General features: G+C 71.3%; 46 protein-coding genes. 20 read left to right on the top strand and 26 right to left on the bottom strand.

Translation table 11 applies throughout. The annotated features are described in order from the left end of the window. The first annotated feature begins 274 nt into the window (after nucleotides 1-274). Together ACPXCB_RS25280 and ACPXCB_RS25285 are read left to right on the top strand one after the other, a co-directional pair. Nucleotides 275-457 (top strand): hypothetical protein, encoded by a 183-nt coding sequence (locus ACPXCB_RS25280; protein ID WP_425878046.1) that lies wholly within the window; start codon nucleotides 275-277, stop codon nucleotides 455-457. A 216-nt stretch (nucleotides 458-673) separates the two neighbouring features. Next, nucleotides 674-871, top strand: a complete 198-nt coding sequence (locus ACPXCB_RS25285; RefSeq protein WP_311411230.1) for a hypothetical protein — start codon at nucleotides 674-676, stop codon at nucleotides 869-871. A gap of 136 nt (nucleotides 872-1007) precedes the next feature. Here the strand turns inward: ACPXCB_RS25285 and ACPXCB_RS25290 are convergent, their stop codons facing one another. The 17 genes from ACPXCB_RS25290 to ACPXCB_RS25370 all read right to left on the bottom strand — a co-directional run bounded on the left by ACPXCB_RS25290 (nucleotide 1008) and on the right by ACPXCB_RS25370 (nucleotide 21232). Then, nucleotides 1008-1910, bottom strand: coding sequence for a hypothetical protein (locus tag ACPXCB_RS25290; RefSeq protein ID WP_425878048.1), 903 nt, complete (start codon nucleotides 1908-1910; stop codon nucleotides 1008-1010). Between the two features lie 95 nt (nucleotides 1911-2005). Continuing rightward, nucleotides 2006-4039, bottom strand: coding sequence for a hypothetical protein (locus tag ACPXCB_RS25295; protein WP_425878050.1), 2034 nt, complete (start codon nucleotides 4037-4039; stop codon nucleotides 2006-2008). 410 nt (nucleotides 4040-4449) lie between these two features. Further along, nucleotides 4450-5130: a CmcI family methyltransferase gene (locus ACPXCB_RS25300; RefSeq protein ID WP_393171030.1), complete on the bottom strand. Its 681-nt coding sequence runs from the start codon at nucleotides 5128-5130 to the stop codon at nucleotides 4450-4452. A 737-nt stretch (nucleotides 5131-5867) separates the two neighbouring features. Next, nucleotides 5868-6941 (bottom strand): 2-oxo acid dehydrogenase subunit E2, encoded by a 1074-nt coding sequence (locus ACPXCB_RS25305; RefSeq protein ID WP_425878051.1) that lies wholly within the window; start codon nucleotides 6939-6941, stop codon nucleotides 5868-5870. Beyond that, the gene (locus ACPXCB_RS25310; RefSeq protein ID WP_425878052.1) at nucleotides 6934-7956 is read right to left on the bottom strand and encodes an alpha-ketoacid dehydrogenase subunit beta; all 1023 of its coding nucleotides are present in this window, start codon (nucleotides 7954-7956) and stop codon (nucleotides 6934-6936) included. Before ACPXCB_RS25310 ends, ACPXCB_RS25305 begins: the two co-directional genes overlap by 8 nt. Further along, the gene (locus ACPXCB_RS25315) at nucleotides 7949-8857 is read right to left on the bottom strand and encodes a thiamine pyrophosphate-dependent dehydrogenase E1 component subunit alpha (protein ID WP_425878054.1); all 909 of its coding nucleotides are present in this window, start codon (nucleotides 8855-8857) and stop codon (nucleotides 7949-7951) included. Before ACPXCB_RS25315 ends, ACPXCB_RS25310 begins: the two co-directional genes overlap by 8 nt. Then, the gene (locus tag ACPXCB_RS25320) at nucleotides 8850-10352 is read right to left on the bottom strand and encodes an AMP-binding protein (protein ID WP_425878055.1); all 1503 of its coding nucleotides are present in this window, start codon (nucleotides 10350-10352) and stop codon (nucleotides 8850-8852) included. Before ACPXCB_RS25320 ends, ACPXCB_RS25315 begins: the two co-directional genes overlap by 8 nt. Further along, complete coding sequence (locus ACPXCB_RS25325) at nucleotides 10349-11260, bottom strand: diiron oxygenase (protein ID WP_425878056.1); 912 nt, start codon at nucleotides 11258-11260, stop codon at nucleotides 10349-10351. The genes ACPXCB_RS25320 and ACPXCB_RS25325 overlap by 4 nt, the downstream gene beginning before the upstream one ends. Continuing rightward, nucleotides 11257-11499 carry a phosphopantetheine-binding protein gene (locus tag ACPXCB_RS25330; RefSeq protein ID WP_101409372.1) on the bottom strand — a complete coding sequence of 81 codons (243 nt, stop codon included), beginning with the start codon at nucleotides 11497-11499 and terminating at the stop codon, nucleotides 11257-11259. The genes ACPXCB_RS25325 and ACPXCB_RS25330 overlap by 4 nt, the downstream gene beginning before the upstream one ends. Before the next feature lies 1 nt (nucleotide 11500). Next, the gene (locus tag ACPXCB_RS25335; RefSeq protein ID WP_425878057.1) at nucleotides 11501-12412 is read right to left on the bottom strand and encodes a transglutaminase domain-containing protein; all 912 of its coding nucleotides are present in this window, start codon (nucleotides 12410-12412) and stop codon (nucleotides 11501-11503) included. Next, nucleotides 12409-14787 (bottom strand): peptidase domain-containing ABC transporter, encoded by a 2379-nt coding sequence (locus ACPXCB_RS25340; protein ID WP_425878058.1) that lies wholly within the window; start codon nucleotides 14785-14787, stop codon nucleotides 12409-12411. The genes ACPXCB_RS25335 and ACPXCB_RS25340 overlap by 4 nt, the downstream gene beginning before the upstream one ends. Then, nucleotides 14784-15512, bottom strand: a complete 729-nt coding sequence (locus ACPXCB_RS25345) for an SDR family NAD(P)-dependent oxidoreductase (protein WP_393171021.1) — start codon at nucleotides 15510-15512, stop codon at nucleotides 14784-14786. Before ACPXCB_RS25345 ends, ACPXCB_RS25340 begins: the two co-directional genes overlap by 4 nt. Then, nucleotides 15505-16704 carry an AMP-binding enzyme gene (locus ACPXCB_RS25350; RefSeq protein WP_425878060.1) on the bottom strand — a complete coding sequence of 400 codons (1200 nt, stop codon included), beginning with the start codon at nucleotides 16702-16704 and terminating at the stop codon, nucleotides 15505-15507. Before ACPXCB_RS25350 ends, ACPXCB_RS25345 begins: the two co-directional genes overlap by 8 nt. Before the next feature lie 3 nt (nucleotides 16705-16707). Next, nucleotides 16708-16974 carry an acyl carrier protein gene (locus tag ACPXCB_RS25355; protein WP_425878132.1) on the bottom strand — a complete coding sequence of 89 codons (267 nt, stop codon included), beginning with the start codon at nucleotides 16972-16974 and terminating at the stop codon, nucleotides 16708-16710. A 2-nt stretch (nucleotides 16975-16976) separates the two neighbouring features. Beyond that, the gene (locus ACPXCB_RS25360) at nucleotides 16977-18650 is read right to left on the bottom strand and encodes a condensation domain-containing protein (protein ID WP_425878061.1); all 1674 of its coding nucleotides are present in this window, start codon (nucleotides 18648-18650) and stop codon (nucleotides 16977-16979) included. Nucleotides 18651-18730: 80 nt separating this feature from the next. After that, nucleotides 18731-20245: a class I adenylate-forming enzyme family protein gene (locus ACPXCB_RS25365; RefSeq protein WP_425878063.1), complete on the bottom strand. Its 1515-nt coding sequence runs from the start codon at nucleotides 20243-20245 to the stop codon at nucleotides 18731-18733. A gap of 36 nt (nucleotides 20246-20281) precedes the next feature. Further along, nucleotides 20282-21232 (bottom strand): ParB/RepB/Spo0J family partition protein, encoded by a 951-nt coding sequence (locus tag ACPXCB_RS25370; RefSeq protein WP_425878065.1) that lies wholly within the window; start codon nucleotides 21230-21232, stop codon nucleotides 20282-20284. Between the two features lie 921 nt (nucleotides 21233-22153). Here ACPXCB_RS25370 and ACPXCB_RS25375 point away from each other — a divergent pair. From ACPXCB_RS25375 to ACPXCB_RS25390, 4 genes are read left to right on the top strand one after another with little or no spacing between them, the layout of a single operon-like run. Continuing rightward, nucleotides 22154-22936, top strand: coding sequence for a phosphotransferase (locus ACPXCB_RS25375; protein ID WP_425878067.1), 783 nt, complete (start codon nucleotides 22154-22156; stop codon nucleotides 22934-22936). Continuing rightward, nucleotides 22926-23846, top strand: a complete 921-nt coding sequence (locus tag ACPXCB_RS25380) for a phosphotransferase family protein (protein ID WP_425878068.1) — start codon at nucleotides 22926-22928, stop codon at nucleotides 23844-23846. Before ACPXCB_RS25375 ends, ACPXCB_RS25380 begins: the two co-directional genes overlap by 11 nt. Further along, a complete protein-coding gene (gene glf / locus ACPXCB_RS25385; RefSeq protein WP_425878070.1) occupies nucleotides 23843-25048 on the top strand; it encodes a UDP-galactopyranose mutase in 1206 nt (401 codons plus the stop codon). The genes ACPXCB_RS25380 and glf overlap by 4 nt, the downstream gene beginning before the upstream one ends. Nucleotides 25049-25056: 8 nt before the next feature. Then, entirely contained in the window at nucleotides 25057-26637 is a 1581-nt protein-coding gene (locus ACPXCB_RS25390) for a hypothetical protein (RefSeq protein ID WP_425878072.1), read from the top strand. A gap of 66 nt (nucleotides 26638-26703) precedes the next feature. Here the strand turns inward: ACPXCB_RS25390 and ACPXCB_RS25395 are convergent, their stop codons facing one another. Beyond that, entirely contained in the window at nucleotides 26704-27765 is a 1062-nt protein-coding gene (locus ACPXCB_RS25395) for a nucleotidyltransferase family protein (protein ID WP_425878074.1), read from the bottom strand. A 433-nt stretch (nucleotides 27766-28198) separates the two neighbouring features. Here ACPXCB_RS25395 and ACPXCB_RS25400 point away from each other — a divergent pair, with 433 nt between their 5' ends. Genes ACPXCB_RS25400 through ACPXCB_RS25435 form a run of 8 tightly spaced genes read left to right on the top strand, consistent with a single transcriptional unit; the run spans nucleotide 28199 to nucleotide 37520 of the window. Further along, nucleotides 28199-29242 carry an aldo/keto reductase gene (locus tag ACPXCB_RS25400; protein ID WP_425878076.1) on the top strand — a complete coding sequence of 348 codons (1044 nt, stop codon included), beginning with the start codon at nucleotides 28199-28201 and terminating at the stop codon, nucleotides 29240-29242. Continuing rightward, entirely contained in the window at nucleotides 29239-30330 is a 1092-nt protein-coding gene (locus tag ACPXCB_RS25405; protein ID WP_425878078.1) for an NAD(P)-dependent oxidoreductase, read from the top strand. Before ACPXCB_RS25400 ends, ACPXCB_RS25405 begins: the two co-directional genes overlap by 4 nt. Continuing rightward, nucleotides 30323-32704 (top strand): pyridoxal phosphate-dependent decarboxylase family protein, encoded by a 2382-nt coding sequence (locus ACPXCB_RS25410; protein WP_425878079.1) that lies wholly within the window; start codon nucleotides 30323-30325, stop codon nucleotides 32702-32704. Before ACPXCB_RS25405 ends, ACPXCB_RS25410 begins: the two co-directional genes overlap by 8 nt. Then, complete coding sequence (locus ACPXCB_RS25415) at nucleotides 32701-33783, top strand: monodechloroaminopyrrolnitrin synthase PrnB family protein (protein WP_425878081.1); 1083 nt, start codon at nucleotides 32701-32703, stop codon at nucleotides 33781-33783. Before ACPXCB_RS25410 ends, ACPXCB_RS25415 begins: the two co-directional genes overlap by 4 nt. Beyond that, the gene (locus ACPXCB_RS25420; RefSeq protein WP_425878082.1) at nucleotides 33767-34882 is read left to right on the top strand and encodes a hypothetical protein; all 1116 of its coding nucleotides are present in this window, start codon (nucleotides 33767-33769) and stop codon (nucleotides 34880-34882) included. Before ACPXCB_RS25415 ends, ACPXCB_RS25420 begins: the two co-directional genes overlap by 17 nt. Continuing rightward, nucleotides 34866-35498, top strand: coding sequence for a class I SAM-dependent methyltransferase (locus tag ACPXCB_RS25425; RefSeq protein ID WP_425878083.1), 633 nt, complete (start codon nucleotides 34866-34868; stop codon nucleotides 35496-35498). Before ACPXCB_RS25420 ends, ACPXCB_RS25425 begins: the two co-directional genes overlap by 17 nt. Further along, nucleotides 35495-36700: a hypothetical protein gene (locus ACPXCB_RS25430; protein WP_425878085.1), complete on the top strand. Its 1206-nt coding sequence runs from the start codon at nucleotides 35495-35497 to the stop codon at nucleotides 36698-36700. The genes ACPXCB_RS25425 and ACPXCB_RS25430 overlap by 4 nt, the downstream gene beginning before the upstream one ends. Further along, nucleotides 36693-37520 (top strand): HAD hydrolase family protein, encoded by an 828-nt coding sequence (locus ACPXCB_RS25435; RefSeq protein WP_425878086.1) that lies wholly within the window; start codon nucleotides 36693-36695, stop codon nucleotides 37518-37520. The genes ACPXCB_RS25430 and ACPXCB_RS25435 overlap by 8 nt, the downstream gene beginning before the upstream one ends. 3 nt (nucleotides 37521-37523) lie before the next feature. Here the strand turns inward: ACPXCB_RS25435 and ACPXCB_RS25440 are convergent, their stop codons facing one another. Then, on the bottom strand, nucleotides 37524-37991 hold the full coding sequence (locus tag ACPXCB_RS25440) for an NUDIX hydrolase (RefSeq protein ID WP_225851927.1): 468 nt from the start codon (nucleotides 37989-37991) through the stop codon (nucleotides 37524-37526). Between the two features lie 316 nt (nucleotides 37992-38307). Here ACPXCB_RS25440 and ACPXCB_RS25445 point away from each other — a divergent pair, with 316 nt between their 5' ends. Beyond that, nucleotides 38308-39009, top strand: coding sequence for a dienelactone hydrolase family protein (locus ACPXCB_RS25445; RefSeq protein WP_425878088.1), 702 nt, complete (start codon nucleotides 38308-38310; stop codon nucleotides 39007-39009). Between the two features lie 137 nt (nucleotides 39010-39146). Here ACPXCB_RS25445 and ACPXCB_RS25450 read toward each other — a convergent pair whose 3' ends face one another. Continuing rightward, nucleotides 39147-44936, bottom strand: coding sequence for a TIR domain-containing protein (locus ACPXCB_RS25450; protein ID WP_425878090.1), 5790 nt, complete (start codon nucleotides 44934-44936; stop codon nucleotides 39147-39149). A gap of 96 nt (nucleotides 44937-45032) precedes the next feature. Here ACPXCB_RS25450 and ACPXCB_RS25455 point away from each other — a divergent pair, with 96 nt between their 5' ends. Further along, nucleotides 45033-46265, top strand: coding sequence for an SLC13 family permease (locus ACPXCB_RS25455; RefSeq protein WP_425878092.1), 1233 nt, complete (start codon nucleotides 45033-45035; stop codon nucleotides 46263-46265). A 6-nt stretch (nucleotides 46266-46271) separates the two neighbouring features. Here ACPXCB_RS25455 and ACPXCB_RS25460 read toward each other — a convergent pair whose 3' ends face one another. The 5 genes from ACPXCB_RS25460 to ACPXCB_RS25480 form a co-directional block, all read right to left on the bottom strand. After that, on the bottom strand, nucleotides 46272-47174 hold the full coding sequence (locus ACPXCB_RS25460) for an inositol monophosphatase family protein (RefSeq protein ID WP_425878094.1): 903 nt from the start codon (nucleotides 47172-47174) through the stop codon (nucleotides 46272-46274). Nucleotides 47175-47188: 14 nt separating this feature from the next. Continuing rightward, entirely contained in the window at nucleotides 47189-47842 is a 654-nt protein-coding gene (locus ACPXCB_RS25465) for a hypothetical protein (protein WP_425878096.1), read from the bottom strand. After that, a complete protein-coding gene (locus ACPXCB_RS25470) occupies nucleotides 47839-48840 on the bottom strand; it encodes a hypothetical protein (RefSeq protein WP_425878097.1) in 1002 nt (333 codons plus the stop codon). Before ACPXCB_RS25470 ends, ACPXCB_RS25465 begins: the two co-directional genes overlap by 4 nt. A 54-nt stretch (nucleotides 48841-48894) precedes the next feature. Next, on the bottom strand, nucleotides 48895-49686 hold the full coding sequence (locus ACPXCB_RS25475) for a methyltransferase domain-containing protein (protein WP_425878099.1): 792 nt from the start codon (nucleotides 49684-49686) through the stop codon (nucleotides 48895-48897). A 157-nt stretch (nucleotides 49687-49843) separates the two neighbouring features. Further along, the gene (locus ACPXCB_RS25480) at nucleotides 49844-50716 is read right to left on the bottom strand and encodes an NAD(P)H-binding protein (protein WP_425878101.1); all 873 of its coding nucleotides are present in this window, start codon (nucleotides 50714-50716) and stop codon (nucleotides 49844-49846) included. A 146-nt stretch (nucleotides 50717-50862) separates the two neighbouring features. On the opposite strand from ACPXCB_RS25480, the gene ACPXCB_RS25485 reads away from it, so the two are divergent. Next, nucleotides 50863-51885 carry an AraC family transcriptional regulator gene (locus ACPXCB_RS25485; RefSeq protein WP_425878103.1) on the top strand — a complete coding sequence of 341 codons (1023 nt, stop codon included), beginning with the start codon at nucleotides 50863-50865 and terminating at the stop codon, nucleotides 51883-51885. 220 nt (nucleotides 51886-52105) lie between these two features. Here the strand turns inward: ACPXCB_RS25485 and ACPXCB_RS25490 are convergent, their stop codons facing one another. Beyond that, on the bottom strand, nucleotides 52106-53155 hold the full coding sequence (locus ACPXCB_RS25490) for an aldo/keto reductase (protein WP_425878105.1): 1050 nt from the start codon (nucleotides 53153-53155) through the stop codon (nucleotides 52106-52108). A 113-nt stretch (nucleotides 53156-53268) separates the two neighbouring features. Here ACPXCB_RS25490 and ACPXCB_RS25495 point away from each other — a divergent pair, with 113 nt between their 5' ends. The 3 genes from ACPXCB_RS25495 (at nucleotide 53269) to ACPXCB_RS25505 (ending at nucleotide 55355) form a co-directional block, all read left to right on the top strand. Beyond that, entirely contained in the window at nucleotides 53269-53706 is a 438-nt protein-coding gene (locus tag ACPXCB_RS25495) for a MerR family transcriptional regulator (RefSeq protein WP_425878107.1), read from the top strand. Next, a complete protein-coding gene (locus ACPXCB_RS25500; RefSeq protein ID WP_425878109.1) occupies nucleotides 53657-53902 on the top strand; it encodes a hypothetical protein in 246 nt (81 codons plus the stop codon). Before ACPXCB_RS25495 ends, ACPXCB_RS25500 begins: the two co-directional genes overlap by 50 nt. Nucleotides 53903-54122: 220 nt before the next feature. Continuing rightward, entirely contained in the window at nucleotides 54123-55355 is a 1233-nt protein-coding gene (locus tag ACPXCB_RS25505; protein ID WP_425878111.1) for an RCC1 domain-containing protein, read from the top strand. Nucleotides 55356-55460 lie beyond the last annotated feature (105 nt).

Below are 55460 nucleotides of genomic sequence, written 5' to 3' on the forward strand. Positions count from 1 at the left end.
GCACGGCCCTGGCCGCGCTGCACTTCAACGGGGCGAAGTTGGTCTACAGCGTCACCGGCGGCTACGTGCACGAGACGGCCAGCAACACCGGCTGGCGCAATCTGAACAGCGGGGTCCGCGGCTCCACGGCGGCCGTGCTGGCGGTAGGGAACAACAAGTACATCTACGCCGCCTGAGCGACCGGCGGGGGCCTCCCGGGCGGGAGGTCCCCGCGCCGACCGCTGTGATCCAATCAACCATGGTTCGACAGCGGGTCCTTGCCGTCCTTCTGTTCTTGATCGCGCTTGTGGCGCTGGCCGCCTCGCACACGTTCCCGTTCCTTGACGACCTCCCCGAGCTGGCCGAGTCGGCGATCGCGTTCCTGGGCGCGGCGTGCCTCCTGACCGGGGTGTGGCTGTGGTTGCGGAAGCCACCGAACCGGTCGTCGCATTCGGCCGGCGACGGCGGCAGACACTGACAGACCTGGGCGGGCAAGGATCACCAGGGCCCGCCACGCGACGAGAACCCGCCCGAAGGCACTGATCTTGCCATTTCGATGCTCCTACGGTGTCGAGGGCAAGGGCAAGGAGGGCGGATCCGCAGGGCTGCCTCGCCTGGGCAGCCATCCCGGAACGCCCGGTCCCGCTTCGGAAGTCCTTACGGCGCACCGGCGAGCGGGGGTAGCGTCGCCGGTGTGAGGGTGTTGCTGCGGCACGGCCCTGGCGACGGGCAGGTGGTCGACGGCCGAGGCGAGACAGTGGTGTGGGGTGCCTGCCTGTACGAGCGGACCGGCGACCGCGAGGAGCGCCACGGTCACACCCTGATCGTGTTCCGGCACCGACCGGACTGCTGCGAGCCGTACGGGCGGGGCGGCGAGGACCGCTGCGAATGACACCCTCGACGATCCGGTGTTCGCGCCGGTGTTCCTCGTGCTGCCACGTGGCGGCCCGGACACGACGGCGTCCTGGAATCGGGTACGGGCGACGGCCGCGAGGCGCGCGGGGCGGATGACGGCGGCTCCACCAGCCTCAGCGGCGGGCGCCGCCGGGCCGACCCCGGCCGGCTCCGGAGGCCCGGTGGCCGATGCGCGGAGCCCGCACCACCGTGGCGTTGCCCGTCCCGGGGCGGAAGTCCCGCGCCGCAGCGGCAACCATCTCGTCGGGATCGCCGCCGAGCGCCTGCCGGATGTGCGGCGGCACCACCTCCGACGTCGCCAACGCCATCCGCACCTGCACCGAGCGGTCGTCGACCAGGCGGCGCAGATCCGCGTCGTCCAGCTCGACCGCGAGCACCAGCGCGACGCGGACGTCCACCACGGGATCCTGGGCGAGTGCGCTGCGCTGGGCGGCGGTGGTCCGCGGGTTGCGGGCGAGCCCCTTGCGTACGCGGGCGGTGCGGTCGGCCATCAGGGCGGTGATCACGTCGGGGTCGTGGGTGTGGGTGGCGAGCCGTTCCCGCACCTCGGGCGAGACGTCGTCGACCAGCCGCGCGGCCAACTCGGGCTCCAGGTCACGCGTCTCCGCCAGGAGGCCGCGAAGCTCCTTGTCGGAAGCCTCCGCCATCACCCGGCGGACCGACTCGTTGCAGGCCGGGTTACCGGCGACGGCCCAGCGGACCCACCGGTCGGCGTCCTTGACGAGTACCAGGAGATTGCCGATCGAGGTCGAGGAGTTTCTCGCCACGGCCTCCCGGACGTCGCGGTCACGGTCCCGGGTCAGCGGGCGCAGTGCCTGCGCGGGCGCGTCGGTACGGGTCGCGACGGCCTTACGGACCACGGCCGACGGGTCGGACGCCAGATCGATGAGGGTCATCTGTGGCGTGGCGGGGTCCTGCGCGACGGCGAGCCGCGCGTCGACGCTGCCGCCCGTCGCGTCGGCGGCACCTGACCCACTGTGACGGTCGGGTCCGTCGACGTCCTGCTGTTTCCCCATGGGCGCCATCATGTCACGGGCCGCGGCGCGGGCCCGCCGGGCCGGGTCGGCCGCCCGACGTGACGGGTCGCCGCCCGGCCCGACGGGTCACCGCGTCACGCGCAGGGCTTCCGCCCACAGACGTCGATCACCTTGCCGGTGAGCAGGAACACCGCCTTCTGTCTCTGGGCCGCGGCCTGGGCGCGCGGGAACTCGTGCGAGTCCTCGCCGTACTCCGGCCCGGCCGGGGCGAGGTTCGTCGGCGGTGGCGCGTACGCCGCGCCGCTGTTCCAGACCACCATCGCCGAGCCGGTGTACGGGTACCTGCGGATCGGCGCGATGCCCCAGTACGGCCGCACGTCCGGTGACCAGCCGCCGGCGAGCGCGGGGGCGTGCAGGCGGGCGCCGATGGTGCGCGCCTGGACCTCCGCCGCGGCGGGGGAAACCTGCTGGTCGCCGAAGGCCACGTGCATCAGCACCTGGTGTGCCGGGGTGCCCGGCAGCGGGCGGTCGGTCATGTGCTGGGCGTACCCGTTGGCCTCGGAGCGGTCCCACAACATCTGCAGCAGCGCGAGGATCAGCTGCTGGTCGACCTTGTCCGGGTAGTAGCCGTCCATGATCGTCTGGAACGGGGTGAAGGCCACGCTGCGTTGCAGCAGCGTGGAGTAGTTCATCGCCGGCACGCCGAGCACCGACCGGGTCCAGTCCTGGGCGATGGCGGTGAGCGCGCCGCCGTTGATGCCGCCCTGGCTGTTGCCGTCGTAGTGCAGCCCGCCGGCCACGTCGATCAGCGGCCGTGCGGTGACGTCCCGGAACGCCGGGTGGGCGGCGAACCCGCCCGGGTGGATCATCGCCCGGCCCAGGAAGAGGAAATTCAGGTAGCTCTGCTGCAACCGGTCGGCCACCGCGGGGAAGCCGCTGAGGTCGGTGAAGGCGCCGGCCACGTAGGGGACGTCGGCGGCGGCCATGCCGATCCAGCTGGTCGCGCAGAAGGTGAAGTCGTACGTCTGCGACATGGTCTTGACGTTGCCGGCGTTGATCTCGGTCGGCTTGCCGAGCAGGCCGTGGCCGTAGAGCGAGAGGTGTGCCGGCTTCGCGGCGGAGGCACTGCGCGGGATGTTGCAGACGAAGTCGGCCGCCACCGTCGCGCCGGACGGTGTGGGCAGGGCGTTCGGCGTCGGTGGCGCTCCGCCGCCGCCGGTCGGCCCGTAGTGCAGCCGGGAGCCGGGCCCGCCGTCGCCGGTCAGATACGACGGTACGCCGATGGTGCCGGTCACCTGCCGGGCGATCAGCGGCTCCTGCTCCGGCGGGTAGTCGGTCACCTGGGTCACGGTGAACGACGGTGCCGCCCGACGGAGGGCGGCGAACGCGCCGTCGCGGATCGCCAGCATCCGCCCGGTCAGACCGTGCCGGCTGGCCACGGTGAAGTCCCAGGCCAGGTGGAGGCTGTGCCGCTTGACGCCGGCCCTGGTCAGGTCGGCGAGGATCCGCTTCATCTGCGGGACGCGACGGTCCCGATGGCCGAGGCCGGCGCCGGTCACGTACGCCGTGAACGCCTTCGGCGCCGGGATCAGCGCCCCGGTGCCGTCGCGCATGCCGCGCAGGCCGACGACGTACCGGGTGCCCTCGGTCAGCGCCACCGCCGGCCGGATGATCAGCAACTGCCGCTCCGGCTGGCCGGCCGCGTGCGCGTCCAGCTCGGCCCAGTACGGCGTGCGCCTACCGGTCCGGGCGTCGAGCAGCACGATCGGCGCGTCCGGCGCCAACGAGCGGCCGATGTCGGTGACCGGCGCGATCCCGGTCGCCGCCGCGTCGAGGCCGGGCACCCGCACCAGGATCGGCGAGCCGGGACTGAACCCGTCCTGCCGGTTCCATTCCGTCGGGTCGATCGGGGTTCCCTGCGCGTTGGCGGGCATCGCGGAGGCCGGGAAGCGCACCCGCTTGCCGGTCGGGCTGCTGCGGTCCGGCACGGTGAAGTAGTCGTTCGGGAACGGCAGCAGGCAGGCCGTCGGGTCAATCGGGTCGCAGTCCTGGTGCCCGGCCGGTGCGGGAGTCGCGGGCGGCGCCGCGGCGGCGGCCGCGCCGAGCAGGACCGCGCCTGCGGTCACCAGCACGGACACGGCGAGACGGAGCCGTCTGGGTGTGGTCACGCGCATCTCCTTCGGCACCGGACCGTGGTCCGAGGCAGGGGCCGACGATGGTGGTGGAGCGTGGTCTTCTTCCTACGCTCGTGAATGGATCTCGGCAAGAGGGCGCTACTCGCCGCCGGTATCCCCGGCACGCCGATTCCAGCGGTTCGGCACGGCGCAGCTCACGATCCGCGTCGGTGAGCGCCGACGGGTCGCCCGTCGACGCCTCCGCCGGCGACAGGCCGTCGACCGCCACACCGCGGCCCTACGGACCGGCCACCAGAACAGCCCTTGGTCACTGATGCCCTTCTCTGGACAAGAAGTTCATCGGCCAAGGGCTGTTTCCGTGCCCGGTCGCGATTCCCGCAGGGCCCCGGGAGTCAGGAATCAAGTTGGTGGCTGGTGCGATGACGACTGCGCGTCGGGCATCCTCACACTCGTCGCAGATAGCCGCCAGGGAACCAGGTGAACATCAGTTCCTCCTTCGACCTGTCGACTTCGAAGCGCTGATCGGGCAGGAATTCCTCGAGCGCCTCCCAGGGGCCGTCGCCCGGTTCCCACGGCCCCGCCTGGACCGGGTGCCCGCTGAGGTTGGTGTCCTGCACGATCAGGTAGCAGCCCGGCGTCACCAGGTCGGCGTACGCCGCGAGTTCCGCGAGGACGTGCTGCTTGCTGTGGTCGCTGTCGAGGATCACCATGACCCGCTCGACGGCCTGCGCCTTTTCCCGCATCTGGGCGACGACGGCAGGGTCGACGGACGACCCGGTCATGGTGTCGACCCGGTCGAAGTACGGCGAGTCGACCGCCATTCCTTCGCCGTCGATCCAGCCGCTCGGTCCGGTGAGATGTTCGGGCTTGACGTCGACCGTCGCGACCCGGCCGTTACCGACGAGTCCGAGCATGGTCGCGTAATAGAGTGCGGACCCACCGTGTCGGGTCCCGGTCTCGATGATCAGATCAGGTCGCGTTTCGTGAATGATCTCCTGGATCATCCACATGTCCATCGGATTCTGGTGACACGCCACGCCGAGCCATGTCCGGCGACGCCACACCTTGCTCTTGTAAAAGGCCCGCTGGAACGTGTCCACGGCCCCAGAAACATCAGCATCCATGGGGGGAAACTATCACGACAAATGCTGGCCGGTGATCATGCCTCTGACAAAAAAATCGCCGGCACCGGGTGACCCCTTTTCTCGAACAAAACGCCCAGGAGGCACGCCTGGGAAAGGGTCGGGCACTGCGGCTCGTTCCATAACCGTAACCATCGGTCACGGCCGGTTCCGGACCGTGACCGTCTGATCCCCGCCAATGCCGGCAGGTGCGACACGGGACCCGCCGCCCACGTCGCCGACAAGGCGGACGGAGGCGCCTGAGCGAGATGCCCAAGCGCCTCCTGCCGCCTTACTGGCAGGCGAACGGGCCGCCGACGACATCGTCCAGCTCGCTGTCGGCCATCTCACGGATGTCGACGGCCTCGAAAGTAACCTCGGTCATGTTGGTTCACCCCCCTCCCCGCATCATCGGTCACACTGCACCCGACCAGATGGTCGGACGAATCACATGCAACGGGCCGCGCCCACGACGTCGTCCAGCTCCTCGTCGGCCATCTCGCGGATGTCGACGGCCTCGAACTCAAGCTCCATCATTGTGATTCACCCCCTTTCCGCATCCTCGGTCCTTCTCCACCCGACGGGTTCGATCCGCAAGCCGTGGCGGCGGACTCAAGTCCACAGGTTCCACACGGATCGACAGCCCTTCCATAGCGGGCTGGGGGCCATAGGATACCTCCGTCATGTCCACGGGTGATGTCGCGTTGGTCGCGTTCAACTGACAACTGCCAAGGGGGCTATCAACCGCCCTCCAGATCGGCCTTGACCGCGCGCAGGAACGCCACCGCCGACCGACCGTTGACAAAACGATGGTCGTATGCCAAACCCAGATGGAAATAGTCACTGGTGGTGACCGAACCATCATTCTGAAGCACCAACTCGCGCTGCATCGAGGCGAGAGAGACCGCGCATGTGTGTTCCGGGAAGATGATCGGCTGCGCATGCACGACGTCCGCGTCCGTATGTATCGTGAGCGCGATGTTCGACCCGGCCAGATCAGCCTCGGCGAATTCCCCGCGCACGGCAGCGCGACGGAACCGCAACAGGTCGGCGGCGATGTCCCGCAGCGGCCGGGTGTCGGCGTCGGCGACGACCGGCAGGTAGAGGCCCCTCCCGACGTCGATGGTGACACCGACGTGCGCTCCCGGCCGAACCGTCGCCGCCTGATCGCTATCCGCTCGCGCGTAGCACAGCGGGAACTCCGCCCGCTGCGCCGCGATCGCCTCGACCACCAGCTCCGGGATGCCGACGAATCCGATGGTCGCCGCCTCGTCACGCAGGCGTTGTTTCAGTCGATCGGCGACCACCTTGACGACCGCGTACGCGGCGGGGATCTCGCGGTGCGAGGTGGACACCGTACGGGCGACCCGTCGCTGGGCCGCGGACATGGTCACCCGCTCGGCCGTGGCCGGCGCCGCCTGCCCGGCGACCAGCTGTTCGATGTCCGACCGCGCGACGACCGGCTTGCCGATCGACCGTACGTCCGCCTCCGCCACACCGTGTTCGGCCATCAGCCGCCGGGCCGGCTCGGTGATGGTGATCGAATCCGGATCGGCAGTCTGCCGCACCGGCGGCGGACGGTCGTCCCCGCCGACGGTCGCCACCACCTCCCCCGGGCGGCAGGTCGACGGTGCGGACGTCCGCTGCCACAGGACACCGGCGTCGTCCGCGACGAGTTCGTGCGCCGCCTTGGAGGTCTCCACCAGAGCTACCGCGGTGCCCGCCTCGACCGGCGCCCCGTCGCCGACCAGCCACTCGATCAGCGTGTACTCCTCGTCGGTCGCGTTGAGCCGCGGCAGCCGGATGTCACCCACCGGCGACCGCCGTCACCACGGCGCGGATGTCGTCCGCCTGGACCAGTACCGCACGCTCGAGGTGGGGTGCGGCGGGGATGGTGCTCGGCGGCGCGTGGAGCAGCCGGACGGGCTGGGACAGCAGGTCCCACATCTGCTGGTGGATGGTGTGGGCCACCTCGGCCCCCCACGTGCCGCCGGCTGTCGCGTCCTCGACGACCACCACCCGTCCGGCCCCGGCGACCAGAGCAGCCAGCGGCGCGGGGTCGAACGGATAGAGCCGCGACGGCACCACCGCACGCACCGCGATCTCGTCACCCAGGTAGGCACCCCGCATCCCGGCGAGCACCCTGTCGGTGAGGCCGCCCGGTGCGATGACCACGACGTCGGCCCGGTCGACCCCGCGCACGCCCAGCACGGCGAAGTCGCAGGCGCCACCGATCCGCTCGCAGTGGAACAGCTCGTCTCCGGCCGCCGCGCCGAACCGTCGACGGCCGTAGAGCACCTTGTCCTCGAAGTGCATCGCGGGAGCCCCCGAGTCGAGGATCCGGGCCAGTGTGGCGTGCGCGTCGTGCACCGGGCTCAGCTCGTGCACGGCGAGGTTGGGGACGCCCACGAAGTGCTTCTGCAGGCTCTGGCTGTGGGTGGGCCCGTATCCGCGGTTGCCCCCCGTCGGGCACCGGATCACCAGCGGCATCCGCACCGGTGCGCCGTACATCGTGACGGCCTTGCTGGCCAGGTTGACGATCTGGTCGAAGCACAGCGTGGCGAAGTCGGAGAACATCACCTCGACCACCGCCTCCCGGCCCCGCAGGGCCAGGCCGACCGCGAAGCCCACGATCGCCTGCTCGCTGATCGGAGTGCTGAGGACCCGTTCGGGATACCCGGTGGACAGCCCGCGGGTGACGCCGAAGGCGCCGCCGTACGGGTCGGCCATGTCCTCGCCGACCAGATGGAGATCCGGCCTCTCCGCGAGCAGGGTCGCCAGGGCACGGTTGAGGCCCTCCCCGACCCGCTCGGCCCCCGGCTCAACCATGACCGGCACCGATCAGCGGTCGGGCGAGCACCGACTCGACCACGGTGCGGATCTTCCCGGTCGCCGCCGCGTCCAGGCGGTCGACCTGCTCCGGAAACGCCGCACGGTAGTGCGGGTACCAGTCACGCCCGGCGACGGCCTCGAGCTCCGCCGACGTGCGGGTGTCGTCGCCCTTGCTGTGCGGGCCGAGCCGCACCGTGTCGAACTCGACCACCAACGGAGACCCGTCGTGACGTACGGCGGCGACGAGCGGCGCCAGGCTGGCCCGGATGGCGTCGACGTCGATGCCGGTCACCCTCACGTGGCGGATGCCGAAGGCGGCACAGCGGTCGGCGACGCTACCGGCCATCTGCGCCGAGGTCGGGGTGGACTGGGCGATCCCGTTGTGTTCGACGACGACGACCATCGGCACCCGCCAGAGCGCGGCGAGGTTGAGCGCCTCGTACACCACCCCCTCGCCCCAGGTGCCATCCCCGACGTAGACCACGGAGATCGAGTTCGTTCCGGTGCGCCGCATGTCGAAGGCGGTGCCCACCGCGACCGGCACCAGTTGCCCCTGGATGCCGGTGGACATGAAGCCCGGGCGGCGGATGTGCTGCGAACCGCCCATCCCGCCGCACAACGCGCCCTCACGGCCCGCGAGCTCGGCGAGCAGGCCCGCCGGATCGTCGTACCGCGCCAGGAAGTGGCCATGTCCCCGGTGGTTGCTGAACACCTCGTCGTCGTGGCGCAGCAAAGACTCGACCACGACCGGGACGTACTCCTGGCCGAGGCAGGTGTGGCTGGTGCCCGGGATCAGTCCCCGGCCGAGCAGGTCGAGTACCGCGTACTCGAAGCGCCGGATGGACAGCATCGCCCCGAGGGTGGAGTCGGCCAGCGGGCGCAGCCGGCTCTCACGCATGGGTGACCTGTCCGCCGGCCACGAGGTCCCGGGCCCGTGCGGCGAGCACCCCACGGTCGATCTTGCCGTTCGCCGTGTGCGGGAAGGCGTCGATGTCGCGGCACAGCAGCGGAACCATGTATCCCGGCAGGATCGAGGACATCGGGCGACGGATGTCCACGCCCGGGGTGCCGACGTAGAACACCGCCAGCTCCGTCCGCCCGGCCGCCTCGAACGCCACCGCGACGGCCCGTTCCACCCCCGGCAACTGCCCGACGTGCCACTCCAGCTCGTCCAGCTCGACCCGGTAGCCGCGGACCTTCACCTGCCGGTCGACCCGACCGAGATAGACGAGTTCACCGCCGGCGCACTCCCGGACCCGGTCGCCGGTGCGGTACCAGCGCACCGAGTCGCCGTCGTGGAAGCGACCCTCGTCGTCGGCCGGATCGAGATACCCGGGGAACATCTGCTGCCCGGTCACGCACAGCTCGCCCTCGGTGCCATCGACGCCGTCCTCGACGATGCGGTACCTGAGATGCGGGTACGGCGCGCCGATGGGGACGACCCCGTGCACGGCGAGGTCGGCGGAGTCCTCGGACAGCCGGTGCGCGGAGCAGGCGATGGTCAGCTCGGTCGGGCCGTACAGGTTCTCCACCACCGATCCGGCGGCCGCCCGCTGCCAGTCCTCGGCGTCCGTCATGCGCAGCGCCTCACCGCAGAAGAGGCTCCACCGCAGCGTCGGCATCGAGCCGGGGGTCAGCCCGCCCCGGCGCCGCACCAGAGTGATGGCGCTGGGCACGGAGAACCAGAACGTCACCCGCTCGGCGGCCAGGAACTCCGGCAACGCGGTGAACACCTGCGGCGGTGTGGACACCACAGTGGCGCCCGCGCCCCAGGCCACGAAGAGGTCGAACATCGCCAGGTCGAAGGTCTGGTCGAAGGTCTGCGAGCACACGTCGCTCGGGCCCAGGTCGTAACGGTCGAGGTTGTACCGCAGGAAGCTGTCCATGTTGGCGTGCGTGATCGCCGCGCCCTTGGGCCGGCCGGTGGAGCCCGAGGTGAACAGCACGTACGCCACGTCGTCGTAGCCGGCCCGGGGCAGGGCGTCCAGCGGCGTCGCGGCCTGCGCCGCCACCGTGAGGCCGGGCAGGGCCGCCGTGAGGTGCGCCAGCGCCGCCGCCCCCGACCGGTCGACGATCAGCGTGTCGACGCCGGCCTGCGCCGCCATCCGGCAGGTACGCGCGGCGGGGAAGCCCGGGCTGAGCGGCACCGCCGTCGCGCCGGCGTAGAGCGTGGCGAGGAGCCCGGCGTACGACTCGATGCTGCGCACCGCGAGGATGCCGACGCTCCGCGCCCCGCACGCGACCAGCCCGCCGGCCCAGCGCCGAGCCACCTGGTCCAGCTCCGTGTACGTCCACTCCTGGCGACCGATCCGCAGCGCGACCCGGTCCGGCGCCATCGCCAGGCCGGCGATGAACCACTCGTGCAGCAGACGTTGGGGCAGCTGACCGGTCACCAGGCCACCGCGTCTTCCGTGAAGAGCCCCAACCGGTCGAAGAAGCGGCTGGTCTTGTGCATCACGGTCCGATGGAACTCCTGACGGTACTCGTCGCCGAGCACTTCGGCGCGGATCCGCCGGGCCTCGGGAAGAGCGGCGTCCGCGTACACCTCGGGGTGGTAGAACGCCCGCAGGCACGAGCTGACGTAGCGGGCCAGGTACGTCGCGGCGCCCGCCATCTCCTCCGGCGTCGCGCTCTGCTTCGCCTCCTCGTACAGCGCCCGCATCATCTGCCGACCGAAGGCGATGTGTCGCGACTCGTCCTGGTGGTGGACGGCGTTGATCTGCTGCGCGATCTGCGGCAGCCGGCCGTCGGTCGCCATCTTCGCGTTGTAGTAGTCGCACAGCTCCTCCGCGATGAGGATGCGACCGAAGATGACGAGGTCACGGATGGCGGGGCCACCCTCGATCGCGTTGCCGGCGACGCGTTTGGTCTTGTAGACCTTCCCCCCGTACCGCTGGCAGAACTGGGCGAAGAACCACATGTGTTCGTTCTCTTCGTGGATGAAGTCGTGGAAGAACTCCGACAGGCCCGGGTACCGCGTGTCGTAGATCCGCCCGGCCACCTCGCCGATCAGCTCACGGATGAGGTGGACGTTGAGACTGAAGAAGTTCACCGCCTCGGCCTGGGTCAGGCGCACCCGTTCGGCATCCGACAGGCGGTCCCACACCGCGGTGCCGTAACACGTCGTCAGCTCCGGACTCATCCAGAACTGGTCCGTCGGCAGTTCCGCCGGCCAGTCGAAGATGTCGAAGACGTGGTAGCGCTGGTCCCGCGCCTGGTCGCTCAACCTGGCGGCGACCGTGGTGAGCCGCTCCCACGACTGGTGCATGTCCGCGTGTCCCTCCTCGACGGGGCCGGTCACATCAGGCTCCTGACCGCGTTCCAGATGGTGCCCGGAGTCGCGAAGACCTCCGGCTGCAGCAGCTCGGGTGGGATCTCGATGTCGAACTCGGTCTCCAGGTTGACGATCAACTCGACCACTTCGAGCGAGTCGACACCGAGCTCGGTCAGGCTCTGGTCAGGCTCCAGGGGCGAGTCGGCACTGAGCAGCCGACTGCGCTCCCGAATGAGTGGTTCAAAGGCGGGTGGCCAATCCACCATGTCACCCTCCCGTGTCGCGGTAGGTTGGAAATCTCGCGAAAACCGGCTGACCGGCGTGCGTCACCAGGTCGCGCCAGCTGGGTCCGACGCGGCCGAGAATGGCACCGAGCGAGCGGTCGCGCTGCCACTCTGGCCCGGCCATGCCCCACTGTCCCAGGGCGTCCAGGAGCACCGGGTCGACCGGGACCCAGACCCCGTCGACCTGAAACTCCGCCCACGAGTGCGATGCGGAGATCGGTGGGGTCAGGGACCTGCCGAAGGAGAACCGGGCGGTCAGTCCCCGCCTGCGGGCCTCCTCGACCAGCAGGTGGGCCACGCCGACGCAGTCGCCGATCCCGGTGTCACGGACGAAGGCGCTGTCGGCGCGCAACGTCTCCGGCAGCCAGAGGAACCGGATGTGCCGGGTCTCCGCCAGCAGGTCGAGCACCGCGGTCGGCAGTTCCGGCCAGGTCCGCGGCCGGTCGAACGTCACCGAGTGCAGCACGCCGCCCCGGTCCTGTGCCGCCGTCGTCTCGTGCCAGGCATCGTCCGGCACCGCGAGGCGCCACCGGCACGGCTCGTCGTGCCCGGGCTCCGGGCACTGCGCCACGTAGTCCATCCGGTAGCGGGCATGGGCGGTCGGGCGCCCCAGCTCGCGGATCCACCAGGAGAGGACCTTGCGTCCGCGCGAGCGCGGGTCCAGGTGCACCGAGACGTTGCGCAGGTCGGTGGCGTCGAACAGGAGGCCGTCCGCGCCGGCCGCCGAGGGCAGACCGGCGGCGACGAGGACGTCGAGGCCCGGCCCGTCGATCTGGTACTCGGCGGCGGCCGTGGCAGCGTCCATCTCGAAGCGCCGATGCGAGTGCGGCACCTGCAGGATCAGCGGCAGCAGGGCGTCGAGCGCCTGCGGGTCGAGCCAACGCTCGGCCGTCACGAGGCACCTCCCACGAGGCGCCGGTACAGACCGTCCTCGGCCATCAGGTCCTCGTGGCGGCCACGCTGGACGAGCCTGCCATCGCTCATGACGAGGATCTGGTCGGCGGCCTCGGGATGGGAGAGCCGGTGGGCGACGACCACCAGGGAGCGCCCGGTCCGGCGCAGGTTGGCCATGATGCGGTCCTCCGTGAGCCGGTCGAGGGCGCTGGTCGCCTCGTCGAGGATCAGCAGCTCGGAGTTCCGCAGCAGGGCCCGCGCCAGGGAGATGCGTTGGATCTGCCCACCGGACAGGCCCGCCCCGGAATTGCCGAGCAGCGTCTCGTACCGCATCGGCATGGCGTCGATGTCGTCGTGGACCTCGGCCAGCCGGGCAGCGGCGATGACGTCCTCCAGGGAGCACTCCGGCCGGCCGAGCGCGATGTTCTCCCGGATGGTCCCGCCGAACAGCCGGGCGTCCTGCCGGACGTACGCCATCGACCGCCGCGCGGCCGGCCGGTCCAGCTGATCCGTCGGCGTGCCGTCGAGGGACACCGTGCCGGCGCTGGGCAGGTAGAGCCCCGCCAGCAGCATGGCGAGCGTCGACTTGCCGGAGCCGGACTCACCGAGGATGAGAGTGAACTGCCCGGGCTCGATCTGTGCGTTGACGTCCACGAGCGCCGGCGTCCGCGCGCCCGGATAGGCGAACCGCACGTCGTCGAGCGTGATGGCGCCGGTGACCCGGGACGGCACCACCGCGTCCGGGCCGGCTTCCGGTCGCGCGTCCAGGATGTCGGCGAGCCGGGTCAACGTGGCCCTCAGGCCGGCGACCTCCAGCCCGGTCTGCACCAGACTCGCCAACGGTACGAACATTCCCATGGCCAGGGCGGAGAAGCCCACCACCCGGGACAGGGAGATCTCGCCGCGACCGAGCAGGACCAGACCGGCGGCGAGCACGGCGAGCGGAGCGAGGAACTGGATCGCGGTGCTGGCGGCCTCGCACACGCCGAGGAACCGTCGGCTGCGGGTCCTGGCGTTCACCTCGGCGACGAACGTGTGGCTCCAGGTCTCCGCCGCGGCACCCTCCAGCCCGGAGGCCTTCAGCGTCGGCACGCTGTCCAGCAACTGGAACAGCTCGGTGTGGCTCTTCGCCTGCGCCTCCAACAACGCCGCGGTCAGGTATTCCTGCTTGCGCCAGCTGAACGCGAGCAGAGCGAGCTGGGCGACGGCGAGGGTGAGCACCAGCGCGCCGAGACGCCGGTCCGCGACGACGATGAGCCCGCCGTACACGAGCACCAGCACCCCGTCGAGCACGGCCGACAGCGCGGATCCCGTCAGGATCTGACGGACCGCGTTGCTGGTCCGGACCCGCATGGAGAGGTCGCCGGTGTGGCGCTGGGCGAAGTAGTCGAACGGCAGGGCGACGAGGTGGTGGACCGCTCCGAGGGTCACCGACTTGTCGGCGAGGGTCTGCACGGACAGCAGGGCCAGCCGACGGACGGTCTGCATCCAGAAGTACATCGCGAACAGCACCACCGCCGCCCCGAACAGCAGCCAGGCGCTGACCGGTTCGTCGGGCTGGCCCGCCCGGTGCACGACGTAGGTGGAGGCGGCCGGTACCGCCAGGCCGCACAGGGTCAGCGCGACCGAGGTCAGCGCGAGTGGAACCCAGGCGGCCGTACGCGGGAAGAACTTCGACAGGTACGGCAGGCGGCTCGCGCCGAGGTTCCGGGCGTCGGCCCCTCGCCGCGACGTCGTGGTGCCGACCGGGGGATGGAACTCCAGCGCCACACCGGTGAACGCCTTGCCGGCCTCGGCCAGGCTGACCTTACGCCGACCGAAGGCCGGATCGACGATGTACAGGTGGGTGTCGGTCACCCGCTCCAACACGACGAAGTGGATGAAGTTCCAGAAGAGGATGGTCGCCGGGGGGAGGTTGCGCAGCCCTTCGATGGAGACCCGGACTCCGCGCGCGACCAGGCCGCGCCGCCGCGCGGCACCGAGCATCGCGCGGGCCGCGACCCCGTCCCGGCCCGTGTTGGTCTCGGTACGCAACTCGTCGAGGGGGACCGGTTGACCGAAGTAGGCGAGGACCATCGCCAGCGCGGCGGCCCCACACTCGCTCATCTGCGACTGGAGCACGACCGGAACCCGGGTGCGCGAGACCCGCAGCGCGGCCCGCACATTGCGCCACCGCAGGCCCCGCAACGCGGCCAGGCCGGGTAGCGCCCGCCAGCCGAGCTCCACCGCGTCGCCGGCATCCCGGTTGACGCCGTGGTGACGCAACGCCTCGCGCCGGAAGCGCTGCCGTCGGTCGGTGAACTCCGTCGGTAGGCTCGTCGCCTCCGGCGGCCGGGGGGCCTGTTCCGCCTGCCCGGTCTTGTCCAGCGTGCTCATCCGCCGCTGCCCGAGTCGACCCGGAGCACCTGCGCGGTGATGGCCTCCGCGGCGGGTGAGAGCAGGAACTCCACCGACCGCGCCACGTCGGCGACGGTGGCGGCCCGGTTGAGCATGTTCCGTCGATTGATCGCGGCACGGAGGCCGTCCTCGATCGATGCGGTCATGGCGGTGTCGATGAAGCCCGGAGCGACGCAGTTGACCGTGATGCCCCGGCTGCCGACCTCGGCGGCGAGCACCCTCGAGAACCCTTCCAGAGCGCACTTGGTCGCGGTGTACGCGCCGAGCCCACGGAAGGTCCGATGGGCCGCGATCGAGGTGATGTTGACGATGCGCCCGCCACGGCGGTACATCGCCTTGACCGCCGCCTGGGACAGGGACATCGGGACCTCGACGTTGAGCTGCCACATCCGGGTCATGTCCGACCGGGCGGCGGCCACGTGCAGAGCCGCGCTCGCCACCCCCGCGTTGTTGACCAGACCGTGGAGATCGGCGCACTCCCGTAGCCGGTTGGCCACCGCGAGCCGATCGTCGCCGCTGGTGAGGTCGGCGGCGACGAACGTCAGCGGGTCGCCGACGGACTCCCGCAGGGCCGCGAACTCGCGGGGAGCGGTTCGCGCCACGGCGACCACCCGGTAACCGACGGTCAGCAGCTGCCGGGTGACAGCCAGCCCGATGCCCCGGGTACCGCCGGTGACGAAGACCGTCCCGAGCGCCTCACTCACCGCGGGCCGCCTTTCCGGAGGGTGCCATCGGAAGCTGGTCGACGACGGTGACGCGACGCGGTTGTTCCGCCGGGGCCAGTACGCGGCGGGCATGGGCCTTGACCCGCTGCACGACCACGTCACGGTCGGAGCCCGGCGGCGTGACGACGTCGGCGCCGACGACGGCGCCGAGCACGCTGCTGCGCACCGGGTAGACGCGGACCGCGACGACGTCCGGATGTTCCTGCAGCAGCCGGGCCACGTGGCCGGGCACGACCTTCACCCCACCCACGTTGATGACCTCGCCGCGTCGCCCGAGGATGTGCAGGCGCCCACCGTGGATCGCCGCCGCGTCCCCGGTCGGCAGGTACGGTGCGCCGGGCGCCGAGGACAGGAGCAGCTCGCCGTCACGTACCGTCAGTGCCTTCCCGGTCGGCCCGTACCCGTCGAGGACGGAGAGCGGCAGGCCCGGCAGCCCGTCGGAGACGGTGGCGATCCGGCCCAGCTCGGTGCTGGCGTAGAACTGCAGGACGCGTTGCGGCGCGAACGCCGACTCGATCAGCCGTAGCAGCTGGGCGTCCACCGGCTCGCCGCCCATCGAGACGGTGTGCACCTGCGGTCGGTCCTCGTCGGTCCCGCGGTGCAGCGCCGCCATCCGCCAGAACGACGGGGTGCCGGCGACGACGTCGTAGCGCGCGCCCGTCCCGGCGGCCAGGTCGGTGGGCGTGAGGAAGTCGATGCTGGCGGCCCTGCCCAGCGCCTGGCTCACGGCCTCCACCCCGGCGTAGGTGAAGGGCGCGTAGCCGATCCCCCACCTCTCGTCACGGTGCGCGGTGTCCCAGTCGGCGCCGCGGGTCAGCTCCGGCCACGGCCAGTAGGTAGGGGTCGGGGTACCCGTGGTGCCCGACGAGAAGATCCACAGCCCGCCCGGCCCTGCGTCGGAGGGCCGGCCGCCTTCCTCGATGGGCCGGATCCGCCCGCTCGCGACGTTCAGCACGGCCTGCGGGCGCAGCTCCGCCAGCGCCGACGCGGTGACGGTCGGACCCACCACGACCACGGACGCGTCGAGCGGGCGGAGCGCACGAAGTGCGACCACGAGATCCGGCCCGGCGGCCACCTCGACCGCGAGGTGGCGCAGGCCGGTCGCCGCGACCGCCTCTCGCAGCCGGACGATCCGCTGTGCCAGCGGATCGGCATGGGTAGTCACGGGCATGGCTCAGCCCGCTGCCGGCTGCAGCGCCCGGCAGAGGTCCGCGAGCGTCTCCATCCGGTCGACGGCGACGACGTCCAGGAGTACGCCCAGCTCCTGCTCGAACTCGACGATGAGTTCCGCGACGACGAGGCTGTCGATCTCCAGCTCGGCCAGTTGCATCGCGCCGGTGTAGCGCGGCGCGTCGCCGACCGGCGGCACGGTGAGCACCCGCTTCGCCACCGTGTCAAGGGTCTCCTCGTCGATCACCGTGTCGACGCGGACGCTCTCCACGCTCAACCAACTCCATCCATGAATAGCTCCTCGGACCGTTCGTCCGCGGCGGTGCCGGACACCACCGCGATGCGCACCGGGACCGCCAGGAACGGCCGGCCGGCGACGTGGGAACGGACGTGGCTGGCGAGATCGTCCGCCGTGACTGCGGCGTCGGCGGTCGTCACCTCGGCGGCGAGCCGCGATCCGCCGTCCTCGGCGACCTCCACCGAGACCCTGGCGGAGGCGACCGCGGGGTGCGAGTCGAGAACCGAGGTCACCTCGGCCAGGTCGACGACCAGCACGACCGCACCGTCGGGTGCGCGAAGTGGCGTGAGCCCGGGGCCGCTCTCCGTCGCCGGCGCGGCGCTGGCCGGGTCGTCTCCGGCCAGCCGTGCGCGGAAGGCGGCGACGAACCTGGTGAAGGTGGCCGGCGACATGGTCTCGCCGTCGACGGTCAGCCGGACGCCCAGCCCGTTGGGCCGCTCGTTCGCGGCGATCCGCAGGCCGTCGGCGGTCCTGACCAACGTCGGGGTGTACGCGCCGCGCTCGATGGTGACCGCGCCGCCGTCGGCGTCGTCGACGTCGTCGCGGTCGGCGGTGTCCTCCAGGTACGTCATCGACAGGGTGTCGTGGACCGGCCGTCCCAGGCGTCGGACCGCTGTCGCCCACATGTCGTCCAACGCCTGCCGCGTGACGGTGCGGCGCGAGGTCGCCGACAACAGCTCCCGCCGCACCTGCACCAGCAGGTCGGCGGGCCGGTCCGGCCGGTCCAGCACGACCGGCACGACGACGTCGAACATGCCGACGACACCCTGGTCGGCGTGACGCCTGCCGTTCAGCTTGATCGAAACGACGAGGCGGTCCTGCGGCGTCAGCTGGAACACGGTGGCCGCGAACAACGTGAGGAGCCACTGGACGGTGCTGAAGCCGGCGGCCTGCCAGCGCTCGCGCACGTCCTTCCACTCGTCCTCGACCAGGGTCAGCAGCTCGGTGTGGGCGACGGTCGCGGACGGCCCGCCGAGCCCCGGAAGGAACTGGCACCGGGGCGGCAGCCACGGGCCACGCTGCCGCCAGTACGCGGACACCGCCTGGGCGCGCGCCGAGTCGGCGGCGGCGGCCTGGCCGGTCACCGCGGCGAGGTAGTCGGCGGGCACCGGGTCGGCGTCGGTCCCGCCGCCGAAGTAGGCGCCCCACAGGTCGCGTACGACGATCATCCGGGCGGTGGCGTCGACGGCGTAGGCGGAGAACACCCCGAGCACGGCGTGCAGAGCCGGAGTGAACCGCAGCAACCGCAGCACGAACGGGTACTCGACCGCGAGGTCGAAGGGGCGCTGGAGGTCCGCCGCCAGGACGGAGCGTACGTACCGGCTGAACTGCTCGGTGTCGTTCGCCGTGACCTGGGTCATCGCCACGAGCCGACGGTCGTCGGGCATCGGCCGGACCCACTGGACAGGTTCGCCGTCGAGCGTCGTGACACCGATCCGCAGCGCCGCGTGCCGGGCGACCGTCGAGCGCACCGCGCCGACGAATGCGGCGACGTCCAGCGGGCCGGTGACCTGGTAGGACATCCAGACCGCCCCGCCCTGCTCCGGTGTCCCCGACAGGGCGCGGTGGTGCGCGAGCTGGCCCGGCAGCAGGGGATGGACAGCCGTGTCGAGATCGACCGCCTCAAGGCGGGTGGGTCGCGACGACATACGGTCCTCATCCCAGCAGCAGTGGTCACCTACCGGAGGCCAGATTCAAGATCGGCAGATTAGCAACTCCCCGGACTCCGTCAAGGAATCCGCACTTGAACGGGGGTCGGCGGTGGGTGCGGACGCGCGATCGCGCGGATCTGTTGACGGTCCACCTTCCCGTGCGGGGTGAGCGGCAGCGCGTGGACCGCGACGCAACGCTCCGGCGTCTTGGCCGGTTCGAGGCGGCGCGCCAGCTCCGCCAGCACGTCGTTCTCCGGCAGGACGGTGGCCACCACGACGGTGAGCGGGTTCGCCTCGTCCGGCGCGACGGCGGCAGCCCCGTCGACGCCGTCGATGTCCATGGCGGCCGCTTCGATCTCGGCGGTGCTCGACCGCACGCCCCGGTGCTTGAAGACGTCGTCGCCGCGACCGTGCAGATACAGGTGGCCGTCGACGTCCAGGTGGCCGCGGTCGCCCGTGTGCAGCCGCCGGCCAGCCGCGGTCGCCCGGAAGGTGGCGGCGCTCAGCTGCCGGTCGCGCCAGTATCCGGCCATGACGTTCGCGCCCTCGACGACGACCTCGCCGACCTCGCCGGCAGGTAGCGGTCGCCCCTGACGGTCGACGACGCGTACGACGGTGCCGGGGATCGCGCGCCCGACCGACCCTGGGCGTTCCAGGTCGCCGTCCGGCTCCAGGATCGTGGCTCGCTTGCATTCGGTCAGTCCGTACATCTGCACCACGGCCGCGCCCGGGAACGCGTCGCGCAGCCCGGCTGCCAGCCGTGGCGACATCCGGGCGCCGGTGTTCGTGAACAGCCGGACCGACCGCGGTGCCGGGAGCGCTCTCCTGGCCGCCAGCCGGAGCAGCGCGGTGGCGATCTCCGGCACCACGGGCACGACGGTGGCCCGCGCGCGGGTCATCCGTTCGAGGAGGGCGATCCCCTCGCCTGCCTCGAGCGCCTCCCACCGCGCGCCCGCAGCCGTGGCGAGCAGGAGCTGGTAGAGCCCGTAGTCGAACGAGGGCGGCACGCAGGAGAGCACGACGTCGTCCGGCCGGTAGCCGAGGACCTGTCCGATCGCCCGGGTCGCGAAGAGGACGCTGTCGTGCGGACAGACCACCCCCTTGGGTCGCGCGCTGCTGCCCGACGTGTACATCAGGAGGGCGGGCACCTGAGGGTCACCGTCGGCACGGCCGGCATCCGGCTGGTCCGCCTCCCCGACCGGCGCGTCGAGCGTCTCCAGGATCTCCCCGAACTGTCCCGCCGACCAGGTGCGGGCGGGCACCTCGACCGCTGCGGGGTCGATCCCCACCACGAGGGCTGGTTCGATGTCGGCGAGTACCGCCCGCAGCTGGAACGGACGCATCGTGGCCGACAGCGGCGCCAGCGTCAGGTCCGCGTACGCCGCCGCGAACAGGATCGCGGCGAAGCCGGCGCCGCCGGACCGCACGGCGATCCGGTCCCCCGGCAGCAGGCCCAGTGCGCGGAACCGACCGGCCAGGTTGACGCTTCGCTGCCGGAGTTCCTGGTAGCTCCACCGGTGACTCCGGTCGACGACCGCGGTGCGCTGGGGATGCCGTCGCGCGGCGGTGTCCAGCAGGGTGTGGATCCGCATGTCAGGACCGGGCTGAGCTGCCCCTGGCGGCGAGGCTCAACGCCCGACCCTCCGGTGCCGCCTGCGTTCCTCGGGCAGCATCTGGCTGAATTGGTACCAGCCCCCCGCGCAGGCCTGGGCGACAGCCCGAAGCGACTCGTGGCAGTGCGCGGGGACGTTGCCAGCGGTGTTCGACGACTGGGAGATGAAGGCGAGCGTCCCGGTGAGCAGCCGGAGCAGGGCCTTGCCGTGGTCCGTGTAGCGCAGCGCGGGATCCTGGCGGAGCCGCTCTAGCTGTAGCCGGATGCTGGCGGCGAGGTCCTGATCCGTCATCGGCACCCCGTCGGGGGACGAGACGGCTGCCAACTCGGCGAGCGGCGGCGCCGGGGCCTTCTGCCCGGCCGGGACACAGGCGCCGCCGCCGAGCGCCTTGCGGCGGACGTCGAAGGCCGTCCCGACCGAGATGCCTGACCGACGCGCCACCTCGCGCAGGCTGGCATCAGGCTCGCGACGCACGATCGCCTCGGCCAACCGCCGGCCCTCTTCCGTCGAGACCGGGTGCCGGCGCCCGTCCCGGCCGATCCGGACGTCCTGGTGGTGGCCCGTGTCCAGCGAACGCCGCCGCAGGCCGGCGACGGTCTTGGCAGCGACGCCGCACACCGCCGCTATCCGGCGGTCGGACCACTGGGGGTGCGAGGCGAGGATCCGCTTGGCAGCCGCCAGGCGGTCCCGGGCGCTCAGCGGCAGGCCGTCCTCGAGGTTCAACTGCACCGCGGCCACGAAGGCGTCCGCGTCGGAGCCGTCGAAGTAGACGACCGGCACGTGGCGGTCACCCCGCACACGCGCGGCCCGTAGCCGGTGCATGCCGTCCACCACCCGCAACGAGGACCGCTGCACGACGATCGGTGGCAGCTCGGCGGTCGACTCGACGAGGGTCGTGACGTGTCTCGCGCTGATCCCGTCCAGTCTCGGGGAGAAGCCGACCCGCAACGAGCGCACGTCGGCCACGTCGACCTCCGGAGCCGCTGCCTCCCCCGCCTGAGCGGGCTGCGCGGTGGAGTCGCTATCCGGTCGTCTCTTCATTCTTCCCTCGCGCCAAGTCGCCACAGTGAGAATGGTCGTGCCGACGCTGATCGTCCGTGCTCCCGCGATGACGCACAGTCGCACTTAGCCGACGATTTAGCCGCCGCCACCATTACCCGTCCGCCACGAAATACCCGTGGCGGCCATGCTACAACCGCAGGCAGACGCCTTCCAGACGCCGTCGACAGCAATTCGAACGGTAACGGCGAACGTACCGACAGTTTGACCTCAAGCAGGACCGGGACGCCTCGGCAGCATCAGTGCGTAAAGGACCCGCGGACGGTCGGTAATTGTTCAGCACAGAAACCGCCGCAGCCCATCTCGAATTGCGGCGGAGCAACACGGAGGGTGGCGACCCTCTGACGCAAATGGGCTACGAGCATGCTTGTGGATCACCATCACGGTCGGTACTATGCAGGCCCCAAGACCGTTGGCCAGTGTCCGGTCGAAGGCGGGCGCGACGTTCGAGAAATGCCGTCCGTCCTTGCTCGACAAAACACTTCAGAGACACCAGCAAACCAATTAATACGGGCGGGGCAATGCCACAGAAATCGAAGCTGCCGGCCACTGTCGCCGCGCACCGCCACCCCGCCCGGCCGCCGGCAGGGTCGTCAGGATGCGGGGCACCGGCCGCCGGAGGAGGCGTCCTGCCAGGACACCGGCTCCGGGGGCGGACTCCTGCCGGCCCCGCGATACGGGCTGCGCGGTGAGCCGTACGACGCGGGCACGGACGCGCCTGAGCCCGCCCGACGGTCGACCTGCCGACCGCGGCGCGGACACAGGCACCCGCGCCGGGTCTGCGACGACGGTTCGCCCGACACCGGGCACCAGACCGGAGCGGCGGTCGTGACCGAGCGGGAGACCAACCGGGTGCTGGTGCTGCGCCCCCTCGCCGTGCTCAAGCTCTACACCGCTGCCTGGCGCCGCGACACCGAGGTGGCAGCACTCGAGTCGCTGCGTGGACGCGCGCCGGTACCCGCGGTCATCGGCAGCGCGACATTCGGGCGACACAGCGCGGCCCTCATCCGGTACGTGCGGGGCAGCGCACCGAACCCCGCCAGCGCCCTCGACGTGCGGGCATCGGTCGCCGCGTTGCGGGCCGCGCACACGATCACCGGGCCGGCCTTCGGTCGGCTGCACGCGCCCGACCAACCGAGCTGGGCCGGGTTCCTGGCGGGCCGGCTCGACGCGTACGCCGGGACACTGACGACGTTGGGTCTCACCACGCAGGCGCGGCAGTGCCGGACCCTGCACCACGCGCTCGACATGCTCGAAGACACGCGCCCCCACCTGCTGCACAGCGACCCGAACCCCGGCAACGTCATCCTGACCGAACACGGCCCGGTCCTTCTCGACTGGGAGCTGGCGACCTTCGGCGACCCCGAACTGGATCTGGTCAGGCTGGCCTGGGAGTGGCGCCTGCCGCCGGCGCGGTGGCCGGAGTGGGTCGGCCTCGACCCACGGTCGCCAACCGTCGACCTCTACCTGCGGCTGCACCTGTTCAGCCGCCTGATGAGCGCGAGCAGCAGGCCGGGGGCCGCCTCGGCGGCGCTGGCGCACCGCTGCCTGACCGAACTGACCGACCTGTACGACGGCGTCCACTCCCCCGGAGGCTCAGATGCAAGCTGACGCGGCCATCGACATCCTGACCTCGGTGGTACCGCAGGCGGCCCCGCTGGGCGCGACACCGGTCACGAAGGGCATCTTCAGCACCGGATGGCGGGTACACACCACCGACGGCGACTACCTGGTCAAGATCAACGAAGACTCCCGGGCAGCGGACGACTTCCTGGGAGCCCGCAGGGCCACCGGGACCGCGCTGGCGCACGGCGTGCCGGTGCCGCGCCTGCTGGGTTCGGGATCGGACGGCGACGGGCACGCCTTCCTCGTCCAGGAGTGGATCGACGGCACGGACGCCGAGGACCACTTCGCCGCCCGGGACGGGCGGGAGCGGCGGCGGGTACTCGAACGGCTGGGCGCGGTGCTGGCCCGGCTGCACGACATCTCCTACACCGCGGAGGGGCCGACCAGCATCCACGACACGGTCGCTGTCAAGATCCGCCGCTACGCCGCCCGGGCAGCCAGGTTGGAGATATTTACCCCCAGCGATCTTGATCGGCTCGTCGCCAAACTGCTGGAACTGGTCCCCGAGATGCTGCCGCCGATGTCTCCGCGGCTGACCCACCTCGATGTGCACCTACCCAACGTGCTGGTCGACACATCCGGCGACGTATGGCTGCTGGACATGGACTTCGCCCGGCCCGGTGACCCGGTGGAGGACTTCGTGAAGCTCGACTGGTGGTGCTTCGCGGACGACACCGAACGGGCGGCGTTCCATACCGCCTATGCGGCGCACCGGACCCACCCGACCCCGCCACGTGACGTCGAAGCCGGGCTGCACCTGCACAAAATCATCACGGCTCTTTCCTACGTCGCCCTCTTCGCCGAGAAGGAGCCGCAGGCAGTGGCCGAATGGAAGCAGCGCCTCAGCGACGAGCGCCGGTCGGCGGCCCGGCTACTGGGAGAGGCAGTGACATGACATTCGAAGGCTACGACCTGGTGGTCGTCGGATCCGGTATGTTCGGGTTGACGATCGCCGAGCGGACCGCCGCAGAGTTGGACAAGCGGGTGCTGGTCCTGGAACGGCGTGACCATCACGGTGGCAACGCCTACTCGGAGGTCGACCCGGACACCGGAATCGAGGTGCACAGATATGGCCCGCATATCTTCCACACCTCGAACGAACGAATCTGGTCCTATGTCAACCGTTTCACCGCGTTCACCGGATACCGGCACAAGGCTTTCACCCTCTATCAGGGGCAGGTGTATCCCCTGCCGGTCAACCTGGCGACGATCTGCCAATTCTTCGGCCGCTACCTCACCCCCGACGAGGCACGGGCACTGATTGCCGAACAAGCGGCCGAGATCGGCCAACTCCCTCCTGATCCGAGCCACGAGGAAAAAGGCATCTCACTGGTGGGGCGGCCCCTCTACGACGCGTTCTTCCGGGGATACACAGCCAAGCAGTGGCAGACAGATCCGAAGGAACTTCCCGGGTCCGTCATCGCCCGGCTGCCGGTGCGGTTCGACTTCAACAACCGGTACTTCAACGACACGTACGAAGGCCTTCCGGTCGACGGGTACACCGCCTGGCTGTCGCGGATGGCGGCCGACCCGCGCATCGACCTGCGCCTGAACACGGACTTCTTCGAGCTGGCCGACGCCATTCCGGACGGGACGCCGGTCGTCTACACCGGGCCGCTGGACCGCTACTTCCGCTACAGCGGGGGTCGGCTCGGCTGGCGCACGCTCGACTTCGAGCGGGAAGTGGCACCGGTCCGCGACTACCAGGGGACCACGACGATCAACTACGCCGAGGAGTCGGTGCCGTTCACCCGGAACGTGGAGTACCGCCACATGCACCCGGAACGGTCGTACCGCAGCGACCGTACGGTGCTGGTCCGGGAGTACTCGCGCTCCGCCGGCGACCAGGACGAGCCGTACTACCCGATCAACACGGCCGGGGACCGGGACGCGCTGCGGACGTACCGGATGCTGGCCCGGCAGGAGACCGCCGAGCGCAACGTGCTCTTCGGCGGACGGCTCGGCACCTACCAGTACCTGGACATGCACATGGCGATCGGTTCAGCGCTGGCGATGTTCGAGAACCGGATCGTGCCCTACTTCCGCGATCGGCGCCCGCTCGGGTCCACCGGTCCGACCACCGACGACAAAGAGTAGGCACCATCTTGCAGACGATAACCGTGCTGGGCCGCGTCGTGGCGATCCTGTTCGCCGCGCACGCGGTCTGGGTACTCGTTTGGATCATCGTGGCGGCACGGGCGGTCCGCGACCGCCCCGCGGCGCCGGCCACGGCCCCTGCGGACCTTCCCGTCATCGTGGTCATGCTGCCAGCCCTGCGCGAGCAGCGGCTGGTGCGCGAGACGCTGGAATCGTTCGCCACCGCGCGATATCCCGGGACGTTGATATCGGTCGCCATCACGAGCGAACGCGAGACGGCCGAACGTGCCGCCCAGGAGGCGGCCCTGCCCGCCGTGGTCACCGAACTACACGGTCTGGCCAGGCGTGGCAGCCGGGAGCGGGCACTGGAGAAGGTGCTCGCGCCGTCGGTGATCGCCGCGACCCTCGACGAGCTGGAGCGGACGGCACCGGACGAGTGGCCCGGCGTGCTGCGCCGCGCCTTCGACGCGACGCCCACCACCGAGGAGCTGTGCCGGCAGATCACCGCCGAGTTGAACGGCAGGCCCGGTACGCACCGCTCGTGCCACGTCCACTTCCCCCACACCGACGGGCGCAAGGGTTCCCAGCTCAACTACGCGGTGGAGCTGCTGCCCGAGCTGTTGCCGGGCGTCGACCCGGACAGCGTCTACCTGGCCGTCTACGACTTCGACGCGGTGGCCCACGGGGAGACGTTCGTGGCGGTGGGAGACCTGGTGCGTGCGGCCGTCGCCGCGGGCCGCCGCCCGCCGGCGCTGCTGCACCAGGTGCAGCTGCCGCTGCGGTTCCGGGCTCCCTTCGCCCCCGGAGCCGACGGCGCCCTGATGCGCGGACAGGTGCTGTACTGGCTGCGGCGTGGCCTGGCCGTCGAGGTCGGGCGGATACTCCAGAACGACCTGTTGCGCCGCAGCCCGCGCCTGGTGCGGCTGCTCGCCGCGCCGTTCCGCCCGATGATCTACGCGATCGGCTCGGGGACGTTCGTCCATCTCGGCGCGTGGCGCGAGCTCGGCCCGTTCCCGGAGATGCAGGAGCCGGTCGGGCACCGTGCCTCGCTGCTCGGCGTCGAGCAGGCGTTGGTCCCGAGCTTCAACCTGACCGAGCCCTACTACCAGACCAGGTCGATGATGAACGGGTGGGCCAATGTCTGCTACGGCAGCCTGGGGGTCGCCCGGGAACTGGACCACGTCCGCCCCTATCCGTCACCGGTCAGCCGGCCGGGCAAGTGGCTGCTGGTGGCGAAGGAGCTGTTCGACATCGCCATCTGGTTCGCCGGCGTGCTGCTCATCCCCGCCGGGCTGGTGATCACGGCGCTGGGGGGCGGCTGGTGGACCGTGCTCGCCGTCGGCGCCGGCCTGGTGGCGTATCCCGTCACCGCCGTCCTGCTGTTGGCGCTGCTGCCGCGGCTGGGCGGGATCGACCGCCAGGACCGCTCCGTCAGTTGGTTGACCGGGAGACGTCCGCGGCTGACGCTCGTGGCGACGTTCGTCGCCGCGCCCTTCGTCAGCGCCACCGGCCCGTGGCTGATGTTCCTGCGCATGCTCCGCTCCTGGCGGGTGGGCACGCCGGTGCTGTCCGGGAAGACCGAACGGTAGGCCGGTCCTCGCGTCGCTCGCGATGCAGGAGGCGCCTGGGCGGCATCGCCCAAGCGCCTCCTGTCGTCACACGAGTGACTTCGAGGCGGGCAGGTCGCGGTCGGCCTCCGGGTCGAAGAACCGGGTGAGGAAGTCCTGCTGCCAGGCGCGCGGCTCCGGCAGGTCCCACTGGCCGTACTCGTTGAGCAGGCGCTCCGGCTCCGGGCACCGTTGCCGCAGCGCGGTCAGGGCGTCGGCAGGGACGATGTCCGGATAGAGCATCTGCAGGTGCGCGAGCCCGTAGAAGACGGGGCCGGCCACCGCGTACTCGTCCACCCGCTCGAGCAACAGGTCCCACGAGAGGTCCCCGCCGGCACGGCGTACGACTTCGGCGATGTCGACGTACTTGAGCAGCTGCCGGTGCTTGCCGCGGTTCATGAACCTGAGGGTCGTCGAGGTCTTGTAGATGTGGGCGGAGAGGTCGATGACCGCGTCCTCGGGCGACGGCACGAGGAACGAGGCGTCCCCGTACCGGTGGCGGTCGGCGTGCGCCAGGACGGCACCGACCGGAACGTCGTAGCCCTTGCCGGGCAGCGCCAGCGAGACGTTGATGTCGATGCTGACGATCGGCCGGTGGAACTCGCCGAACTTGTTCATCTTGGGCAGGTCACTGCCGTACAGCCGCCAGAAGGCCCGCTCCCGCTTGCTCAGCGGGACGATGTCGACGCGCGTCGGGTTGCCTTCCACATAACCGAGGCCCTCGAGCGCCTTGACCAGGGTGGTCGCCTCCTCCCTGGTGACGAGGACGTCCAGGTCACCCATCGGTCGCGTCCCGGGCTCCTGGTAGACCGCGAAGGCCAGATGGCCGCCCTTGCGCATGAGCACCGTGATTCCCTGGTCCGCCGCGGCGTCGCTGATCGCCCGGACCTCACTGAGCATGAGTTCGTTGGCACGTTGCGTGTCCCGGTAGGCGGAGTACAGGAGCAGCACGACGGGAGAATCGATGCCCGCGACCCTCTCGGTGGTCAACAGGCGCCAGAGATGCCAGCCCACGAGGGGGGCGACGCGGTGCCTGGCGGCCTGCACGGCAAAGTGCCCCCAGTCCAGGCGCGGCGCGTCCTGACTGATGATCGTGCGCACACGAGCCATTTGCGTATCCGTCACCTGCTGCCTGCTGAGCAGGAGCAACAACTCCGATTCGGCTGACAACTCGGCCATTCGGCCTCCTTCTCGACGGTGCCCCGGCATGGCACGGCGCTGACTCGACAGCCGTCCGCAGTGGCCACGAGTTCACTCTGCGTAAAGCTGTCCCCTGGGCGGGCGGCAAAGCTTAACGGTCTCCGGGAAGCGTTTCACCTGCCTGTCGGCCGGACGCGCGCAAGGGCGTCGCTGTCGACGGGGTGCGCTCCGCCCCCGGGTCAGGCGTTGGTGCGGGGCTCGGGCCGACAGGGAGGTTGACCAGCGCTCAACTGCTGCCCGGCGATCGTTCAGCTGATTAGTGGACTCTCGCTCCGATCTTGATCACTATAACCGTCAGCGGCACAATGGCCGCTGGGTTCGGTGGAGACAGCAGGGGGCGTGGATGGAGTTCCATCAACTGGGCCGCAGTGGTTTGCGTGTATCCACGGTCACTCTGGGTACCTTCAACTTCGGCGGCCCGACCGACGAGGCTGCGGCAGAGGAGATCATCCACACGGCTCTCGACGCCGGCGTCAACCTCGTCGACACCGCCAACGCCTACCAGGACGGCCGCAGCGAACAGATCCTCGGCAAGGCCATCCGTCACCGCCGCGACGACGTCCTGATCGCCACCAAGTGCTACAACGAGGTCGGACCGGGACCCAACGACTGGGGCAACTCCGCGTACGCCGTCAAGCGTGAGTGCGAGCGGTCCCTGCGCCGCCTGGGCGTCGACCACATCGACATCTTCCACCTGCACCGGCACGACCTACGGACGCCCGTCGAGGAGACCCTCGGCGCCCTGGCGGACCTCGTGCGGGAGGGGAAGGTCCGCTACATCGGCACGTCCACGATGCCGAGCCCGGAGGAGATGGCCGAGCAGGCCGGCCTCGGCGTGGTGCCGACCTGGCGTCTCGTCGAGATGGCCGTGCTGGCACGCGGCTCGCTCGGCACGCCCGGCCCGATCGCCGAGCAGTCGCCCTACAACCTGCTCGAACGCGAGGTGGAGCGGGACATCCTCCCCATCTGCCGCGAGTACGGCGTCGGCTTCGTCGCCTACAGCCCGCTGGCGATGGGGTACCTCAGCGAACGGTTCCTCGGGGAGCCACCCGCCGACGCCCGCTTCACCGAATGGTGGTCACCACGCGGCACGATCTGGGAGCCGGTGCAGCGTGCCCTGGCCGCGCTGCTGGATCTCGCCGCCGAGCACGGGCAGTCGCTGCCCGAGTTCGCCCACTCGTGGTTGTCCGGCAGCAGTGACGTGACCAGCACCATCATCGGTCCTCGGACCCTCGACCAACTCACGCTCGCGCTCAAGGCGACAGAGACCGCCGTCGACGCACAGGCCCGTCAGGCGGTCGACGCGATCGTCGCCCCCGGCAGCAGCCTGTGGTTCCGGACCATCGAGCAGGGCCATCGCGGCACACGTGACAGCGAGGAATCTTGAGCCAGGGCATGAACGACCTCACCTCCCGCCGACCCGTCGTGCTGCTGACCGACGACGGTCTGCTCTCGGAATTCTGGGCGTTCCTGCGCGAGCGGCTGGAAGAACGCCTGTCCCCGACCTGCGACATCCGCTACGTCGACGTACGCGAAAGCGATCTGGCTGCCGTCGACTGGGCCGACGTCGACGCGGTCGCCCTGTTCGGGGGCGACCTCACCCACGACATGATCGCCGCAGCGACCCGGCTCAAGGTGGTAGCCAGCGAAACCGACACCTGCGGGATCGAGGCCATGGACGCGTTGTGGGACGCGGGCATCCCGTTCGTCGAGGGAACTCCCGGCTGGGGTCAGTCGGTCGCCGAGTGCGGGCTGAGCCTGATCCTGTGCGGGTTGCGTCGCATCCCGCAGTGGCACCACGAGGTCATCACCGGCTTCCGTCCCTGGGACTACCCGTACGTGCAGTTCTGCGACGATCCGCGCTTCGCCAACGGCACCGTGGCGGGCAAGACCGTCGGCATCATCGGGGTCGGCGAGATCGGCGGTCGCATCGCCAGCTGGTGCGCCATGCTCGGCGCGACCGTGCTGGCGTACGACCCGTTCCGCTCCCCGCAGCGCTTCGCCGAGGTCTCGGCGGAGTCGGTGGACCTCGACCGGCTGGTACGGGACTCCGAGATCCTCGTCGTCGCGGCACCGGACACCCCCAGCGTCACCGGTGTGGTCGACCGCGACCACGTCTTCGCCCTGCGGCAGGGCGCGCTCGTCGTGACCATCACCCGAGCCGCCGCGATCGATGCCGCAGCGCTGCGGGAGCGGGTACTCGCCGACGAACTGGCCTGGGCCGCGGACGTGTACGACGTCGAACCGCTGCCGGAGGGCGATCCCTTGATCGGTAGGCACAACGTGGTCCACCTGCCGCACATCGCGGGACGCACCAGGGACGCCAACATCGCGGTCGCCGACATCGTCGCCGACGACATCCTGCGCGTACTGGCGGGAGAACAGCCGCGCCACCCGCTGACGCCCCAGCGACTGCAGGTCCGACTCGGCCGAACGCCGGCCGCCCGGCACGGCAAGGACGGTACCGGTGGGTGACCAGGAGAACGGCTGGACGATCAGCGACACGTTCCCGGCCGCCGGGCTGAGCCCGAGCGAGCTGACCGCCGGCCTCGACCGCGCCTACGCGGAGACGACCGGTTGGGACGATCCCACGGTGACCCGGCTGGGCTTCGCCATGTCGGCCCCGCACGAGGTGGCCCTCTCCGCCTGGACCCGGTTCCTGGCGCTCAACAGCAACAACGTCGGAGTACACACCCCCTTCGGCGCCGGGCGCGCCGGCACCCGGCGGCTCGAACGCGAAGCTCTGCTGGGCCTCGCCGGCCTGCTGCACGCCGACTCGGCCGACGGCTACATCACCTCGGGCGCCACCGAGGCGGTGCTGCAGGGACTGCGGATCGGACGCAATGCCGTCCGGGCCGACGCGTCGTCGCGCGTCACCCTCATCACCAGCGAGTTCGCCCACCACTCCGTCACCAAGGCCGCCGAGGTCCTCGGCCTCGACCTGCGCACGATCGCACCCGGCCCGAGCTGGGTCATCGAGCCGGAGCAGCTGGCGCAGGCCGTCGAGGCTGCGGTCGCCGGCGGCGCGACCGGCATCATCGTGGCGCTGACGGCCGGCTACTACAACAGCGGCCTGTGCGACCCGGTCGATCAGCTCGCCGCGCTGCTGCGGCGCCGCGCGGTGCAGCTCGCCGATCAGGTGCGGTTCTTCTGCTACGTCGACGCGGCTCACGGCGGCTTCATCTTCCCGTTCAGCGATCCCGCGCTGGCCTTCGACTTCCGCAACGTCGGCGTGCACGCGATGGCCCTGGACCCGCACAAGTCGGGGCTGCTGCCGTACTCGTGCGGGGTGCTGCTCGTACGCAAGGGCCTGCTGGGACACGTCACCGAGGCGAGTCCGGTCACCGGGATCGTCGACTCGACCCTGACCGGGTCCCGCCCCGGCGCCGCGGCCGCCGCGCTGTGGGCCACCATCTTCGGCCTCGGCCACTCCGGTTTCACCGCGGCGATCCAGGAGTGCCTGCGTCGCCGGGACCTGATCGCCGACGCGATCCGTGCCGCCGACCCGGAGGCGGAGATCCGGCCGGCACCCGCCTCACCTGTCGTCGTGGCCGGCTTCTCCACACCGGACGGGCTGCTGCCAAAGGATTTCACCGAGCGCTACCGGCTCCTCGCGGTCAGCGCGCCCGCACCGCAGGGCGGACGCCGCAGCTACCACCACTTCTACGCCGGACACAGCCTCACCGACGAGCAGATCGCCCGGTTCGCCACCGGGTTGTCCCAGGCGGTCGCGCAGGCCAGGGCGGAACGTGCCAGGCCCGGGCGCGGGAAGGCCGACGCCGGTGTGCCGGAGCAGTTGCGTGACATCGCCGCCGACACCGACTGCTTCCGGCACTACATCGTGCATCCGCCGGGCCGCCGTGATCCGGACGAGCCCGGGTATTCCTTCCACACCTTCCTGCACCGCTCCGCCACCGGCGAACCCCTGCAGGTGCGTGAATGGGGCGAGACCGCGACGGGTCGCCAGGCGCACGTGTACGCCCCGGATCTCGCCGACCCGTTCGGCAACGAGCTGTTCGGCGTGCGGACCGCCGACTACTACGTCGAAGTGCTCGACCGGTCGCAGCAGAAGCTGTCCCTGGTCGGGGGCGTGCACTTCTGCGTCGGCACCGGTGACCCCGGCGAGCGGGTGCTGATGAACCTGGAGAGCACGGGCGAGTTCCGGTCGCTGGAGTACAAGTTCGGCGAGGGCGAGTTCACCGACGAGGTCCAGTGTTTCCGGGACCGCGTCGTGGTGAAGCTCGGTAAGAGCGCGCGTGGCTTCCGGCGGCGCGCCCACAGCGACGAGTACTCGTTCTCCATCGACACGTCGTTCGAGTGCACCGTCGAACTCGCCGACGACGACCGCCCGGCCCGGTTGGACATGCTCCGGGTCAGCGGCGATCCGCTGCTGCCCCGGCGGACACACCTGCTACGGCAGGAGTACCAGCGGTTCCCGAACCGCTTCTTCGACATCGAGTGCACGGTCGTGGTGGGCGCCCGATCGGCGGACGCCTGGCGGTTGTCCGACCTGGTCGCCGCGTCGGCGACGGACGCGCTGGTCGCCCGGTCGGGCCTGGTCGGCCGGTGCGTACCCGACGTGTCCGGGAGCGCCGGCGAGCTTGTCGTGACCACCGCGTCGCTGCCTGCCGGACGGCGTACCCGGATGGCGGTCGACACTGGTGTGGGCCGGCGCATGGCCCGCCTCCTGCCCGTCTTCGACGTCTCCGAACCGGAACGGCTGCGTGTCGACGACGTCGTCGCCGTCGCCGATCACGGCGCCGACCTGATCCGGGCGCACGCGGCGGTACGGAGCACGGACGGCGGAACCGAGACGGTCCTGGCCACCGCGATCGGGGTCGCGGCATGACCACTTCCTTCATCGGCGCCAACCAGAACGCCGACGACCTCGCCGTGGCCGCGATGGACCCGCTCCGCGCCGACGACGTCCTCGCCGAACTGCCCGCCGCCAACGAGCGCGCCGACACGGCGTGGATGGTCGACGCGCTGGCCGATCTCAGCGCCGACTTCGATACGACTGACGTCCACACGGCCCGGGCCGCCCTGCGTGACCTGGGCTTCCTCGCCGCGTCACTCGTCCGGCACGATCCGGACGCCGACCTGCACGGCATCGAGCTGACACTCCTGCGCCTGGCCGCCGTCGCCGACGAGGTCCCCCGCGACACCGTGTACAGCTACACCACGCGCAACCCGGTCGGCCCCCGCCGCCGCGGCTTCCTGCTCAGCGACGAAGAGCACGTGTTCATCGACTCGGTCGTCGCCGCGACCCAGGCGCTGAACCTGGCCGTCGACGACCTGGCCGCCTGCCGCGACCGCGCCGACCTCGACGAGGACGTGCTCCTCGCCGCACTCGGCCAGGTGCACGACGGGGTCGAGGTCCTGCGGAAGAACCTGCGTACGGTCCAGCGGACGATCACCCCCGACTACTTCTCGCACCGGCTACGGCCCTACTTCCCGTCGATGGACATCGGGGGGCGGTCCTACATGGGTCCCGGCGGCGCCCAGATGCCACTGCTCGTCCTCGACGTGCTGCTGCTCGCGCCGAGGGAACCGGGCCAGCTCGGCGCGTGGCACGACGACTATCTCGTGGAGAACGTGCTCTACCTGCCGCCCATCCACCGGGCGGTGTGCGACGACACGCTCCTGGCGTACCGCAGCGGCAACTCGCCGCTGCTGCGCTGCCTGCTCGAGTCGCCCCGGGTGCGCGCGGAGTACGCCGCGCTGCTCAAGCGCATCCTGCGCTTCCGCTACCCCCACCGCCAGGTGGCCCGGGCCAACATGGCCATCCGGGCCGAAGGCTCGCTGGGCAGCGGCGGGTACACCGTCGAGGCCCTCGACCACCTCATCGAGATCACCACGTCCAAGGCCGCGGCGAACCTGCCGTCGCCCCGACAGCCGAGAGGAAGCGCCGATGACCGCGACCGGTAGTGTGGCGGGCTTCGCCCCCGTACGGGTGGGTTCGGTGCGCGGCGCAGTCCCGTCCGTGCCACCCGCCGCCGCCATCGAGGGCCGGGTGCGCCTGCGCTACCCGAACCGGTTGAACGCGATGGCACTGGACCCGAGCAAGGTGCTGCCCGGCGCCGGCTCCTACCCCGCCGGTGAACTGGTCTTCGTCACGGACCTCTTCACGAGCGTCGAGGTCCAGGCCACGGCGTCCGGCGACGGTGTCGAGATCACCGCCGACAGTGCCCGGCCGGTCCTGGGGCGCCACGCCGCGCTGCTGATGCGCCAGGTCCTGGGCCTCACCGGCGGAATGCGGATCACGATCCGCTCGCACCCGCTGCCTCCGCACGTCGGTCTCGGCAGCAGCAGCGCCGTCCTCGCGGCCGTGGCGGCGGCGATCAACGAACTGTGCGGTCGGCCGCTGGACCACCGGACACTGATGCGGCTGCTGGTCGAGAACCACGGCGAGGAGATCGACGGCAGCGACGACGAGATCATGCCGGTCCAGTGCATCGGCGGCTCAGCCGCCGCCGGTCTGGTACCCGGCGCGATCCAGGTGGTCTCCGGAAACGCGGTAGCGCTGCTGGCGGCCCCCGCGCCGGCCGGGCACACGATCGTGCTCGCCGTACCACCGGACCTGCGCAGCTGGGACGCCTCGGAGAGCCTTCGCGCCGAGGCGGAGAACTTCGACGGGTTCCTGGAGACCGGCCGTCGGTACGCGCCGGAGATCGCCTACCGGTTGCTGCACGAGTGCTGGCCCGACCTGGTCACCGGCACTCCGCGCACCCTCGGGCAACTCGTCTTCGACTACCGGTTCGAGATGGGCAGCATCCGCAACTGCGCCTTCTCGCACCCCCGCCTGCTGGAGTACGCGGAGCAGGTGCGGCAGCTGTTCGAGTCGGGACAGGCCGCCGTGCTCAGTCTGTCCTCGGTCGGGCCGCTCTTCTTCGCCCTCACCGAGCAGCCCGACGCCGTCGCGGCCGGCTTCGAAGCCGCGGGCCTCACCACGTTCCGCGCGATGCCGTGGGACCAGGGCTACCTGATCGACGAGTCCACGGTGAAGCGCCATGCGCGCGACGGGTGACTACTGGAACCGGCCGGACGTGGTGACGGCGTTCGCCACGGCGTCGCCGCCGGGATACCTGGCCGACATCGTGCCGCAGGGCGGCCCCGGCGCGGTGGCGCTCGACGTCGGCTGCGGTGGTGGGCGGAACCTGCCGCTGCTGGCCGAACGGGGCTACCGGGTCGTCGGACTCGACCTGCACGCCGAGATGGTGCTGCGCGCACAGGGCGTCGCCCCCGGTGCCGCCTTCTGCCAGGCGGACGTCGCTGCGCTGCCGGTGGCCACCGCGCGGGCCGCGGTCGTGGTGTGTCACGGGGTCCTGCACAACCTGCCCCGGCCGGGACAGGTCTCCGCGGCCATCGGCGAGCTGGGCCGGGTCGTCGCCACCACCGGTGTGGTGTCGCTGAACCTGTTCAGCGCGGCGCACCTGGACCACCGGCTCACCCCGCTCGCCGACGACCGCCACCGGCTCCCCAACGGACAGGTGATGACGCTGCTGCCGCCGGAGCGGATCGCCGCGCTCTGCCGTACCGCCGGATTCCAGTTCGTCGACGGCCCGTTCGAATACCTCCACGATGCCGACCCCGGCCAGCGTTCAGTCTGGCGGGCCGTCCTGCGACCGACGGGGACCCGATGATTCAGAGCGAAGCAACCCTCCTCGACACCGATCCGGCCGAACTGGCCGATCCGCACGCGCTGGCGGCACGGCTCGGCGTACGCGCCGGGATCGTCCGGCTGGGCCAGACACGGATCGCGGTGAGCAGCGCCGACCCGCGAGCCATCACCTACCTGCACGACCTGTTCACCCCGGCGAACGACATCTGGGAGCACCTGCCCGACGACTTCTCGCCCTGTTCGCTGACCGCCGTGAACCTCGCCGTCTCCGACGCGTGCTTCGCCCGGCTGGTCGAGCACTACGCGGCGCAGGCGGTCCGGCGACAAGCCGTGCATCTGCACGTGGCCGCGCCCGGGATCCGCTACGAGCTGGCCGACGGGACCTGCGCCGTGGTCTCGGAGCCCGACGAGATCGACGGCACCAACCTCGTCGTGCAGTCCCCGCGCGGCCTGGTGTTCGTCACGACCGCGCGCCCCTACGCCCACCTGGCGCTGGCTCGGCACCTGCGCGAGTTCGGCTACCGGCGGGGCGAGAGCGACGGTTGGGCCGGGCTGCACGCATCCTGCGCGGCCACCCCCGAGGGCAACGTGGTGGTGGTCGGCCGCTCCGGTGCCGGCAAGTCCACCACCGCCCTGGCCCTGGCCGCTGCCTCCGGCTGCGCCTTCGTCGCCAACGACCGGGTCATGGTCCGCGCGGACGGAGAGCAGGTGACGGCCTGCGGCATGCCGGTGCCGATCCGCATCAACGGCGGCACCATGCACGCGCTGGGCCTGAAGGACGCGACCAGCTGGCAGCTGGCCCGCCGGCAGCCGGACTTCGTCACCAGCGACTGGCAGAGCTTCTGCGGAGACTCCAAGCTGAACCTGCTGCCCGTCGAGTGGCGTGCGCGCACCGGCACCCCCCTGGTTCCCTCGGTGCCGCTGACCGCCATCGTGCTGCCCCGCGTGACGAAGGACTCCGCAGTGCTCAGCGTGCGTCGGGTCGATCCGGACCAGGCGCGCGAAGTGCTCACCGAACAGCTGATGACTCCGGACGACGACGTGTTCGTCGAGGACTGGCTGCATGCCCGCACCCGCGACCACGACGAGATCGGCGCCCTGGCGGGGCGGACGTTCGAGGCACTCATGCGGTTGCCGATCCTGGTCGCCGAGCTCGGCACCCGCAACACGCTGGTGAATCTGTCCAGCGCCATTCGCGAGGCGCTCGGAACGCTGCGTGCCTGACCTCGCCTTCGCCGCGTTCGACCTGGACGGCACGCTGGTCGACGAGCGCGGTGTGCCGTTTCCTGGCACGATCGAAGGGCTCGCCCGGCTGCGCGACCGCGGTCTGACACTCCTGCTGGTGACAGGACGTTCGACGGTGCTGTTCACGGCACTCGGTCTACCCGAGCGCCTCCTCGAACTGTTCGGGCCCCGCCTGCTGCTCGACAACGGCAACGTCGAGTACGACCGTGCCGCCGCCCGGGCGACATACCGTCGCGCGCTGCCCAGCGAGGTGGTGCCAGCGCTGCTCGCCGCAGGGTTCAGCGAGCTGGTCGCGGAGCTGGATCACCGCTATGTCGCGACGTCCCGGCGGGCGTCCACGTGGTTCGCCATGGCACACCGGCTGCCCCGATCGTCCATCGAGGTCGACCCGCAGCTCGGCGGGAGAGCGCAGGTCGGCTCGGTGCTGGTGCTGGATCGTGTGCCGCTGCCCGAGGGGCTGTTGGGCGGTGCGGTCGAGGCGATCCCGTTCGCCGGCACCGCGGCGAAGCTGCTGCGGCCTGCGGGGACCTGCAAGACCGCCGCTGTGACGGCGTTGCTGGCCGAGCAGGCCGGTGAGGCCGACCTGAAGCGGGTCATCGCGTTCGGCGACGGGCGCAACGACCGGTGCCTGCTGGCGTCTGCGGCGGTCGGGGTCGCGGTGGCCGACAGCCACGCCGACGCCGCTGCACGCGCGACGATGCGGCTGTCGGGCCCGATCGGAGACTTCCTGGCCGCCTTCCACCCGGACACGCTCGTCCGGCGTGACCGGCCCGACGTCGTGGAGGATTGCGCGCACTGACGGTCACCAGCGCCCGAGCAGGACCTCCCGGTCGTCCCGGTTCCGCCAGATCCAGGTGGTGCCGGCCGGCACCTCACCGGTCAGGTAACCGAGGATCGGCTCCCGCTGGTTGTCGCTTTCGAGCTGCCCGATCAGCTTGAGGGCCTCCGGCAGCGGGAAGAACGCCGCCTCGGCGATCTCGTCGTCCTCCGGCAGGGTCTCGCCCTCCCAGTCGTTGATCTCGAACGCGATCGCCAGTGCCGACGGGTACCGCTCGGAGTCGATGTGCATCACGAACGCGGTGGCAACCGGGTCGCCGACCACCAGGCCGGTCTCCTCCTGCATCTCCCGCCGCAGCGCCTCGTGGAAGACCTCGCCGTCCTGGACGCCGCCGCCGGGGAGCGACCAGAGCATCTCGCCGTTCGCGCCGAGGCTCTCCCGCACGAGCAGGATCTCGTCGCCTCGCCGGACGATGCCGATGACAAGCTGCACGCGAGAAACAGGCGCCCGCGTCGGCGCTTCAGATTCAACAGAGGTCATAAGCAGAGAATCCTACTGGTCCGCCCGGTGGTGACACTCCCCGGGCGTGCACGTTGCCGGCACCGCATCGGGCGGTGACCGGGGGTGATGCCGCTTCAGGGGAGCACTCCACTCCGGCTTGGCGACAGCTCGTGTACGGTCGACCCTGCCGTGCATGGTTGCCGACCGAGGAGGTGAGTCCGATCAACGCTGTGACAGGTCGGGACTCCCTGCCCCGCATGGTCTAGGGAGCGCCCGCAAAGGCACCCCCGAAAGGCCCTCGTTCCCGATGCACATCCACGAAGAGTTCTTCACCGTCGGTGGCGTTCCCGCTGTCAGGTGGACCCCGGGCGACGACACCACCGCCCCTCGCCCACTGATCCTCCTCGGCCACGGCGGCGGCCAGCACAAGACCGCCCCCGGCATCCTGCACCGCGCCCACCGCTTCGTGACCAGCGGATTCACGGCCGTCTGCGTGGACGTTCCGAACCACGGCGACCGGCCGACCGACGACCGTTACCAGCACATCGCCACCGAGATCCAAGCCCGCGTCGACTCCGGCGACGAATTGGCCCCGCTGCTCGCCGAATTCCAGGCCCTGGTCGCCGAGCAGACCGTACCGGAGTGGCAGGCCGTCCTGGATCACCTCGGGTCGGAACCCGTCGGCTACTGGGGAGTGTCACTGGGATGCGGGCTCGGCGTGCCGTTCGTGGCCGCTGAGCCCCGGGTCCGCGCGGCGGTGCTGGGCCTGGGCGGCGCCGCGGCCCCGACTTCCACCGCAGCCGCCGCACAGATCACCGTGCCGGTCGAGTTCCTGGTCCAGTGGGACGACGAGCGGGTGCCCCGCGAGCAGAGCCTGGCCCTGTTCGACGCGTTCGGCTCGGCCGAGAAGACGTTGCACGCCAACCCGGGCCGACACGGCGACCGGCTCCCGGAACATGAACTGGACAGCGCGGTCCGGTTCTTCACCCGCCACCTCATGCCGCGCTGACCGGCATCGCATCCGCCGACGTCCCGCTCGATCGACACCGCGGCAGCAGCCGGTCGAGCGGGGCTTGGTGGCTGACGTCGACGCCGCACCGACTGGCTGACGACGACCTGAGCGGGCACGTCGACGGGTCCGACCGGTCAGAACGGGGCGTCCACCGGGAGTCGACGCACCTGCGTCAGGTAGGGGTCCAGCTCGCCCACCTCGAACCGGCAGGTGCCGATGACGTGCCAGAACTGACCGCCCGGATCACCGTCCAGCTTGTAGCGCCCGTCCGGGCTGACCGCAGCCCAGCCGTCCGGCAGGCCGATCAGGGTGGCGCGCAACTGAGCGTGCTCCGGGTCCACGACGTCCCAGAGCCGGACGGTGCCGTCGTCACCGGCGCTGGCGAGCATGCTGCTGTCCGGGCTGAACGCCACCGACCAGACCCGCCGGGTGTGCGCGGCCAGGGTGCCGTGCAGCCGACCGGTGCCCGGATCCCACAGCCGGATGATCAGGTCGTCCCCGGCGGTGGCGAGCAGCGCGCCGTTCGGGCTGAACGCGCAGGACCAGAGCCGGCCGGTGTGCCCGGTGAGCACCGCGCGTCGTTCGCCGGTGAGCGCGTCCCACACCACGGCGGTACCGTCGTTGCTCGCGCTGGCGAGCAGCGTCCCCTCGCTGTTGAAGCACACCGCGTACACGCGGTCGGTGTGCAGCTCCAACGTGTGGCGACAGGTCGCGGTGGCCGCGTCCCAGAGCCGGACGAGGTGGTCGTCGCAGCCGGTGGCGATGGCCTCGCCGTCCGGGCTGAACGCCACCGCCCGGACCCGGCCCCGGTGCGGCGTGAGGGTGGCGAAGTGCCGGCCGGTACGCCGGTACCACAGTCGGACCGTGTCATCGTCGTTGGCGGTGGCCAGCGCATCGCCGTCCGGGCTGAACGCGGCCGCCCAGACATGGTCGGTGTCCACGTTCAGCTCGCGTTCGTCGACCCCGGTGTCGGTGTTCCACAGGTGTACGCCGCCGTCCCCGCTCGGTGCGGCGACCAGCGGCTCACCCGGGCAGAACACGGCGGAGAGCAGCCGGTCGGCCGGGCTGGCGAACTGCCGGACCAGCCGCCCGGTGCGTGGCTCCCACAGCCGCACCACACCGTCGTTGCCGCAGGCGGCCAGCACCTCGCCGTCGTCACGGAAGGACAGCGAGGTGACCCGCCGCCCGTGCCCACGCAGGGTGTGCTGAAGCTGCCCGGTCCGCGTGTCCCAGAGGCGGGTGGTGCCGTCGTTGCTGCTGGTCGCCACCTGGGCCTGGTCCGGCCGCCACACCACCGGCCAGACCGAGCCGCGGTGCCGGCTCAGCTCGTGCCGGAGCTGGCCGTCGGCGGTGGTCCAGAGCTGGATCGCGCCGTCGCTGGCGGCCGTGGCGAGCATGGTGCCGTCGGCGTTGAACCGGACGCTGTAGATCGCGCCACGCTGCCGGTCCAGCACCCGGACCGAGCGGCCGGTCTCCACCTCCCACAGCCGCAGCGCGCCATGCGTGTCGCCGGTTGCCATCAGCCCACCGTCGGGGTGCACGTCGAGGGCGTAGACGTCGGCCTCGTGGCCGCGCGGCTGGCGCAGCAGCTCCCCGTCGGCGGCCCGGCGGATCCACACCCGGCCGTGCTGTCCGACGGCGACCAGCGACCGACCGTCCGGGGTGTGCACCACCCGGTAGACCACCTCCGGCTCCCGTACCTCGAAGGCGAGGTCGCCCGAGGCGATGTCCCAGCCACGGACCGCGCCGGAACTGTCCACGACCACGACCCGCCGCCCGTCCGGGCTGAACGAGGTGCCCCAGACGGGCGCGGCGTGCCCGGGCCATTCCTGGAGCAGCCGGGCGGTCCGGGTGTCGTAGAGCCGGACCACACCGGCCGCGTCGCCCACCACCAACCGGCCCCGCGCGCCGTCGGTGAGCAGCGGCCACACCCAGCCGGCGAAGACGTCCTCGATCACGTGCCGCACGTCGCCGTGGTCCGCGTCCCACAGCCGTACGCTGAGGTCGGCCGAGCCGGTGACCAGGTGATGCGAGGCGGCGTCGAATCGGACCGCGTACACCCGTCCCCGGTGGCCCTGCAGGGTCCGCACCGGAAGGCCGGTGGTGGTGTCGCAGATCAGCACCCCTCCGTCGTCGCTGCCCACGGCGAGCACCGTGCCGTCGGGGCTGTACGCCGCCGGCAACGGCAGCCGGCCCACCTCGAAGCCGTACGAGACGCCCACGGCGGACGGGGCCAGGCCCGGTGTCACCGGACGGCCCGGGGCGACCACGGCGCCGCGCAGCTCCGGCGCGCGCAGCAGCGCCGGGTGGGCGCTCACGTCGATCAGCGCGGCCCGGTGCCAACTGCTGCCGGCCACCCGCACGTCGCGCAGGTCGGCGCGGAACAGTCGGGCTCCGGCCAGATCGGCCCCGCTCAGGTCGGCTCCGGTGAGGCGAGCCTGGTCCAGGCGGGCGCCGCGTAACCGGGCGTGGGTCAGCCGGGCCCCGGTCAGGTTGGTGGCGACCAGGCGGGTGTCGGTCAGGTCCGCGCCGGTCAGGTCCGCCTCGGCCAGCTCCCGGTGGGACAGGTCCTCACCGCGCAGCACCGCGCCACGGAGGTCGGCCCGGTCCGGCAGCCGCAGCCGGGCGCTGAGCCGCAACGCGTTGGCCCGAACCGTCTCGCCGGCTGCCTCGTCGCCGAGCACGCGGGACGTCCAGGCGGTGCAGCGGGCCGGGTCGGCGAGGTCGCCGAGGAACTCCACGGCCAGCGTCGACAGCGGGCGCGCCGCCAGGGCCGACGGTTCCTCGCCCTGATTGAGCTGTGCGGCGGTCCCGGCGGCGACCAGCCACTCCATCACGGAGGTGTGGATGAAGCCGAACAGGCCGTCGTCGGTGCGGACCAGCAGACTGCCCGCGCCCACGGCGTGCGTCGCCTGCGATCCGGAGAGCTGGGACTCTGCCAGCCCGGCCAACTGCCCGGCGGCCTCGGCCAGCTCGGCCAGGCGCAGGTACGACTCCCCGCTCTCCCAGAGCTGGAAGGCCAACCGGCTCACCGCGCGCCACAGCTCGGGACGGCGCAGGCTGACCGGCACACCCGGCACGCCCTGGGTACGCCGCTCCTCGAAGTCCAGCCAGGCTTCCAGGATCTCCCGGTAGAGCGCGGCCGCGCTGAACGTGCCGCCCGCACCGGCCACGGCGCTCAGCCGTCCCTCGTCGAGGTTGGCGATGAAGCCGAGCATGCGCGGGTTACGAGAGAGACCGAGCAGGTCCCGCACCCCGCCGAGCAGGTTCATCCGCTCCCGGGCCGCCTGCTCGTCCCCGCCGTAGCGGTGCCGCAGGAAGGTCTCGATCTGCCCGGGGGTGAAGTCCTCGACGGCCAGTACCCGCCGGTGCGGCAGCATGCCCACCCGCTCACCGAGGGCGGTGAGCACCTGCGAGTTGGTCTTGAAGTGCTGGGTGCGACTGCTAACGATGATCTTGGCGTTTCCCTCGGCCGCCTGGAGCAGCGTCTCCAGGTGGTCCGCCGCCCGGTCGTAGGTGACCCGGGCCACCAACTCGTCGAAGCCGTCGAAGAGCAGGACGATCCGCCCCTGCCGGAGCATGTAGCGGAACGCCTTCAGGTCGATCACCTGCTCCCCGTGGTTGGCCAGGTGCGCGGCGACCAGCCCGTCGACCGAGTGCGCCTTGTCCAGCGCACGCAGCTCCACCAGGATCGGGATCAGGTCGGGGGCGGCCGTCGGCAACCGGCGGGCCACCTCGCGCAACGCGAACGTCTTGCCCCGGCCGAAGTCGCCGAGCACCAGCACGAACCGGCCGTCCGGCGCGGCGGCGAACTCGAGCAGCTGGTCCACCACGTCCTCGCGGACCTGCTGGTCGGCGCCGACCAGGTGGCGATAGCGCTGCGGCACGTACTGGCCGGGCGGGTAGAGCCGGTCGGCCTGCAACCGGGCGGTCTGCGCGGCGACGTACTCACGCAGATCGAGCAGCCCCTGGAACTCGGTCAGGTGCAGCACCCGCACGCCGCGCCGCTGGGCCTCCTCGGCCAGTCCGCGCGGGACCCGGTCGCCGTCGTAGACCAGCTCGGACGCGATGTCCGGGTCGGTGGCGTGCACCCGCCGGGCGAAGTGGTCGAGGTCCGTGGCGGTCGGGGTGCCGACGTACGCACCGACGCGCTGCTGCCGGACCACCCCGTCGGCGCGGTAGGTGACGAACAGGTGCGGCGGCTCGACCGTGACCCGGCGCACCAGCACCCGGTCGTGGCGCGCCTCGCAGACCTCGGCCAGCCGGTCGAGCAGCCGGTCCAGCGGCGCCACCGGAAGCACGGCCGGCGTGCTGGCCGGCGCGTCCCCGACGGCTCTCTCGGCGGAGGTGGGCTGCCGCGGGTCGGGAATCTGGGCCGGCCCGACAGCACCGAACGTCGCCTCCGCCCGCGGCCAGCGCACGGCCGTCGACTCGCCCACCTCGCGCCGGTCGTCGCGGCCGAGCACCCAGCGGGTCATCCCGTCGGCGGCGAGCCGGAGCACCTGCGCCCGGCCGTCGCGTGACGCGGTGGCCAGCGGCACCACCGGGTCGACCTGGGCACCGGTCGGCACGGCGTCGGAGAGCAGGAGGTTGAGCATCGGCCCGAGCAGGCGGTTGAACGAGCCCCGGTCGCGCAGCGTCACCCCGTCCGGGACCGCGACCTCGTCGGCGTACGGGGTGCGCGGGCCGGGGGCGTGCGCCATCGCGCCCAGCCGCAGCCAGCCGGACTGCTGGTAGTGACGCAGCCGCTGGGCGAACCAGGTGGACTGGGCCTCGCCGAGGAAGCCGTAGCGGTCCTCCTCGCGGTGGGTGACGGCGACGGTGGAGTTCAACCCGGCCACCACCACCCGCAGGTCCGGCACCGGGAACAGGGTCCACGGTTGCTCGCTGTCGAAGAGCCGGTCCTCGAGACCCTGGTAGAGGTCGTCGAAGAGCCGCGCGTAGTGCCGCCACTTCGGCCAGTACGGCGGCTGCGGGTCGACGTCGTCCGCCTCGCAGGTGGCGAAGTACGCCCGACTCGCGGCCATGGTCACGTCGCGCGGGCCGGGCACCACGACCAGGCGGTGCGGCTCCAACCCGAGCAGCACCCGCAGCCCGGTGAGGAAACTCAGCGCGTCGGAGAACTCGCGGGGGCTGCCGGACTCGGTCAGGTTGCCCGCCACCACCAACAGGTCGGGTCGGGGGACCTCGTCGTTCATCAGCAGGGTCAGATCACCCATCAGGTGTTCCTGGAGCTCCCCGGGGGTGACCGGGGCGCCCGGCTCGATCATGCCCCGACCGAACCGCGGTCCGGTCACCTGGAGCACGGTCAGCGCCGTCCGCGAGGTCGGCACCGTCGCCGGGGCGGTGGGGAACGGTGGCGGGTTGATCGGCGTACGGCGGGCCCGGCGCGGCGCGGGCGGGCCGGCGACGGGCGCGGAGAGCACCCCGGCCGGGTCGGCCGGATGGTGCGGGAAGGCGGGTTGCCGGACGGGTTTCGCGCGGCCGTCGAGCGCCTCCCGGATCCGGTCCAGCACCCGGGTACGCGCCTGCACCGGGTCGGTGACCCCCACCAGGTCGACGTACGTGATGGTGGCGAGCAGGCCGTCGATCGGGCAGTCCTCCACCCGGACGGTGACCAGTTTGTTGCCGGTGCCGTCCGGATCGGCACGCAGCGCTGCCTGCCACTCGAGCTTGCCGTACGTGGAGTGCAGGTAGCGTTCGGACAGGACGGCCACCACGACCGCGGCCTCCCGGACCCCCCGGTCCATGAAGTCGATGAAGTTGGTGCCGGCCACGAAGTCCCACGCCTGGAGCATCGTGCGGTAGCCGGCGGCCTCGAACTCCCACGCCAACCACGTCGCCCAGCGCTCGTCGGCGGGCGAGTAGCTGACGAAGAAGTCGATGGGGCGGTCGGACCGGGTCGGTTGCGCGCCTACAGCCACCTCGCCATTATGACCACTCAGGGTCAACCCGTCGCCACCATACGCGGTCGAGTCGGTCGCATCCCGGCGGGCGACGGTGTGCGAGGATCGTGCCTTGTGGACACCACCGGCGAGTCGCCGTCGGCCGCCCCGGACCGATCCTCCTGGGGTCGGCTGCACGTACTGGACTGGATCGCGATCGGCCTGTTCGCAGGCGGCGTCCTCTGCGTCCTGACCGGCCTCCTCCCCCGCGCGGACGCCGAGGCCACCGTACGCCGGATCCTGCCGATCCTGATCTTCCTCGGCGCCGTGGTGGTGCTGGCCGAGCTGACCGCGGTGGCCGGGGTCTTCGACGCGCTCGCCGCCCGGATGGCGATCACCGCGCGAGGCGACTTCCGCGCGCTGTTCTGGCTCTGCGTCGGGTTCGCCTCGGTGACCACGATCGCGCTCAACCTGGACACCACCGCTGTCCTGCTCACCCCGGTGATGATCGCTCTGGCCCGCAAGCTCGGTGTGCCGCCGGTCCCGCTGGCGATGACCACGGTCTGGCTGGCCAACACGGCGAGCCTGCTGCTACCCGTGTCCAACCTGACCAACATCCTGGCCAGCGACCGGATCGGGCTGGCCCCACTGCCGTGGGCGGCCCGGATGTGGTGGCCACAACTGGTCGCCATCGCGATCACCATGCTGCTGCTCTGGTGGTGGTACTGGCGGCCGGCGCGGGCCGGCGCCGACCCGTTCGTGCCACCGCCGCCGCACGTGCCGTCCGACCCCGTGCTCTACCGCACCGCGCTCGTAGCCTGTCTGCTGTTCGTCGCCGGGGTCCTCGCCGAGGTCGAGATCGGAATCGCCGCCGGGGTCGCCGCCGCGATCCTGGTCGCCGGATTCGCGGTGCGCGCCCGGGGCAGCCTGAGACTCCACCTGGTCCCCTGGCGGCTGCTGGTCTTCGTCACCGGGCTGTTCCTGGTGGTGCAGACCATCGGTCGGCACGGACTGGACACCGTGATGGGTGCGTTGATCGGCAACGACCCCGGGGCCGAGGGCGCGCTGCGGGCCGGCGCCGTCGGCGCCCTCTTCGCCAACGTGGTCAACAACCTGCCCGCGTACGTGGCCGGGGAGGCGGTCATCGCCGTGGACCACCACACCCAACTGTTGGCCCTGCTGGTGGGCACCAACGTCGGCCCGCTCGCCACCCCGTGGGCGTCGCTGGCCACGCTGATCTGGTATGAGCGTTGCCGGGCCGCCGGGGTCGCGGTCCCGCTGGGGCGGTTCGTGGCCACCAGCGCCGTCCTCGCCGCACTGGCCACCACCGCCAGCGTCGCCGCCCTGCTGGTCACCCCGTCGGGCTGACCGGCCTCACCAACCGACAGTGGTCAGGCTGATCGGCGTGAGATGGCGGACCTTCGGCTCGATCCACTGTGCCGCGGTCACCAGCTTGACCAGCCGGTCGATCGTCTCCGGCGGGCCGGCGACGAAGCTGCGCCGCTCGGCGGGGCCCCCGTAGCGGTCGTCGAAGCAGCCGCCGTCGAGGGCCCGGACCACCATGCCGGCTTCCGCTGCCAGCAGCATCCCGGCCGGCAGGTCGACCGCCTCCGGACGGTAGCCGACGATGCCGTCGATGTCGCCCCGGGCCAGCATCACCCAGGACAGCAGCGGCGCCCACAGTTGCAGCACCCGCCGCGCGGTGGAGTCGAGGACCACCTTGAGGGCCCGGGCGGTGCTGTCGTCCCGGCGTACCTCGTATCCCTGGGTCCAGGCCAGCACCGGCGCCGGCGGCACTGGCCGGTGCCGCGTGCGCAGCGGCTGCCCGGCCGGGCCGTCGATGTGCACGAAGGCGCCCTGACCACGAACGGCCGACCAGGTGCGGCCGGCGACCGGGTCGTGCACCACCCCGAGCACCGGCGAGCCCCGGTCGCAGAGTGCGATCCCGACCACGTACGCGGGTAGCCCGATCGCCACGTTGTTGGTGCCGTCGAGCGGGTCCACCAGCCACGCCCAGGAGTCGTCGGCGGCGTACTCCCCGCCCTCCTCGGCGATCACGCCGTGCTCCGGCCAGCGGGCCCGGATCCGGCCGACGATCAGCCGCTCGGCGGCCAGGTCCAGGTCGGTGACCAGGTCACCGGACGCGCTCTTGGCCCGAGCGTGCAGCTCGCCCCGGGCGCCCCGGCGCACCAGCCGTCCGGCGGCCTGCGCGGCCTCCACCGCGAACCGGTGTGCCTCACGCAGGTCCGGCCCGGGCCTGCCCGGCTGCACGTCCATGGTTCCTCCACCCCTCAGCCCCGTGCCACCAGTCGAGCGATCTGCCGCGCCATCCGAGCGGTCTCCGCCGCGTCGCAGCGGTCCCGGCGTATCCGGTGGCGGTGTCCGCCCACGGCGCCGAGGCTCAGGTCGCAGAAGCCGGGCGCGGCCCGGCCGAGCACCACGGTCACCGCCGACTGCCCCGGGTCCACCTCCGAGGTGTGGAAGCCACCGGCGCGCAGCGCGTACGAGCTGCCTGCGCCGTACGTCTCCACGGTCACGGTCGCCGCCGTCACCAGCCGGTCGGTGGCCGCTATCTCGTCGACGTCGCCCCGGCTGTGCACCTCGTACACCCGCCAGGCGGGGTCGGCGGGCGCCTCGGTCACCTCGATGAGCTCGTTGCGGACCCGGCCGTGCAGCACGTGGCTGAGCAGGTCCCAGCTGTGCGAGTGCACGGTGGACGTGGTCGGTCGGACGGTCGGCGGCTCGGCCGGCCAGGCGTGCACGCAGATCCCGTCGGCGCCGGTACGGCTCACCGGCAGGCAGGTGAAGCCGAGTGGGTGCCGTACGGCCAGCAACGGCCGCTGCCCCTCGGCGACGTCGTCGAGGACGCCCGACACCCAGTCGCGGAGCAGCTCCGGCCGGGTGCCCCGGTCGATCTCACGTTCGAGGTCGGCGTAGCTCATCATGCGTACGGGTTCCTCGCCTGGATGGCCCGGCTCACGATGTCGGCGACCTCGCGGTCGCTGAAGGACCGGGGCAGTGGCAGCCCGAGCGCGGTGTACAGGCGGCGAACCTGCTCCACGGAGGGCTCGTCGTCGAGCCTGACCTGCCCGGCAGCCTCGATCGGCACCCGCCGGCTCTGTTCACGGCTGTACTGCAACTCGATGTTGTAGCGGTTGTAGTACAGCTCCCCACGGTCGATCCGCAGTGCCGGGGTCTGCGGATTCTCCTGGGTCACGATGACGCAGCTCGAGGAGAGGTCGTAGCGGAAGGTGGTCATCTGCGCGGAGACCCGGACGTCGATGGTGAGCAGCCCGGAGCGCTGCCGGTGCCAACAGGCGGCCAGCACGGTCGCGTAGGACTCCTTGCGGGTGCGGTCGACGGTCCACCGCTCGCCTGGCTCGTCGGGGGCGAGGCTGCGCCGGAACCGCGCGTACCGCTCGCAGACCTCCTCGTCAGTCGGGTCGATGATCTCGACGGCGAAGTGCAGGGTGGCGTTACGCCGACGAGCGTGCTCCAGGCAGTCCGGCAGGGTGACCGCCCGGGTGTAGGTGCCGGTACCGCCCTTGAAGTTCCACCGGTCGGTGTGCCGACGGGCCTCGGCCAGGGCCTGCCCGACCTCGCTGCCGTGCAGGACGCGGACCATGGAGATGCTGTCGATCGCCTCCCGGGCCCGGATCAGCGCCCCCTCCGGACCGGTGATCTCGCCCATCTGCGGCACCAGCTCGGCGAGCCGGTCCCGGGTGTCCCGGATGACCTGCCGCACCTCGCGCTCGGCGGTCTCCCGGCGCAGCCGGTCGCGCAGCAGCGCCTGGGCGAGCAGGCCGAGCACGAGCAGGATGGCGCTGTTCACCACGTCCTGGCTGACGCCGTTGTTGAGCCCGAGGGTCGCGACGGTCAGTGCCAGGAGCAGCCCGATGAACGCGTCGAGATTCCTGACGACCCAGGTGAGGAGGCCGGCCATGACATCTCCCGGTCGACGACGGAGCCCTCATGATAGCCCTATGTCAATGGCCGATCACGCACTGCTTCCGAGTCCCGCGTCCTGCGGCGAAGGTGGTCCGTCCAGCCGCCGGGCGGCGCAGATCAGCGAGCCGCCGAGCCCCGGCGCGAGCCGGGCGAGCAGCCGGGAGGTGACCCAGCGTCCGCCGGGCAGCCGCCACCCGACGTGGTTGGACCGCAGCGCCAGCGGCGCGAACCCGGCCCGCCGCAGCACCCGCCGCAGCAGCGACGCCGTGAACGGACGAATGTGCAACCAGAGGTAGGGGTGCAGCGGATCCACCTGGCGGGGTGCGCGGCCGGCGAGGAACGCCAGCCGGTCCTGGACGGTCGCCAGGTTCGGCGTGGTGAGTACCAGCAGCCCACCCGGGGCGAGGACCCGGTGACACTCCCGCAGCAACGCCACCGGGTCGTAGACGTGCTCGATCAACTCACCGGTCAGCAGCCCGGAGAAGCTGCCGGTGCGGAACGGCAGAGCGCAGGTGGCGTCCAGGCAGACCGGCAGCGCCCGGCCGGCGGCGGCCCGGCGGGCCGCGCCCAGCGCGGCCTCGGCCATGTCCGCCACCACGAGCGGCACGGGCAGTTCCGCCGGGTCGACCGTGCTGCACGGACCACAGCCCAACTCGAGTACCGGCTCTCCCCCACGGATGTGGTCGACCATCAACCGGGCCGCGACCGCCCGGCGGACCCGGTGGTACGGGTCGTCGACGTACCCGTTGACCTGCGCACCGTCGTGGTAGCTTCGCCGGTTGGCGCGCCGCCCGTGCGCCTGCGCGCTGCCCGACGGGGCCCCGGTCGGTGGCTCGGCCATCGCACCCTCCGCTGCGGCGCCACCTTCGGCGACGGCGACCACCTCCAGACTCGCACCACCGGGCGTCGCGTGGCGTGACCGCCGCGACGGTGCCCCGCCCCCCGCCGGCGCGTCAGCAGGGCGGCCGAGGCACCGGCACGCCGTTCAGATGCCACCGCTACCGCAGCGTGGCGGCGAACTCCTCGAATCGGGTCGGAGTCGTGTTGCCCTCGTTGCGGCCTTCGATCGGGTGCAGTCGACCGGCGCTGAGCGCCTGGTTGAACTCGACGAGCAGGGCGGCGAAGTCGGGCGAGAACCCGGCGGTCCCGGTGAGGATCGCCGCCATCTCCTCGTCGGGCAGCTGGACGTAGCGGAGGTCCGGGCGGCCGATCGCCGTACCGATCGCGGTCGCCACCTCTGTGTACGTGAGGTCGCGGGGACCGATCAGCTCGCGGACCACCACGCCGCTCCAGTTCCGCTCGCGCAGCGCCCCGGCGGCGGCCACCGCGACGTCGGCCGTGGCGATCATCGGCACCTTCGCGTCGGGCGCGACGGAGTCGGCGACGACTCCCTCGTGGCGGATCGTCTCCAGCGCCGAGTGGAAGCCCTCGAAGAAGGCACCGGGACGCAGGAGCAGGACATCGACACCGTGGAGCGTCCGCAGTCGCTGCTCCTGCCGGTGCAGACTGGCGATGAATCCGTTACCGCCCGCCAGCTCCGCGCCGATCGAGCTGAGCGCGACCACGTGGCGTACCCCGCTCTTCCGGATCGCCGAGACGATGGCCTCCCCGCGTCGGTCCTGGTCGGCGTGGTAATCGGGCAGGGTCGGGTCGAACGCGGTGAGCGTGTAGACCGCGTCGGCACCGGCGAAGGCGCTCGCCAGGTGGTCGGCGTCGCGGGCGTCACCGACGGCCGTCGCGGCCCCCAGCGCGGCCAGCTCGGCGAGCCGCTCCGGCGAGCGGCCGAGCGCACGAACCTCCTCACCGGCTTCGAGCAGCAGTTCGGTGACCTTACGACCGGTGTTCCCGGTCGCCCCCATCACGGCGATCATGTCAGTCCCCCTCAGTCGGCATGTCTTGCCACGCGTCCAGCATCCGCCGGTCTTCAGGGACTGGCTATGACTCTCTGTCCGCATTACATGCTCTTTCGTCCAGCCGGCCTGGATCGTCAGTGCGTTGCTCCTGGCACACTTGCCGCATGCCTGACGAACGTGCCCCCTGGCCCTCGGCCGCCGACCCGCTCGGCGAGGCGCTGCACTTCCTCGAGCTGCGGGGTGCGTTCTACTGCCGTTCGGAGTTCACCGCCCCGTTCGGGCTCGAGCTTCCGCCGCTTGGGGACCACCTCTGGTTCCACGTCATCACGCGTGGGAGCTGCTGGCTCGACGCGCCAGGGGCGCAGCCGCGACGCCTCACCGGGAGCGAACTGGCCCTCGTCCCGCACGGCCAGGGCCACCGGCTGCGCAGCGAACCCGACGCGCCGACACCGAGCATCTTCGAGCTGGAACGCGAACAGCTCGGCGAGCGCTACGAGATCCTCCGCCACGGCGGCGGCGGCGAGCGCATCGACATGGTCTGCGGAGCCGTACGCTCCGACCACCCGGCGGCAGGAAGACTGCTGGCCCTGCTGCCACAGATCCTCGTCCTCGACCCGGCGACGGACCCTGCCCGACTCGACTGGCTCCAGTCCACCCTGCGACTGATGGCGGTCGAGGCCGACGGCCTGCACCCCGGCGGCGAGACGGTGATCACCCGCCTCTCCGACGTGCTCGTCGTGCAGGCGCTACGCGCGTGGCTGGAGAACGACCCGGCCGCCCGGTCCGGCTGGCTCGGGGCCCTGCGAGACCCACTGATCGGCCGCGCGATCTCCCTCATCCACCGCGAACCCGGCCGGAACTGGACCGTGGCCTCGCTCGCCGACCAGATCCCGATGTCGCGCTCAGCCTTCGCCGCACGCTTCACCGAACTGGTCGGCGAACCCGCGATGAGCTACGTGACCCGCTGGCGGATGCACCTGGCCGCAACGGCGCTACGCGACGAGGGCGCCACCGTGGCCGAACTCGCCAGCCGCTTCGGCTACCGCTCCGAAGCCGCGTTCGCCCGAGCGTTCAAGCGTGTGGTGGGCTCTCCACCCGGAGCCGCCCGACGGACACTCCCCGCCCCCGGCCAGCAGACGGGAAGTATCTCGACCGCCTCCTCGTCGACGAGTGCGGCGACTGGTTGACGTCAGCAGTTTCGGATTCTGCCCATCTGAACACAGTTCCCCGAGGAATTTCCGCCGTTCCCTTCCATTCACACTCGCCTGGCGCAGGTTTCCTGGACATTGCCGTGCAGTTCCGGAATAGCTGACGGCTTCACCGAACCAGAAGACCCGCAAGGCGCGAGGGAGACGAGGAGACCCCCGTCTCCCTCGATTCAGATCTGGCCGACCACAAGCAGTTCGCTCAGGCCGCGGCGCGGTCGGTGAGTGGGCGGCGACGCAGTGCGTTGTCGGTCAGTGAACGCGGGGGCAGGGGAGCATTGGGGTTGTACAGGTTGGTTCCGGGCGGCACGATTTCGTCGATTCGGTCGAGGGTCGCATCGTCCAGGGTGAGCGCGGCGCCCTTGAGGAGATCCTCCAGCTGCGGCATGGTCCGCGGTCCGATGATCGCCGAGGTGACGGCAGGGTGGGCCACGGTGAACGCAATGGCGAGCTGCGGAAGGGTGCAGCCGATGTCTTCCGCGAGTTCGACGAGCTGCTCGACGACGTCGAGCTTGGCGGCGTTCTCCGCGATCGTGGGATCGAATCGTTCCGGCCGGATCGTGGGACGGCCGGTCGACAGGTCGATGGGCTGGTCCTTGCGATACTTGCCGGTGAGGAACCCGAAAGCCAGTGGGCTCCAGACCAGCACACCCATCCCGTAGCGCCGGCAGACGGGCAGGACCGAGGCCTCGATCCCGCGGGCCAGGATCGAATACGGCGGCTGCTCGGTGTGGAAGCGTCCGAGGCCACGACGCTCGGAGGCGTGATGCGCCTCGACGATCTCCTCAGCCGGGAACGTCGAGCAGCCGAAAGCGCGGATCTTTCCCTGCTGCACGAGGTCGCTGAGCACCGAGAGCGTCTCCTCGATGTCGGTCGAGTCGTCGGGGCGGTGGATCTGGTACAGGTCGATCCAGTCGGTGTCCAGGCGCCTGAGGCTGTCCTCGACCGCCCTGAGGATCCAACGCCGCGAGTTGCCGCTGCGATTGCGGCCCTCGCCCATCTGAAAGTGCACCTTGGTGGCCAGTACGACGTCATCCCGGCGCCCCTGTAGTGCCTTACCCACAATCTCCTCGGACTCTCCCTGTCCGTACATGTCGGCGGTGTCGACGAAGTTGATCCCCTGGCCGAGGGCGGCGTGGATGATGCGGACGCAATCGTCGTGGTCGGAGTTGCAGCCGTCCTGGAACATCATGGTTCCGAGGCAGTAAGCGCTGACTTCGATACCGGTTCCACCGAGGGTGCGATAGCGCATGGTGATACTTCCCTACTGATTGAGCCGTGATTGCAGAGCGACAGATGCGTCGATCGCACGGGGAACCCTAGGAGCTAGAGCCGGCTCTAGGTCAAGCCACTACCCTGAACGGCATGGCTGAGGTCATCACGCGTCTGAGCATCGGGCAGGTCGCGGAACGCACCGGCTTGAGCGTGCACGCGCTGCGCTTCTACGAGCACGAGGGCCTCTTCGTCAACCCGGTGCGACGCGGACCTGGCGGGCGCCGTGTCTACAGTCAGGATGATGTGGACTGGCTCACCGTCTGCATCATCTTGCGCGCCTCCGGCATGCCCCTGCCCGCGCTACGCCGATACGCCGACCTCGTCAGGCAGGGAGTCGGCAATGAGGAAGAACGACTCACGCTCATGCGCGAGCACCAAGCCCACGTCACCGCCCAGATCGGCAGACTCGCCGAGTGCCTGGACCTGATCAGGTTCAAGGTCGGGGTGTATGAGGACCTCCTCGGCCCGGACAGCGCCGGTGACCACCAATGTCACGCTCCGATGCCTTCGGCACCAGAAGGCCATTGATCTTGACGGTCTTCGCGTCACGATCACCGACGCGGACGCCGACGACCTGACCGCCCGGTTCGGCGTGCTCGGTCCTGCGGCACTCGCCCGCACCGGGGTCTTGAACACCGAGCAGATGGTGGGACGACCTGTTCCCGCCAGCCTGGCCGGCTCGCGGTTTGCCGACCCGACGTCAGACAGCCAGGGGGACCGATGATCCGCTCGCCCGACTCCGGCACCCACGCGACGCCCTCGGCCGCCGCCCCACCAGGGCGCCGGGCCTCCAGGAAGCGGCCGGTCGGCAGAGGTCCGAGCACGTAGAACTGACGTGTATCAATGTATGGTTTCATCGATGTGCAGTGATGGGTCGCTGGCGACCTGTCGGGGCAACGCCGCCTCCACCGTACGGAACCGACGATGTCCAGGGAGAGCAGATCATGAACGAGAATCGGGTGGGGCGGCTACGGACGCGATGGCGGCGGGCAGCCCGAGCCGCCGTCGCGGCAGCGGCCTCTGTCGGGATCACAGTGCTGGCCATCGGAGTCACGGCGGGGGCGGCCACGGCGGGCGTCAGTTCTGTTGACCGGGGCACGCCGAACACCTCGGTCGCCGCCGGGCCGGTGTCCCGGGTCGCCGCGGGCAATCTGCACACCTGCGTGATCCGCACCGATGGCGCACTCTGGTGCTGGGGCAACAACTTCTACGGCCAGCTCGGCGACGGGACCTCCACGGACCGGACCGCTCCGGTCCGGATCGGCGACGCCACCACCTGGGCGCGTATCGACGCCAGCATCAGCACCACCTGTGCGGTACGCACGGAGGGAACGCTGTGGTGCTGGGGCAGCAACAACAACGGGCAGCTCGGCGACGGGACGACCACGAAACGGAGCAGCCCCGTACGGATCGGCGACGGCACCACCTGGGCCAGCGTCAGCACCGCCACCAATCACACCTGCGCCGTCCAGACCACCGGCACCCTGTGGTGCTGGGGCCAGAACCGCCACGGGCAGCTCGGCACCGGCACGACCCCCTATCAGGCGACCGTCCCCGTACAGGTCGGCACGGCGACCACCTGGGCGAGCGTCACGACCGGGTACGCGCACACCTGCGCCACCCGCACCGACGGGACCCTGTGGTGCTGGGGCAGCAGTTCGGACGGGCAGCTCGGTCTCGGCATCCGGGACTACCGGGCGACGCCGACGCAGGTGGGCACCGCGACCACGTGGACCGGCGTGACGGCCGGGTACGTGCACACCTGCGCGGTCCGCGCCGACGGGACGCTGTGGTGCTGGGGCGAGAACGGGTACGGCCAGGTGGGCGGGGGCCTCGGCTTCCAGACCACCCCACTTCAGGTCGGCACCGGCACCACCTGGGCGAGGGTCGAGACGAGCATCGACTCGTCATGCGCGACGCGCACCGACGGCAGCCTGTGGTGCTGGGGCAACAACGTGTCCGGGCAGCTCGGCGACGGCACCACCACCCACCGGTCGACCCCGACCCGGGTCGGTAGCGCCACCACCTGGACGGACAGCCTCGCCGCGTCCTACCACGCCTGCACGATGCGCGCCGACGGCAGCCTGTGGTGCTGGGGCGACAACTCGTTCGGGCAGCTCGGCGACGGCACCACCACCCACCGGTCGACCCCGGCACAGGTGGCCCTGCCGGGCTGACCGCCACTCGTGGACGAGCGGTGGGGGGGGGGGGCGCCCCCCCCCCCCCCCCCCCCCCCCCCCCCCCCCCCGGGGGGGGGGGGCGGGGGGGGGGGGGGGGGCTAA

It is taken from the genome of Micromonospora sp. DT62 (assembly GCF_049847285.1).
Classification (GTDB): domain Bacteria; phylum Actinomycetota; class Actinomycetes; order Mycobacteriales; family Micromonosporaceae; genus Micromonospora; species Micromonospora reichwaldensis.

Bases quoted from the DNA above. Each gene is read 5' to 3' on its own strand.
- ACPXCB_RS25290 (WP_425878048.1), bottom strand. From the start codon at position 1,910: ATGGGGAAACAGCAGGACGTCGACGGACCCGACCGTCACAGTGGGTCA.
- ACPXCB_RS25300 (WP_393171030.1), bottom strand. From the start codon at position 5,130: ATGGATGCTGATGTTTCTGGGGCCGTGGACACGTTCCAGCGGGCCTTT.
- ACPXCB_RS25310 (WP_425878052.1), bottom strand. From the start codon at position 7,956: ATGGTTGAGCCGGGGGCCGAGCGGGTCGGGGAGGGCCTCAACCGTGCC.
- ACPXCB_RS25315 (WP_425878054.1), bottom strand. From the start codon at position 8,857: ATGCGTGAGAGCCGGCTGCGCCCGCTGGCCGACTCCACCCTCGGGGCG.
- ACPXCB_RS25330 (WP_101409372.1), bottom strand. From the start codon at position 11,499: ATGGTGGATTGGCCACCCGCCTTTGAACCACTCATTCGGGAGCGCAGT.
- ACPXCB_RS25340 (WP_425878058.1), bottom strand. From the start codon at position 14,787: ATGAGCACGCTGGACAAGACCGGGCAGGCGGAACAGGCCCCCCGGCCG.
- ACPXCB_RS25350 (WP_425878060.1), bottom strand. From the start codon at position 16,704: ATGCCCGTGACTACCCATGCCGATCCGCTGGCACAGCGGATCGTCCGG.
- ACPXCB_RS25360 (WP_425878061.1), bottom strand. From the start codon at position 18,650: ATGTCGTCGCGACCCACCCGCCTTGAGGCGGTCGATCTCGACACGGCT.
- ACPXCB_RS25365 (WP_425878063.1), bottom strand. From the start codon at position 20,245: ATGCGGATCCACACCCTGCTGGACACCGCCGCGCGACGGCATCCCCAG.
- ACPXCB_RS25380 (WP_425878068.1), top strand. From the start codon at position 22,926: ATGCAAGCTGACGCGGCCATCGACATCCTGACCTCGGTGGTACCGCAG.
- glf (WP_425878070.1), top strand. From the start codon at position 23,843: ATGACATTCGAAGGCTACGACCTGGTGGTCGTCGGATCCGGTATGTTC.
- ACPXCB_RS25395 (WP_425878074.1), bottom strand. From the start codon at position 27,765: ATGGCTCGTGTGCGCACGATCATCAGTCAGGACGCGCCGCGCCTGGAC.
- ACPXCB_RS25400 (WP_425878076.1), top strand. From the start codon at position 28,199: ATGGAGTTCCATCAACTGGGCCGCAGTGGTTTGCGTGTATCCACGGTC.
- ACPXCB_RS25415 (WP_425878081.1), top strand. From the start codon at position 32,701: ATGACCACTTCCTTCATCGGCGCCAACCAGAACGCCGACGACCTCGCC.
- ACPXCB_RS25420 (WP_425878082.1), top strand. From the start codon at position 33,767: ATGACCGCGACCGGTAGTGTGGCGGGCTTCGCCCCCGTACGGGTGGGT.
- ACPXCB_RS25425 (WP_425878083.1), top strand. From the start codon at position 34,866: ATGCGCGCGACGGGTGACTACTGGAACCGGCCGGACGTGGTGACGGCG.
- ACPXCB_RS25430 (WP_425878085.1), top strand. From the start codon at position 35,495: ATGATTCAGAGCGAAGCAACCCTCCTCGACACCGATCCGGCCGAACTG.
- ACPXCB_RS25445 (WP_425878088.1), top strand. From the start codon at position 38,308: ATGCACATCCACGAAGAGTTCTTCACCGTCGGTGGCGTTCCCGCTGTC.
- ACPXCB_RS25460 (WP_425878094.1), bottom strand. From the start codon at position 47,174: ATGGACGTGCAGCCGGGCAGGCCCGGGCCGGACCTGCGTGAGGCACAC.
- ACPXCB_RS25465 (WP_425878096.1), bottom strand. From the start codon at position 47,842: ATGATGAGCTACGCCGACCTCGAACGTGAGATCGACCGGGGCACCCGG.
- ACPXCB_RS25470 (WP_425878097.1), bottom strand. From the start codon at position 48,840: ATGGCCGGCCTCCTCACCTGGGTCGTCAGGAATCTCGACGCGTTCATC.
- ACPXCB_RS25475 (WP_425878099.1), bottom strand. From the start codon at position 49,686: ATGGCCGAGCCACCGACCGGGGCCCCGTCGGGCAGCGCGCAGGCGCAC.
- ACPXCB_RS25480 (WP_425878101.1), bottom strand. From the start codon at position 50,716: ATGATCGCCGTGATGGGGGCGACCGGGAACACCGGTCGTAAGGTCACC.
- ACPXCB_RS25485 (WP_425878103.1), top strand. From the start codon at position 50,863: ATGCCTGACGAACGTGCCCCCTGGCCCTCGGCCGCCGACCCGCTCGGC.
- ACPXCB_RS25490 (WP_425878105.1), bottom strand. From the start codon at position 53,155: ATGCGCTATCGCACCCTCGGTGGAACCGGTATCGAAGTCAGCGCTTAC.
- ACPXCB_RS25495 (WP_425878107.1), top strand. From the start codon at position 53,269: ATGGCTGAGGTCATCACGCGTCTGAGCATCGGGCAGGTCGCGGAACGC.
- ACPXCB_RS25505 (WP_425878111.1), top strand. From the start codon at position 54,123: ATGAACGAGAATCGGGTGGGGCGGCTACGGACGCGATGGCGGCGGGCA.